The sequence below is a fragment of the Priestia sp. SIMBA_032 genome, from assembly GCF_046535215.1.
GTDB classification, from domain to species: domain Bacteria; phylum Bacillota; class Bacilli; order Bacillales; family Bacillaceae_H; genus Priestia; species Priestia aryabhattai.
Window position 1 is genome coordinate 1 of sequence record NZ_JAWRXD010000003.1, and the last position, 56812, is coordinate 56812.

Annotated in this window: 65 protein-coding genes, 1 pseudogene and 2 riboswitches (1 of these 68 cut by a window edge); of the genes and pseudogenes, 48 read left to right on the top strand and 18 right to left on the bottom strand. The window is 38.3% G+C overall.

Features of this window, described 5'->3' with window-relative positions; all coding sequences use genetic code 11:
• Window positions 1-95: 95 nt before the first annotated feature.
• Entirely contained in the window at window positions 96-548 is a 453-nt protein-coding gene (locus SB717_RS10115) for a DUF1641 domain-containing protein (protein ID WP_013057327.1), read from the bottom strand.
• Between the two features lie 429 nt (window positions 549-977).
• On the opposite strand from SB717_RS10115, the gene SB717_RS10120 reads away from it, so the two are divergent.
• The 5 genes from SB717_RS10120 to SB717_RS10140 all read left to right on the top strand — a co-directional run bounded on the left by SB717_RS10120 (window position 978) and on the right by SB717_RS10140 (window position 4740).
• Window positions 978-1394, top strand: a complete 417-nt coding sequence (locus SB717_RS10120; protein WP_410903649.1) for a hypothetical protein — start codon at window positions 978-980, stop codon at window positions 1392-1394.
• Entirely contained in the window at window positions 1391-2674 is a 1284-nt protein-coding gene (locus SB717_RS10125) for an ammonium transporter (RefSeq protein WP_013083425.1), read from the top strand. The genes SB717_RS10120 and SB717_RS10125 overlap by 4 nt, the downstream gene beginning before the upstream one ends.
• A gap of 133 nt (window positions 2675-2807) precedes the next feature.
• Window positions 2808-3005: an IDEAL domain-containing protein gene (locus SB717_RS10130; RefSeq protein ID WP_013057324.1), complete on the top strand. Its 198-nt coding sequence runs from the start codon at window positions 2808-2810 to the stop codon at window positions 3003-3005.
• 185 nt (window positions 3006-3190) lie between these two features.
• Window positions 3191-4348, top strand: coding sequence for a hypothetical protein (locus SB717_RS10135; protein WP_410903650.1), 1158 nt, complete (start codon window positions 3191-3193; stop codon window positions 4346-4348).
• 14 nt (window positions 4349-4362) lie between these two features.
• Window positions 4363-4740, top strand: a complete 378-nt coding sequence (locus tag SB717_RS10140; RefSeq protein WP_074680879.1) for a hypothetical protein — start codon at window positions 4363-4365, stop codon at window positions 4738-4740.
• A gap of 39 nt (window positions 4741-4779) precedes the next feature.
• On the opposite strand, the gene brnQ is transcribed toward SB717_RS10140, so the two are convergent.
• Window positions 4780-6135 carry a branched-chain amino acid transport system II carrier protein gene (gene brnQ, locus SB717_RS10145; RefSeq protein ID WP_074680882.1) on the bottom strand — a complete coding sequence of 452 codons (1356 nt, stop codon included), beginning with the start codon at window positions 6133-6135 and terminating at the stop codon, window positions 4780-4782.
• Between the two features lie 387 nt (window positions 6136-6522).
• Between brnQ and SB717_RS10150 the strand changes: the two genes are divergently transcribed.
• The 17 genes from SB717_RS10150 to cobO all read left to right on the top strand — a co-directional run bounded on the left by SB717_RS10150 (window position 6523) and on the right by cobO (window position 22753).
• Window positions 6523-7794, top strand: a complete 1272-nt coding sequence (locus tag SB717_RS10150; protein ID WP_014459829.1) for a cation:dicarboxylate symporter family transporter — start codon at window positions 6523-6525, stop codon at window positions 7792-7794.
• Window positions 7795-7901: 107 nt separating this feature from the next.
• Window positions 7902-8939, top strand: coding sequence for a M42 family metallopeptidase (locus SB717_RS10155; protein ID WP_410903651.1), 1038 nt, complete (start codon window positions 7902-7904; stop codon window positions 8937-8939).
• A gap of 350 nt (window positions 8940-9289) precedes the next feature.
• Entirely contained in the window at window positions 9290-9448 is a 159-nt protein-coding gene (locus tag SB717_RS10160; RefSeq protein WP_176547877.1) for a hypothetical protein, read from the top strand.
• Window positions 9449-9594: 146 nt separating this feature from the next.
• Window positions 9595-9773: riboswitch (cobalamin riboswitch) on the top strand.
• A 118-nt stretch (window positions 9774-9891) separates the two neighbouring features.
• A riboswitch (cobalamin riboswitch) is annotated at window positions 9892-10071 on the top strand.
• A gap of 103 nt (window positions 10072-10174) precedes the next feature.
• Window positions 10175-10555 (top strand): (2Fe-2S) ferredoxin domain-containing protein, encoded by a 381-nt coding sequence (locus SB717_RS10165; protein WP_016764370.1) that lies wholly within the window; start codon window positions 10175-10177, stop codon window positions 10553-10555.
• Between the two features lie 13 nt (window positions 10556-10568).
• Window positions 10569-12191: a precorrin-3B C(17)-methyltransferase gene (gene cobJ / locus SB717_RS10170; RefSeq protein WP_074680886.1), complete on the top strand. Its 1623-nt coding sequence runs from the start codon at window positions 10569-10571 to the stop codon at window positions 12189-12191.
• A gap of 18 nt (window positions 12192-12209) precedes the next feature.
• Window positions 12210-13121, top strand: coding sequence for a sirohydrochlorin chelatase (locus tag SB717_RS10175; RefSeq protein WP_074680888.1), 912 nt, complete (start codon window positions 12210-12212; stop codon window positions 13119-13121).
• Window positions 13118-13885, top strand: coding sequence for a precorrin-6A reductase (gene cobK / locus SB717_RS10180; protein WP_410903652.1), 768 nt, complete (start codon window positions 13118-13120; stop codon window positions 13883-13885). The genes SB717_RS10175 and cobK overlap by 4 nt, the downstream gene beginning before the upstream one ends.
• Before the next feature lie 5 nt (window positions 13886-13890).
• Window positions 13891-14538 (top strand): precorrin-8X methylmutase, encoded by a 648-nt coding sequence (locus SB717_RS10185; protein ID WP_013083415.1) that lies wholly within the window; start codon window positions 13891-13893, stop codon window positions 14536-14538.
• Between the two features lie 3 nt (window positions 14539-14541).
• Complete coding sequence (locus tag SB717_RS10190; RefSeq protein ID WP_074680892.1) at window positions 14542-15645, top strand: cobalt-precorrin-5B (C(1))-methyltransferase; 1104 nt, start codon at window positions 14542-14544, stop codon at window positions 15643-15645.
• Entirely contained in the window at window positions 15635-16831 is a 1197-nt protein-coding gene (locus tag SB717_RS10195; RefSeq protein WP_074680894.1) for a bifunctional cobalt-precorrin-7 (C(5))-methyltransferase/cobalt-precorrin-6B (C(15))-methyltransferase, read from the top strand. The genes SB717_RS10190 and SB717_RS10195 overlap by 11 nt, the downstream gene beginning before the upstream one ends.
• 2 nt (window positions 16832-16833) lie before the next feature.
• Complete coding sequence (gene cobI / locus SB717_RS10200; RefSeq protein WP_074680896.1) at window positions 16834-17535, top strand: precorrin-2 C(20)-methyltransferase; 702 nt, start codon at window positions 16834-16836, stop codon at window positions 17533-17535.
• Window positions 17532-18308: a precorrin-4 C(11)-methyltransferase gene (gene cobM / locus SB717_RS10205; RefSeq protein WP_074680898.1), complete on the top strand. Its 777-nt coding sequence runs from the start codon at window positions 17532-17534 to the stop codon at window positions 18306-18308. The genes cobI and cobM overlap by 4 nt, the downstream gene beginning before the upstream one ends.
• On the top strand, window positions 18305-19429 hold the full coding sequence (locus SB717_RS10210; RefSeq protein ID WP_410903653.1) for a cobalt-precorrin 5A hydrolase: 1125 nt from the start codon (window positions 18305-18307) through the stop codon (window positions 19427-19429). Before cobM ends, SB717_RS10210 begins: the two co-directional genes overlap by 4 nt.
• Window positions 19430-19442: 13 nt before the next feature.
• Window positions 19443-20825: a cobyrinic acid a,c-diamide synthase CobB gene (locus SB717_RS10215; protein WP_410903654.1), complete on the top strand. Its 1383-nt coding sequence runs from the start codon at window positions 19443-19445 to the stop codon at window positions 20823-20825.
• A complete protein-coding gene (cobA, locus tag SB717_RS10220; protein WP_074680904.1) occupies window positions 20822-21592 on the top strand; it encodes a uroporphyrinogen-III C-methyltransferase in 771 nt (256 codons plus the stop codon). Before SB717_RS10215 ends, cobA begins: the two co-directional genes overlap by 4 nt.
• A 20-nt stretch (window positions 21593-21612) precedes the next feature.
• Window positions 21613-22182 (top strand): nitroreductase family protein, encoded by a 570-nt coding sequence (locus SB717_RS10225; RefSeq protein WP_071274028.1) that lies wholly within the window; start codon window positions 21613-21615, stop codon window positions 22180-22182.
• Between the two features lie 31 nt (window positions 22183-22213).
• Window positions 22214-22753, top strand: coding sequence for a cob(I)yrinic acid a,c-diamide adenosyltransferase (cobO, locus tag SB717_RS10230; RefSeq protein WP_014459837.1), 540 nt, complete (start codon window positions 22214-22216; stop codon window positions 22751-22753).
• A gap of 26 nt (window positions 22754-22779) precedes the next feature.
• Here cobO and spoIIP read toward each other — a convergent pair whose 3' ends face one another.
• Window positions 22780-23949, bottom strand: coding sequence for a stage II sporulation protein P (spoIIP, locus tag SB717_RS10235; RefSeq protein ID WP_045291726.1), 1170 nt, complete (start codon window positions 23947-23949; stop codon window positions 22780-22782).
• Window positions 23950-24109: 160 nt separating this feature from the next.
• Window positions 24110-25678, bottom strand: coding sequence for an RQC-minor-2 family DNA-binding protein (locus SB717_RS10240; RefSeq protein WP_410903655.1), 1569 nt, complete (start codon window positions 25676-25678; stop codon window positions 24110-24112).
• 249 nt (window positions 25679-25927) lie between these two features.
• Here SB717_RS10240 and SB717_RS10245 point away from each other — a divergent pair, with 249 nt between their 5' ends.
• Together SB717_RS10245 and SB717_RS10250 are read left to right on the top strand one after the other, a co-directional pair.
• Window positions 25928-27520 (top strand): APC family permease, encoded by a 1593-nt coding sequence (locus SB717_RS10245; RefSeq protein ID WP_074680910.1) that lies wholly within the window; start codon window positions 25928-25930, stop codon window positions 27518-27520.
• A 155-nt stretch (window positions 27521-27675) separates the two neighbouring features.
• On the top strand, window positions 27676-28215 hold the full coding sequence (locus SB717_RS10250) for an SMI1/KNR4 family protein (RefSeq protein ID WP_074680912.1): 540 nt from the start codon (window positions 27676-27678) through the stop codon (window positions 28213-28215).
• Window positions 28216-28257: 42 nt separating this feature from the next.
• Here SB717_RS10250 and SB717_RS10255 read toward each other — a convergent pair whose 3' ends face one another.
• A complete protein-coding gene (locus SB717_RS10255) occupies window positions 28258-28758 on the bottom strand; it encodes a GNAT family N-acetyltransferase (RefSeq protein ID WP_045291722.1) in 501 nt (166 codons plus the stop codon).
• Window positions 28759-29028: 270 nt separating this feature from the next.
• Between SB717_RS10255 and SB717_RS10260 the strand changes: the two genes are divergently transcribed.
• Together SB717_RS10260 and SB717_RS10265 are read left to right on the top strand one after the other, a co-directional pair.
• Window positions 29029-30519: a sensor histidine kinase gene (locus SB717_RS10260; RefSeq protein ID WP_074680914.1), complete on the top strand. Its 1491-nt coding sequence runs from the start codon at window positions 29029-29031 to the stop codon at window positions 30517-30519.
• Window positions 30497-31180 (top strand): response regulator transcription factor, encoded by a 684-nt coding sequence (locus tag SB717_RS10265; protein ID WP_013057296.1) that lies wholly within the window; start codon window positions 30497-30499, stop codon window positions 31178-31180. The genes SB717_RS10260 and SB717_RS10265 overlap by 23 nt, the downstream gene beginning before the upstream one ends.
• A gap of 42 nt (window positions 31181-31222) precedes the next feature.
• Here the strand turns inward: SB717_RS10265 and SB717_RS10270 are convergent, their stop codons facing one another.
• Entirely contained in the window at window positions 31223-32842 is a 1620-nt protein-coding gene (locus SB717_RS10270) for a SulP family inorganic anion transporter (RefSeq protein WP_074680916.1), read from the bottom strand.
• Between the two features lie 16 nt (window positions 32843-32858).
• Window positions 32859-33446 carry a beta-class carbonic anhydrase gene (locus tag SB717_RS10275; protein WP_013057294.1) on the bottom strand — a complete coding sequence of 196 codons (588 nt, stop codon included), beginning with the start codon at window positions 33444-33446 and terminating at the stop codon, window positions 32859-32861.
• A gap of 249 nt (window positions 33447-33695) precedes the next feature.
• Between SB717_RS10275 and SB717_RS10280 the strand changes: the two genes are divergently transcribed.
• From SB717_RS10280 to SB717_RS10295, 4 genes are all read left to right on the top strand, one after another.
• Window positions 33696-34358, top strand: coding sequence for a hypothetical protein (locus SB717_RS10280; RefSeq protein ID WP_410903656.1), 663 nt, complete (start codon window positions 33696-33698; stop codon window positions 34356-34358).
• 153 nt (window positions 34359-34511) lie between these two features.
• Window positions 34512-34958: a MerR family transcriptional regulator gene (locus SB717_RS10285; protein WP_074680920.1), complete on the top strand. Its 447-nt coding sequence runs from the start codon at window positions 34512-34514 to the stop codon at window positions 34956-34958.
• Window positions 34928-36100 carry an MFS transporter gene (locus SB717_RS10290; protein ID WP_098621994.1) on the top strand — a complete coding sequence of 391 codons (1173 nt, stop codon included), beginning with the start codon at window positions 34928-34930 and terminating at the stop codon, window positions 36098-36100. The genes SB717_RS10285 and SB717_RS10290 overlap by 31 nt, the downstream gene beginning before the upstream one ends.
• Window positions 36101-36252: 152 nt before the next feature.
• Window positions 36253-36552 carry a TIGR04104 family putative zinc finger protein gene (locus tag SB717_RS10295; protein WP_074680924.1) on the top strand — a complete coding sequence of 100 codons (300 nt, stop codon included), beginning with the start codon at window positions 36253-36255 and terminating at the stop codon, window positions 36550-36552.
• 33 nt (window positions 36553-36585) lie between these two features.
• Here SB717_RS10295 and SB717_RS10300 read toward each other — a convergent pair whose 3' ends face one another.
• Window positions 36586-37785 (bottom strand): multidrug efflux MFS transporter, encoded by a 1200-nt coding sequence (locus SB717_RS10300; protein ID WP_074681576.1) that lies wholly within the window; start codon window positions 37783-37785, stop codon window positions 36586-36588.
• Window positions 37786-38119: 334 nt separating this feature from the next.
• Here SB717_RS10300 and SB717_RS10305 point away from each other — a divergent pair, with 334 nt between their 5' ends.
• The 6 genes and pseudogenes from SB717_RS10305 to SB717_RS10330 all read left to right on the top strand — a co-directional run bounded on the left by SB717_RS10305 (window position 38120) and on the right by SB717_RS10330 (window position 41523).
• Window positions 38120-38482 carry a YidH family protein gene (locus SB717_RS10305; protein WP_016764347.1) on the top strand — a complete coding sequence of 121 codons (363 nt, stop codon included), beginning with the start codon at window positions 38120-38122 and terminating at the stop codon, window positions 38480-38482.
• Between the two features lie 273 nt (window positions 38483-38755).
• Window positions 38756-39586, top strand: coding sequence for a YihY/virulence factor BrkB family protein (locus tag SB717_RS10310; RefSeq protein ID WP_074680926.1), 831 nt, complete (start codon window positions 38756-38758; stop codon window positions 39584-39586).
• 146 nt (window positions 39587-39732) lie between these two features.
• Window positions 39733-40275 carry an alkaline shock response membrane anchor protein AmaP gene (gene amaP, locus SB717_RS10315; protein ID WP_074680928.1) on the top strand — a complete coding sequence of 181 codons (543 nt, stop codon included), beginning with the start codon at window positions 39733-39735 and terminating at the stop codon, window positions 40273-40275.
• 15 nt (window positions 40276-40290) lie between these two features.
• On the top strand, window positions 40291-40500 hold the full coding sequence (locus tag SB717_RS10320) for a DUF2273 domain-containing protein (RefSeq protein WP_045291717.1): 210 nt from the start codon (window positions 40291-40293) through the stop codon (window positions 40498-40500).
• Between the two features lie 27 nt (window positions 40501-40527).
• Window positions 40528-40967: pseudogene (locus tag SB717_RS10325) on the top strand (Asp23/Gls24 family envelope stress response protein).
• A gap of 85 nt (window positions 40968-41052) precedes the next feature.
• A complete protein-coding gene (locus SB717_RS10330; RefSeq protein WP_074680930.1) occupies window positions 41053-41523 on the top strand; it encodes a 2-thiouracil desulfurase family protein in 471 nt (156 codons plus the stop codon).
• 45 nt (window positions 41524-41568) lie between these two features.
• Here the strand turns inward: SB717_RS10330 and SB717_RS10335 are convergent, their stop codons facing one another.
• Both SB717_RS10335 and SB717_RS10340 read right to left on the bottom strand, forming a co-directional pair.
• Window positions 41569-42738 carry an MFS transporter gene (locus SB717_RS10335; protein ID WP_013057282.1) on the bottom strand — a complete coding sequence of 390 codons (1170 nt, stop codon included), beginning with the start codon at window positions 42736-42738 and terminating at the stop codon, window positions 41569-41571.
• Between the two features lie 105 nt (window positions 42739-42843).
• Window positions 42844-43602, bottom strand: coding sequence for a TrmB family transcriptional regulator (locus SB717_RS10340; protein ID WP_074680932.1), 759 nt, complete (start codon window positions 43600-43602; stop codon window positions 42844-42846).
• 218 nt (window positions 43603-43820) lie between these two features.
• Between SB717_RS10340 and SB717_RS10345 the strand changes: the two genes are divergently transcribed.
• Complete coding sequence (locus SB717_RS10345; protein ID WP_074680934.1) at window positions 43821-44048, top strand: hypothetical protein; 228 nt, start codon at window positions 43821-43823, stop codon at window positions 44046-44048.
• Window positions 44049-44080: 32 nt separating this feature from the next.
• Here SB717_RS10345 and pssA read toward each other — a convergent pair whose 3' ends face one another.
• The gene (gene pssA / locus SB717_RS10350) at window positions 44081-44572 is read right to left on the bottom strand and encodes a CDP-diacylglycerol--serine O-phosphatidyltransferase (RefSeq protein ID WP_176547882.1); all 492 of its coding nucleotides are present in this window, start codon (window positions 44570-44572) and stop codon (window positions 44081-44083) included.
• Window positions 44573-44742: 170 nt separating this feature from the next.
• On the opposite strand from pssA, the gene SB717_RS10355 reads away from it, so the two are divergent.
• From SB717_RS10355 to SB717_RS10365, 3 genes are all read left to right on the top strand, one after another.
• Complete coding sequence (locus SB717_RS10355; RefSeq protein WP_074680938.1) at window positions 44743-45150, top strand: MarR family winged helix-turn-helix transcriptional regulator; 408 nt, start codon at window positions 44743-44745, stop codon at window positions 45148-45150.
• Window positions 45143-45484 (top strand): DUF3147 family protein, encoded by a 342-nt coding sequence (locus SB717_RS10360; RefSeq protein WP_074680940.1) that lies wholly within the window; start codon window positions 45143-45145, stop codon window positions 45482-45484. Before SB717_RS10355 ends, SB717_RS10360 begins: the two co-directional genes overlap by 8 nt.
• 67 nt (window positions 45485-45551) lie before the next feature.
• Window positions 45552-46247, top strand: coding sequence for an SAM-dependent methyltransferase (locus SB717_RS10365; RefSeq protein ID WP_075421669.1), 696 nt, complete (start codon window positions 45552-45554; stop codon window positions 46245-46247).
• Window positions 46248-46410: 163 nt separating this feature from the next.
• Here SB717_RS10365 and SB717_RS10370 read toward each other — a convergent pair whose 3' ends face one another.
• From SB717_RS10370 to SB717_RS10390, 5 genes are all read right to left on the bottom strand, one after another.
• Entirely contained in the window at window positions 46411-46881 is a 471-nt protein-coding gene (locus SB717_RS10370; protein WP_025751723.1) for a DUF4188 domain-containing protein, read from the bottom strand.
• Window positions 46878-47432: a PadR family transcriptional regulator gene (locus tag SB717_RS10375; RefSeq protein WP_074680944.1), complete on the bottom strand. Its 555-nt coding sequence runs from the start codon at window positions 47430-47432 to the stop codon at window positions 46878-46880. The genes SB717_RS10370 and SB717_RS10375 overlap by 4 nt, the downstream gene beginning before the upstream one ends.
• Window positions 47433-47510: 78 nt before the next feature.
• Entirely contained in the window at window positions 47511-47642 is a 132-nt protein-coding gene (locus tag SB717_RS10380; protein ID WP_013057274.1) for a hypothetical protein, read from the bottom strand.
• Between the two features lie 91 nt (window positions 47643-47733).
• Entirely contained in the window at window positions 47734-48630 is an 897-nt protein-coding gene (locus SB717_RS10385; protein ID WP_410903657.1) for a hypothetical protein, read from the bottom strand.
• A gap of 147 nt (window positions 48631-48777) precedes the next feature.
• Entirely contained in the window at window positions 48778-49251 is a 474-nt protein-coding gene (locus SB717_RS10390; protein WP_025751726.1) for an Hsp20/alpha crystallin family protein, read from the bottom strand.
• 70 nt (window positions 49252-49321) lie between these two features.
• Here SB717_RS10390 and SB717_RS10395 point away from each other — a divergent pair, with 70 nt between their 5' ends.
• Entirely contained in the window at window positions 49322-49561 is a 240-nt protein-coding gene (locus SB717_RS10395) for a hypothetical protein (protein ID WP_013057271.1), read from the top strand.
• A 102-nt stretch (window positions 49562-49663) separates the two neighbouring features.
• Here the strand turns inward: SB717_RS10395 and SB717_RS10400 are convergent, their stop codons facing one another.
• Window positions 49664-49897: a hypothetical protein gene (locus tag SB717_RS10400; RefSeq protein WP_013057270.1), complete on the bottom strand. Its 234-nt coding sequence runs from the start codon at window positions 49895-49897 to the stop codon at window positions 49664-49666.
• A gap of 12 nt (window positions 49898-49909) precedes the next feature.
• Complete coding sequence (locus SB717_RS10405) at window positions 49910-50140, bottom strand: hypothetical protein (RefSeq protein ID WP_043982849.1); 231 nt, start codon at window positions 50138-50140, stop codon at window positions 49910-49912.
• A gap of 184 nt (window positions 50141-50324) precedes the next feature.
• Here SB717_RS10405 and SB717_RS10410 point away from each other — a divergent pair, with 184 nt between their 5' ends.
• The 7 genes from SB717_RS10410 to SB717_RS10440 form a co-directional block, all read left to right on the top strand.
• Window positions 50325-51344 carry an XdhC family protein gene (locus SB717_RS10410; RefSeq protein ID WP_410903658.1) on the top strand — a complete coding sequence of 340 codons (1020 nt, stop codon included), beginning with the start codon at window positions 50325-50327 and terminating at the stop codon, window positions 51342-51344.
• Window positions 51332-51976: an NTP transferase domain-containing protein gene (locus SB717_RS10415; RefSeq protein WP_074680950.1), complete on the top strand. Its 645-nt coding sequence runs from the start codon at window positions 51332-51334 to the stop codon at window positions 51974-51976. The genes SB717_RS10410 and SB717_RS10415 overlap by 13 nt, the downstream gene beginning before the upstream one ends.
• A gap of 18 nt (window positions 51977-51994) precedes the next feature.
• The gene (locus SB717_RS10420; RefSeq protein ID WP_312036148.1) at window positions 51995-54325 is read left to right on the top strand and encodes a xanthine dehydrogenase family protein molybdopterin-binding subunit; all 2331 of its coding nucleotides are present in this window, start codon (window positions 51995-51997) and stop codon (window positions 54323-54325) included.
• The gene (locus tag SB717_RS10425; protein ID WP_410903659.1) at window positions 54312-55145 is read left to right on the top strand and encodes an FAD binding domain-containing protein; all 834 of its coding nucleotides are present in this window, start codon (window positions 54312-54314) and stop codon (window positions 55143-55145) included. Before SB717_RS10420 ends, SB717_RS10425 begins: the two co-directional genes overlap by 14 nt.
• Before the next feature lies 1 nt (window position 55146).
• The gene (locus SB717_RS10430; protein WP_074680956.1) at window positions 55147-55626 is read left to right on the top strand and encodes a (2Fe-2S)-binding protein; all 480 of its coding nucleotides are present in this window, start codon (window positions 55147-55149) and stop codon (window positions 55624-55626) included.
• 71 nt (window positions 55627-55697) lie between these two features.
• Complete coding sequence (locus SB717_RS10435; RefSeq protein WP_029322049.1) at window positions 55698-56150, top strand: hypothetical protein; 453 nt, start codon at window positions 55698-55700, stop codon at window positions 56148-56150.
• Window positions 56151-56570: 420 nt separating this feature from the next.
• On the top strand, window positions 56571-56812 hold the 5' end (the start) of the coding sequence (locus SB717_RS10440; protein WP_410903660.1) for an MrcB family domain-containing protein. 1393 nt of this gene lie beyond the right edge of the window; 242 of the gene's 1635 nt are visible here — the first part of the coding sequence; its start codon is at window positions 56571-56573; the stop codon falls past the right edge of the window.

Genomic DNA, 56812 nt, shown 5'->3' on the forward strand with positions numbered 1-56812 from the left:
GCTGTCATTGCAGTTAATAAACCACCGTAACCGCCGCCTAAAATTAAAATATGTTTTGACATAGTCGATCCTCCGTCCACACTTTTTAATGAAAATTATTTTTGTTTTTCGTTTGTAATGTCTAAATACGCTTGTGCAAAGCGGAATAGTTTTTGAGCTTGTGGATCTTTAAGCATGCGTAATAAACCGAATAAACCGATTGAATTAGAAGCATTTGCTTCTGCACGATCGTTTGCTTCGATTGCAGTAGCTGCAAGACCTTTTACTGTTCCTTCTACTGGCTCGATAAATTCTTTTACTCCACCAAGTAGATCTTCTTTTAATACGTCGTCAGTTAATAATGATTGCGCAACGTCGTAAGTTTTTGTAAGCACCGTTACCATTTCAGATAATTTTGGTAAATTATCTACAAGAACAGTAAGAGCTTCTTGTACTTCAGGCTTTAACAATTGATCTAACACATCCGCTTGACCTTTGTTAACTGCCGCTTCTGTTTGTACAGCAGCATTTTCCTCTGCAGCTGATTTTTGAATAGTTGATTGAGACATGAAAAGTCCTCCTTTGCTGGATACTGTTGCATATGTAGTTCCTAGTTATCTGCTAGACTTTCAAACTACATTGTGAAGTTGTGAAATCTTGCACATAATTCTATTTTAATTTTAATACGAGATAAAATCAACTCATTTCGTTGAAAAAATAAGTGAAGAACCTCGTAACCCTTTGTTTAATAAAAGTTTATAAGAAATAAAGCGAATAATTGCCTAGGTAAATAAAATTAAAATAGGGAACTAACATGATTCCTCCTCCTACGATAAAACAATTAACGTCATATTTCAACACATACGAACTTAATATTCTATAAGTATTAAAAAGATAGGGCGCATTTACTATTTAAAGAGTTTTCAAAAAATTACATTGACTTACTATAGTGTTCTACATATAATCATAATATAACATCTTATGTAAGGAGATATAACATGGTTATAGTGGATGAACTTTATCATAATGTGGTCATTACATTGCCTCAATTAAAATTAATTGAATTTATAATGAAGTTAAAAGAAGCTAAAGCACAAGAAATAGAAGATATAAAAACGAAAATTAGTAAATACGAAGAGAAGAAACGTGCTGAAGAAGCTTGGTATCAATCACTATCACCGTTTCGTAAATTTTTTACCGGGCGTCCTTTAAGTCAGCATCAAGCGGTCGAGTATATGGTATACGTAAAGGAACGCTTTAAAAAAATTGATTACCTTAAAGCACAAATGCGAGAACTTCATGAAGTTCTTGAATTAATAAAAGCGGAAAATGAAGAAACAAGTGAAATTACGCTTTCGCCTGCTATTGTACAAGAAATAAAACGATTAAAAAGCAGTGGAGGCGTTGGGATATGAGTGTTAATGAACTAAGTTTAGGGATAAATACAACGTGGGTCGTGTTAACAGCGGCGATGATTTTGTTAATGGAAGGCGGCTTTGCCTTGTTAGAGGCAGGTTTTGTCCGCTATAAAAATAGCGTGAATATTATTATGAAAGTATTCGCTGATATTACAATAGGAACGCTTTGTTTCTATTTAATTGGTTTTGGATTAATGTACGGTGATGATTTAGGTGGAGTTGTCGGTAAAAGCGGTTTTGCGCTCTCAGGTAATTTATCGCACCTTGACATTCCAATTGGGCTTGAAACGTTTTGGCTGTTTCAATGTGCGTTTGTTATTGCGGTCATTTCTATCGTTTCTGGAGCGGTGGCAGAACGAATTAATTTCCGCGCATATCTTTTATATGCGATTTTGATGACTACATTTATTTATCCTATAGCCGGCCACTGGATTTGGGGAGGCGGATGGATTAGTAAGTTAGGGATGCTTGATTTTGCCGGTTCGGCAGTTATCCATGCTCTTGGCGGTTTTTCAGCTTTAGCAGCTGCAATAATGATTGGACCGAGAAAAGGGAAGTTCACGAAAAATGGAATTAGTTCTGTTTCTCTTCCAAGCAATTTGCCGCTTGCATCAGTGGGTGCTTTTTTATTATGGTTTGGATGGTTCGGGTTTAATGCAGGAAGTACGCTAAGTGCCACTGACGTTAGAATTGGTCACATTGCTATTGTCACAATGTTATCAGCAGCAGCAGGCGGAGCAGCTACTTTATTTTATACTTTATTTCGCTACAACCGTTCAGATGCACCTTCTGTAATAAATGGATCGCTTGCTGGACTGGTTGGCATTACGGCCGGGTGCGCTTTTGTTAACACACCATCTGCTATTTTTATTGGAGCTGTATCTGGCTTATTAATGATGGCAGCTACAAACTGGCTCGAAGCACGTCAAATCGACGATCCTGTAGGAGCTTTTCCTGTACACGCTGCTTCGGGAATATGGGGTACGTTGGCTGTGGGCTTGTTTTCTACAGACGGCGGTGTGTTTACAGGAGGAGGCTGGACGTTACTTGGAGTTCAACTTCTTGGGTTAATCGCTCTATGCGCTTGGGGATTTGTTACGACGTGGATAGGGTTAAAGGTTATTTCTTTGGTGGTTCCGCTTCGATCTACGGAAGAAGAAGAAGAAGTGGGCTTAGATATCAGCTACCACGGTATCATGGCAGCTCATCAAGCTCCTGAATTTATTGAATATGAAAACTACTATGCGGAAGTAAAAGAAAAAGCCTCAGATTCGTAATAAAAGGCCGCGCTTTATAACAAAAGGGCGGCCTTTTTATGTGAAAAAAATAGATTTAAAATACTTGGTTTAAATGATTGAAAAGTCAGAATATTTGTGTTATATTATAAAAAAGCCAAGGAGTTGATTTCTTATGAAAAAGAATTTACTTAATTCACCGCAAAAATCCAACGGAAAGGTGCTTGATGCATTATTCGCTGAGATGATTTTAGACAAGGCGATTGCAGAATTTCGTAAAGCACAGCTAAAAGAAGAAATCGACCGCACGCTATTGATGAAAAATAAAGAAGAGTTTTTAAAACTCTCATCAGAACTTAAACAAATTTCTTAATTACTTACTATACTTCACACACCATCTATTTTAGATGGTGTGTTTTATTTTTGAGACCTACTAAAAGGGATTAATTAGTAATAATTATGAACATATTCCTATTTAAAACTTTATTTACATTAATTGTATTGACTTCTTTTATGGATTTTTTTAACATAAACGAGAATTAAAGAGGAGGGGTTTGGTTGGGACATCTATTATTAGTAGATAGCTTAATTGCAGGTATTGTTTGTATTGTGTTAGGAATTTTATTTAGAGCTCATAAAACAAGCAAATTTTTGTATGGCATAGGGATTGTGTTTGGTCTTATTTTTGTCATCGGGACGGTCACTCATTCTCCATCTAATACAGAAACTTCATCAGTTACAGCTGAGAAAGTAGAAGCAAATCAAAAAGACAGTAAAGACACATCAGAACTTAAAGCTCTCGTTACTAAGGGAATGACAGATAAAGAATTTCAAAAAGAAAAAGAGAAAGCCGCTTTTCAACAGTCAGACTTAATTGCGTTAGGTAACGGAGAAGTCGGATATGTGATAAAAGCTGAAGACGGTTACGTTGTAGCTGATACGAATGGCGAAACCATTTCAAGCGTTGAAACGTTTAAAACGGCTGATGAAGTAGAACAGTATGAATTAAATGAAGTTAAAAAAGTACATAAAGATGTAAGGACAGTTGATGCTCATTATACGGCTTCAGATTTAGAAAGCTTAGAAGATTTTGATCAAAAAATTAATGAAGTGCTGAAGCGCGTTAATCTTACAAAAAAGGAGTTTAATGAACTAAAATTAAAGGATGTTAAAACATTAACTTCTCATGAAATAGAAGTAATGAAGGCTATACGTGACTCTGTTTCGCCCCTTACAAAAGATACGCTACTGCAAAAAACGATCCCTGCTAAAGATATTGAAAAGTATGTAGATGGATCTTATACAGCGCTAGGAGGGTATGTAGCTAAAGCTGAAGATGTTCATGATATTACTTCGTACAAAGATTTTGTTGAAAGCTTACGTTTAGATTATACAGATGGTTCAGGCAAAAGGCCGTTTCCTGAAGAAGGATCGACGTACGGTGTAATCAAATTTAAATCGCAAGCGGTAAGCCACGTTGATATTCCCTACGGAACTGTGTTCGGAGGGAAAACAACAGATGGACCTCCATGTACGCTTAATGGGTTTACAGGGTCTCGAAACGGGGAAACCGTTCCAGAGTTCAAATTTGATAACTATTATCCACCAGCAAATGGAGCGGAACTATACCAAGTGGTAAATGGGGAAGAAGTACTTTTGGCTACCTATGTGGCAGAAGAAAAACGATTTGTACCAGCGGTTGCTAACCCAATGTAAAGGACTGGTTTTTTGTGATTCGAAAAGGTTTATATGCAGCATATAATGAACGAGATTACGAATGTTATGAAACGGAAAACGGGTGTATAAAGCTGATTAGCTATGATAAAGACGATGTAGCAAATGGATTCATTCCATACAATGACACGACTTTTACAAAAGAAGTTCCTCGTGATGCTGTTGAAGAAGTGTTTTTTGTAGCTCCGTATGCTACTTATCAAAATGAAACGTTTGGTGTGTCAGATGCTTCTGATCGTCGAGTGCTTTTGACCACGTCTGAAAAAGAAAAAGCTGATAAATATCATTTTCAACGAACGGATAAATATCTATACGAAAAACGTGTGTTAAAAGAAGAAGTGAAGTTAATGGAGAAAAAAACTCCTTACTCATAAGACGCCATAATAAAAAGAGGATGCACTCGCATCCTCTTTTTATTTAATCAATTTTCTTGAAGTGTTGCTGTTCGTATTATCATTTGTACGAAGGAAGGTAAAGCCAAGACCGATTAATCCTCCTACAATAGCAGGAACTACCCAGCCGAGACCCACTCCATACATAGGTAGAATCGATGTAAACAAATCGTTTACTGCCGCAATTTTAAATCCAGCAGCATTTAAGCCATCAAATAAACTAACGATAAACGTGAACAGAAGGCTTACTTGGTAAACTTCAGAACGTCCTTTAAATAAAGGATGTAAGAATGTTAAAGCAATTAACACAATAGCTAACGGATAAATAGCTGTTAAGACCGGAACCGAAATAGCGATTAATTCCGTTAAGCCAAAGTTTGCTACAACGGCGCTGAACGCTGATAAAATGACAGCAATCAACTTATAAGAAACACTTGGAAACAGCTTATGGAAAAAAGATGAACAAGATGTTACAAGACCTACACTTGTCGTTAAACAAGCAACGGTAATCATCAGACCTAAAAGAATTCCACCGTAAGAGCCAAAGTAGTAATTTGATACTTCAGCTAAAACCGTACCTCCGTTATCAAGACGTCCAAGCTCTGATACGCTTGAAGCACCCATATAGGACAATGCACTATAAATAAGAGCTAAAATAACGGCAGCGATAGCCGTAGCTTTTGCACAAATTGTGATAATTTGTCGGTTAGTTTTTGCTCCTTTTTCTTTAATTGCATTAATAATAATAATTCCAAAAACAAATGATGCTAGTGTATCCATTGTTAAGTAGCCTTCTTGGAAGCCTTTAAAAAATGCGTGTGTTGTATAAGCTTCGCTTGGTGCTTCAAATTTTCCAATTGGGTTCACAACGGCTACAACTACCAATATTCCAATAAACGTTAATTTAATAGGTGTTAAAACTTTCCCTACTAAATCGACAATTTTCGCAGGGTTTAGCGAAAAAAAGCAGGTAATAGTAAAGAAAATTACCGTGAAAATGATAAGGGGAAGGTGCCCTGAATTTTCTGATAAAAAAGGCTTAACGCCAATTTCGAACGAAACGCTTCCCGTTCTTGGCATCGCAAAAAGCGGTCCGATTGCCAAGTATAAAATCGTAGTAAAGATAATACCAAAAGCTGGGTGTACGCGACTAGCTAAAGACTGCAGATCCTCTTTTCCGGAAAAACCAAATGCGAGAACACCTAGAAGAGGCAGACCTACACCCGTTACTAAAAATCCAGCGTTTGCTGACCAAATATTGCTTCCGGCAGACTGACCTAACATTGCAGGGAAGATTAAATTACCTGCGCCGAAGAATAGGGCAAAAAGCATAAAGCCAATAACCACTATAAATGAAAAAGGAACTTTGTTTGACACGTTAAAACCTCCAAAATTATAAATGCTTTTTATTATCGTGTTGAATAATTAAAATTTTCAGAATTTTATATTCGAATAATAAAAATAAACATGTATCGTATTATACTAACCTAAAATGCATATTTCAATATAAAATTTTATTTTTTTAATTTATTCGCTGAAATAGCAAAAATAGAAAAATACTTAGCAAAAAAATCTCAGTATACAACAATTATTTGATATGATAAAACAGAACCGTGGCTTTTAAAAATTTGCATGTGCGGCCTTACATCCTTATTAGGAAAGAACTGTTTACATAAGGTGCTGTAAGGATGTATATTTATACACGGTTCGTTGAACCGCATATGCTCGATGGATGAAAGTCAACTGTGCGAAAGGAGCAAGAAAGTGAAAAGGTTAGGTCTAGCAACTCAGATTCTAATTGGACTGATTTTAGGCGTAGCTGTAGGTGCTATCTTTTACGGAAGCGATACGGCCATTTCTATTTTACAGCCGGTTGGAGACATATTTATTCATTTAATTAAGATGATTGTCGTACCGATCGTGATTTCAGCATTAATCGTAGCGGTCGCAGGAGTAGGCGATATCAAAAAATTAGGTAAGCTTGGCGGAAAAACAATTCTTTATTTTGAGATTGTTACAACCATTGCGATTGTAGTGGGGATTATTGCCGCGAACTTATTCCATCCTGGTGCAGGGGTTGATATGGGACATATTGAAAAAAGCGATATTTCTCAATATGAGGCAACGGCAAAAACGTCTGAAAGTACAGGGATTGCTCAAGAGCTTCTTCATATCGTTCCGACAAACGTCTTTCAATCGGTAGCAGAAGGCGATCTTTTACCAATCATTTTATTTTCCGTACTGTTTGGTGTAGGCGTAGCTTCGATTGGAGAGAGGGGAAAACCTGTTTTAGCCTTTTTTGAAGGCGTCTTGGATGCAATGTTTTGGGTAACTAATTTGGTGATGAAATTTGCTCCAGTAGGTGTATTTGCACTTATTGGTGTTAATATTATAAAGTTTGGTGTCGGATCACTTATTCCATTAGGAAAATTAGTGTTCGCCGTTTACTTCACCATGATTTTCTTTGTGCTTGTGGTTCTTGGAATTATTGCTAAAATGGCTGGAACAAGCATGTTTACGCTCATAAAAGTGTTAAAAGACGAGCTGCTTCTTGCATTTACAACGGCAAGTTCAGAAGCTGTTTTACCTTCTCTTATCAAAAAGATGGAAGACTTCGGTTGTTCTAAGTCGGTTACATCGTTTGTAATTCCAACGGGCTACACGTTTAACTTAGATGGTTCAACCATTTATCAGGCGCTGGCATCGCTGTTTATTGCTCAAATGTACGGCATCGACCTTTCCATTATGGATCAAATTCAGCTCCTTCTTGTGCTAATGTTAACGTCAAAAGGAATGGCTGGTGTACCAGGGGCATCGTTTGTAGTTGTACTTGCTACACTTGAATCCATGGGCTTCCCTCTTGAAGGCATGGCATTTATTGCAGGAATTGACCGCATTCTTGATATGATGCGTACCACAGTTAACGTAGTAGGAAATGCTTTAGCTGCGATTGTGATGTCGAAGTCTGAAGGTGAATTTGATAAGCAAAAATCATTAAATTACACAAACGAATTAAAGAAATCAAACATAGCTTAAAACAAAAAAGCCGGGCAGCTGCCCGGCTTTTTTGTTTGGGGCTGCCTGTTATCTTTTTTGAAACATATGGTAAAATAAAAGAAATGAGAGACAAAGGAAGTGTCATAATGACGGAAACTGTTCAGTTAATTAAAAAGCTTGTTTCGATTCCCAGTCCTTCTGGAAATACAGAAAAGGTAATTTCATTTGTCGAAGACTATGTAAAAGAGCTAAATATTCAAACGTATCGTAATCGAAAAGGAGGCTTAGTCGCTACTATTCCCGGTAAAGATACAGATCACCACCGCATGCTGACGGCTCATGTCGATACATTAGGTGCTATGGTAAAAGAAATCAAACCGAGTGGACGTCTGAAAATCGACCTGATTGGAGGGTTTCGCTACAATTCTATTGAAGGAGAATATTGTGAAATTGAAACTTCATCAGGAGAAGTATTTACAGGAACCATCCTTATGCATCAAACATCTGTGCATGTGTATAAAAATGCAGGGAAAGCTGAGCGGAATCAAGAAAATATAGAAATTCGATTGGATGAAAAAGTACATAGCGCAGAAGATGTTCGCAGCCTTGGAATTGAAGTCGGCGACTTTGTTTCGTTTGATCCTCGTGTAGAAATAACAAAAAGCGGTTTTATTAAATCTCGTCATCTCGATGATAAAGCAAGCGTAGCTTTATTGCTTCAGCTCATGAAAACAATTCAAGAAGAACAGATCGAACTGCCATACACTACGCATTTTCTCATTTCAAATAATGAAGAAATTGGATACGGAGGAAATTCGAACATTACGCCTCAAACAGTAGAATACTTAGCGGTTGATATGGGTGCTATGGGAGATGGACAATCTACTGATGAATACACCGTGTCTATTTGTGTAAAAGATTCAAGCGGACCATATCATTACGGTTTGAGAAAACATTTGGTGGAGCTAGCTAAGCAGCATGATGTTCAGTACAAATTAGATATTTATCCGTTTTACGGATCAGATGCTTCTGCTGCTATTCGTGCCGGACACGATATCGTACACGGCTTAATTGGTCCAGGAATTGATTCTTCTCATGCGTTTGAGAGAACGCATCGAGATTCATTGAATCATACGTATAAGCTTCTCTATTACTATGTGCAGTCGAACATGGTTCTGCTTTAAGAAAGGAATATTTAATTAGTGTATTTTTATGCAAAGGAAAGAACAGGACGGGATTGCGATGTCTGTACTTTCCTTTCTTAAAAAAGAAGCCGGCTGTCCGGCTTCTTTTTTTTATAAATACTATATATTTTTTACTGGTGAATCAACAGTTGGTTAAAAAAGCACCTTTTTAAAAAAGTACAATACTGCTTAAACCTTTTGTACATTTTGTTCATTTACAGAAGTTAAAATGTTTTTAAATTTTTAAAAGTTTCTTGTGACAAGTTTTGTAGAATGGGTTTTCAAAAGGAAATGGTTTCGTCATAATGTGGATATAGCGATCACTACAATAATCGGAGGCGAATCTTTTCATGTGGGTACTGACGGTATATGCTGGAAAAGAAATGAAAATGTTTGAATTTGATACTGAAAAGCAGGCGAGAGAAGCTTTTGCCAAAACAAATGGCTGTAAAGTTCTTTCAGAAGTCGTGTATTATAACGATCCTCATTTAACATTAGTTGCTATATAATGAAAAAACAAGAGCTGGCTTTATGCTCTTGTTTTTTTATAGATGCTTGTATCCTTCGAAAAGAATAGAGTTGAAATAAAAAAAAATGTACGCTATGATATGGTAGTTACTTCTATTATTCTGATAGTTTAAAAGGTTCATATATATCAAACAGCAACAGTAAAGATGCCAAGAAGGCTTAATAGGGAAACTGGTGAAAGACCAGTACTGCCCCCGCAACTGTAAGTGTGGACGAACGAGTATAACCACTGTGGAAAAATCACGGGAAGGTTCTCAAGTAGAATGATACACAAGTCAGGAGACCTGTCTTTATTGTGAAGTTTCTATTTCTCCGGGGAGCGGGAAGGGAAACGTTGGCTTAAAGTGGCATTCGTGTACACTCTTATTCTGACGTTTCACCCGCTCGCATATTAGCGAAGCGGGTTTTTCTCATGTCGCAAAACTACATATCGTGCAAAAAAGGTGCGCAATGTTTACATTGCGTTAAATGGGAAGTCTGGTGTGAAGCCAGCGCGGTACCCGCCACTGTGAAGATGAGCTGATTGCATATGCCACTGTATTCGGGAAGGCGTAATCAAGTGATGAATCGAAGTCAGGAAACCAGCCTTTTTCTAATGCGAAGCTTACCCTACGGGATATAGGTGGAAGTGCAAAAACTTAGTTTGAATTTTTCTGCGCCTCTATCAATGATAGAGGCGCTTTTTTTTAGTAAAGGAGCGAATGAGTGTGACGACTTGGAACTTAAATGGAACAAAACATCACGTATTGATTTGTAATGGAAGCAGCTGTATGAGAAAAGGTGGAGAAGAAGCCACCCAAGCTATTCGAAATAAAGTGACGGAACTGGATTTGGATGAAACGGTTCATACAACGCGTACACGCTGTAACGGAAGATGTAAAGATGCTCCTGTAGCTATTGTGTATCCTTCAGGAGATTGGTACAAGCAGGTCACTGAAACCGTGGCTCACCGGATTGTCGAAGAACATTTAGCAGGAGGCTGCAGTATAAAGGAATCGCTTATTTATGAATATGATCAAAATGGTTTCGTTTCTCCGGAAAACAGTGACTCCATAGAAGGAATTGACAAAGTAAAAAGTAACGCATAAAGGAGGAGCTAGCATGAAAGGTAAACTATTAGTTATCGGATTTGGGCCGGGAAGCTTTGAACATATTACACAGCGAGCAAGAGAAGCCATTCAAGAAAGTGATATGATTATCGGTTACAAAACCTATGTGGAATTAATTCAAGGACTGTTAACGAATCAGCAAATTATTAGTACGGGAATGACCGAAGAAGTAAGCCGTGCACAAGAAGCTGTAAAGCAAGCTGAAGCAGGAAAAACCGTGGCTGTCATTTCAAGCGGAGATGCAGGAGTATATGGAATGGCAGGCCTTGTGTATGAAGTGTTGATTGAAAAAGGCTGGAAAAAAGAAACGGGCGTAGAGCTGGAAGTAATTCCTGGCATTTCGGCTATTAATTCATGCGCATCCCTCCTTGGAGCGCCCGTGATGCATGATGCTTGTACAATTAGTTTAAGTGACCACCTTACGCCTTGGGAACTAATCGAAAAAAGAATCGAAGCAGCTGCACAAGCAGATTTTGTAGTGGCTTTTTACAACCCAAAAAGCGGAAGACGAACAAGACAAATTGTTGAAGCGCAGAGAATTCTATTAAAGTACCGTTCTCCTGATACGCCTGTTGGTCTTGTGAAAAGTGCTTATCGTGACCGTGAAGAAGTCGTAATGACCAACTTAAAAGACATGTTAAATCATGAAATTGGCATGCTGACTACCGTTATTGTCGGGAATTCATCTACGTTCTTTTACGACGATTTAATGATTACACCGCGCGGATATCAGCGGAAATATACCCTCAACCAAACGGAGCAGCCGCTAAGACCGCATCAGCGACTTCGAAAAGAAGCGGAACCATGGGCTCTCGATCAAGAAGAGACTGTAAAGCAAACAGCTTCAGCTATTGAAGCTGTTCAGACCAAACCAGAAGAAACAGCAACTTCACGAGCCCTTGCAGAAGAAGCGCTTCAAGCAATTTTAGGTGAACCTACTTCTGCGGTCGTACATCAGCCAATACAGTCTATTTTCGAAGTGGCGGTTAGTCCAGGACTTGCAAATAAGAAATTTACGCCTGTTCAAATGACAACACTAGCAGACGTTGTTGGTGAAAACGGTACGATGGAGTATACACCTGACCATCAAATCAAACTGCAAATTCCAACGACTCAGCCAGATGTGATTATTAAAAAGCTCCAAGCAGCTTCCTTTTTACTATCTCCGGTCGGAGATGTGTTCACAATCAAAGCGTGTGATTTTTGTGACGGAGAAAAAAGCGATGCTATTCCACATACGGAAGAATTACAAAAACGCCTCGGGGGAATGGACATGCCAAAAGAGCTGAAGCTTGGTATTAATGGATGCGGTATGGCCTGTTACGGTGCTGTTCAAGAAGATATCGGCATTGTCTATAGAAAAGGTGCGTTTGATTTATTTTTAGGAGCTAAAACGGTTGGACGCAATGCGCATTCAGGTCAAATCGTGGCGGAAGGCATAGCACCTGATGACATTGTTGAAATAGTGGAAAACATTGTCCATGAGTATAAAGAAAAAGGTCATCCTAATGAGCGATTTCATAAATTTTTTAAGCGTGTGAAGAACGTTTACGGATTCGACTATCAAGATATAACACCAAAAATAAAAATAGAACCAGCTCCGTGTGGAGATTAAAAAATAGGAGGGCATTATATGAAATCAGTTTTATTTGTCGGTCATGGAAGCAGAGATCCTGAAGGGAACGATCAAATTCGCGAATTTATTTCGACTATGAAGCATGATTGGGACGCATCTATTTTAGTAGAAACGTGTTTTCTAGAATTTGAACGCCCAAATGTAAGTCAAGGCATTGATACATGTGTGGCAAAAGGAGCACAAGATGTAGTTGTAATTCCAATTATGCTCTTGCCTGCCGGCCACTCTAAAATACATATTCCGGCGGCTATAGATGAGGCTAAGGAAAAGTATCCACACGTAAACTTCGTATACGGACGTCCCATTGGCGTTCATGAAGAAGCCCTTGAAATTTTAAAAACGAGATTACAAGAATCAGGAGAGAATTTAGAAACTCCAGCTGAAGACACGGCTGTTATTGTCTTAGGGCGAGGAGGAAGTGATCCTGATGCAAACAGTGATTTATATAAAATTACGCGTCTTCTTTGGGAAAAAACAAACTATAAAATCGTTGAAACTTCTTTTATGGGCGTGACTGCTCCACTGATTGATGAAGGGGTAGAGCGATGTTTAAAACTGGGCGCTAAAAAAGTGGTTATTCTCCCGTATTTCTTATTTACAGGAGTACTAATTAAGCGTTTGGAAGAAATGGTGAAGCAGTATAAAATGCAGCATGAAAACATCGAGTTTAAGCTAGCCGGCTATTTCGGTTTTCATCCAAAACTGCAGACAATTTTAAAAGAACGTGCTGAAGAAGGATTAGAAGGTGAAGTGAAAATGAACTGCGATACGTGTCAATATCGCCTAGGCATTATGGAGCATATTGATCACCACCACCATCACGATCATGACCATGATCACGGACACCATCACCACGATCACCATCATGAGCACGACCACCATGAAGATAAGGTCGGCGGGCTAAAATGATTTTATTGTTAGCCGGAACTAGCGATGCACGTGCATTAGCCGTTCAAGTGAAAAAAGCAGGTCATGACGTTACGGCAACGGTTGTAACCGAAAACGCAGCAATCGAATTACAGCGGGCAGAAGTGAAAGTGAAAATTGGACGCCTCACAAAAGAAGATATGATGGATTTTGTAACCGAACATTGTGTAAAAGCTATTGTGGATGCAAGCCATCCCTTTGCGGAAGAAGCATCTAAAAATGCTATCGGCGCCGCTGCTGAAACAGCACTTCCTTACATACGCTATGAGCGGGCTTCGCAGGCTTTTGCCTATGATAATATGACGATGGTTTCTACGTATGAAGAAGCAGCAGAAGTAGCAGCTGAGAAAAAAGGAGTTATTATGCTGACAACAGGCAGCAAGACGCTGCAGGTTTTTACAGAAAAGCTGCTTCCTCTTTCAGATGTACGGCTTGTGGCTCGTATGCTTCCAAGGCTGGATAATATGGAAAAGTGCCAGCAATTAGGCTTTCCGCAAAAAAATATTATTGCTATTCAAGGGCCGTTTACAAAAGAGTTTGATCGAGCGCTGTATAAGCAATACGGAGTGACGGTTATGGTCACAAAAGAAAGCGGAAAAGTTGGATCTGTGGATGAAAAAGTAGAAGCAGCTAAAGAGTTAGGCTTAGATATTATTATGATTGGGCGACCGAAAATTGAGTATGGGACCGTGTATTCCACGTTTGAAGAAGTGGTTCATGCTTTAGTAAACCAAACTAGGAGTTGATTGAGATGGATTTTCGTACAGAATTTAAACCGTTAACTGTTCAGCCTCAGCAAATAGAAGGAAAAAGTTTTGAGATGATTACAGAAGAGCTTGGGCCTCATCCGTTTACAGACGAACAGTACCCAATTGTTCAGCGCGTAATTCATGCGTCTGCAGACTTTGAGCTTGGACGCAGCATGCTGTTTCATCCGGATGCGATTCAAGCAGGAATTAAAGCTATTCGCAGCGGCAAGCAAGTGGTTGCAGATGTACAAATGGTGCAAGTAGGAACAAACAAGCAGCGAATTGAAAAACATGGCGGTGAAATCAAAGTTTATATTTCAGATCCGGACGTAATGGAAGAAGCAAAGCGCTTAAATACAACGCGTGCAATTATTTCTATGCGAAAAGCAATTAAAGAAGCAGACGGCGGGATTTTTGCAATTGGAAACGCACCGACAGCTTTACTTGAGTTAATTCGTTTGATTAAAGAAGGAGAAGCAAAACCTGGGCTTGTTATTGGTCTGCCGGTAGGATTTGTTTCAGCAGCTGAATCTAAAGAAGAACTTGCAAAACTTGACGTGCCGTTTATTACAAACATCGGGCGAAAAGGCGGCAGTACGGTAACGGTTGCTGCACTAAATGCAATTTCAATTCTTGCAGATCAGGTGTAACACATGAAGGAAGTACCAAAAGAACCTAAGAAACTCAGAGAGGGCTATACGACAGGCGCTTGTGCAACGGCAGCTACGAGAGCAGCTCTGCTTACGCTAATTTCAGGGGAAGTGCAAGACGAGTCAACGATTTACTTACCTGTCGGCCGCTTTGCTACGTTTCATCTTGAAGAATGCGAGTATCGCACAAGCAGCGCTGTAGCCAGTATCATTAAAGATGCTGGAGACGATCCCGATGCCACGCACGGAGCGCTGATTATTTCTGAAGTTTCGTGGTGTAATGGTGCAGACGTTATCATTGATGGAGGAGTGGGAGTAGGGCGTGTGACAAAGCCCGGCCTCCCAGTTCCTGTCGGTGAAGCAGCCATTAACCCTGTTCCAAGAAAGATGCTGAAAGAAACGGCTGAACAGCTTCTAGCCCAATACAATATACAAAAAGGCGTTAAGATTGTCATCTCGGTTCCTGAAGGAGAAGAAATGGCGAAAAAGACATTAAATGCGCGTCTAGGTATTTTAGGAGGCATTTCGATACTGGGGACGCGGGGGATTGTTGTTCCGTTCTCAACAGCTGCTTATAAAGCAAGTATCGTGCAGGCAATCAGCGTTGCTAAAGCAAGTAATTGTGAGCACGTTGTTATTACGACAGGGGGCCGAAGTGAAAAGTATGGAATGAAACAGTTCCCTGAACTTCCGGAAGAAGCATTTATAGAAATGGGAGATTTTGTTGGGTTTACGTTAAAACAATGTAAAAAGCAAGGAATGAAAAAAGTGTCGCTCGTAGGCATGATGGGAAAGTTTTCAAAAGTCGCGCAAGGCGTTATGATGGTTCATTCAAAAAGTGCACCTATTGATTTTAATTTTTTAGCAAAAGCAGCTTCTGAGTCAGGAGCTTCTGCTGAACTGGTAGAGGAGATAAAAGGTGCAAACACAGCTTCTCAAGTGGGAGATTTAATGATGCAAAGCGGTCATCATCAGTTTTTTGAAAAACTGTGCGAGTACTGCTGTTTATCAGCATTAAAGGAAGTAGGGGACGGAATCGATGTCGATACGTCTCTTTACACATTAAAAGGAGATTTTTTAGGACAGGCGGTGCAACATGGCAATTAAAATTATTGGAATTGGTGACGACGGAAAGTTAAGTTTGCTCCCTATGTATGAAAAGTGGATTTACGAAAGCGATGTGCTAGTTGGAGGTAAGCGTCACCTTGATTTTTTTCAAGATGTCAAAGGAGAAAAAGTAGCGATTGAAGGAGGGCTTTCTTCTCTTGTTGAACGTTTAAAAAACGAAGAAGGAAACGTGGTTGTGTTAGCCTCAGGCGATCCGTTATTTTACGGAATTGGAAGCTATCTTTCTACGAAGCTAGACGTTGAAATATATCCTTATTTAAGTTCTATTCAGCTTGCATTCTCGCGCCTAAAAGAGCGATGGCAAGACGCTTACTTTACAAGTGTGCACGGCAGGAGCATAAAAGGGCTGGCTCAGCGCATTGACGGCTATAAAACAGTGGCGATTTTAACCGATGAGCAAAATTCTCCTAGTGCTCTGGCAAACTACTTATTATCATTCGGCATGACGGAATACAAGATGTTTGTAGCAGAGAATTTAGGAGGAGAAACGGAGCGCTGTCAGCTGCTTTCGCTGGAAGAAGCGGCAAATCAACTCTTTTCTCCGCTTAATGTTGTGATATTAAAACAGGTAGAAAAAAGTCCAGTCTGGCCGCTTGGAATAGAAGATGGTGAATTTATTCAACGCAAGCCGGATAAAGGACTTATTACTAAAAAAGAAGTTCGTACACTTAGTATTAGCGCCCTGCAGCTAAAGAAAGACAGCGTGGTATGGGATATCGGAACATGTACAGGTTCAGTCGCGATTGAAGCGGCTAAAATTGCGCGCGAAGGACAAATTTTTGCCGTGGAAAAAAATGAAGCAGACTTGGAAAACTGCAGGGAAAATCTAGCGAAATTTCGAGTAGATGCCCATACTGTTCACGGAAAAGCACCGGAAGGGTTAAGTGAGTTTGCTGATCCTGACGCGGTGTTTATTGGAGGTACAGCAGGAGGCATGGAAACCATTTTAGATGTGTGCTGCAGCCGGTTAAATGCAGGAGGACGCATCGTATTAAATGCCGTAACGATTGAAAATTTGGCAGAAGCGATGAAAGCCTTTAAAGAGCGAGGATTTGAGACTGCTGTTACCCTTGCACAAATTTCAAGAAGCAAGCCCATTTTACATTTAACACGATTTGACGCTTTAAACCCTATTTATATTATTACAGCTAAAAAAGGAGAATGAATATGATTGGAACATTGTACGGACTTGGAGTTGGACCGGGAGATCCAGAACTAATTACAGTAAAAGCATTTCGTAAATTAAAAGAATCACCCGTTATTGCGTATCCTAAAAAGCAAAAAGGAAGCAAAAGCTATGCCCAAAAAATTATTGATATCTATTTCAGTGCAAATGAAAAAGATATGCTGGGCCTTGTGTTTCCAATGACAAAAGATCCTGCTATTTTAGAAAAAAAATGGACCGAAACGGTAGAACGAGTATGGGAAAAGCTCCAGCAAGGAAAAGATGTAGCATTTGTCACAGAGGGCGACCCTATGCTTTACAGCACGTTTATTCACATGATGCGTTTAATGCAAGAATGTCACCCTGAAGCTCCGATTCAAGTAATTCCTGGTATTTCATCCATTAATGGAGCTGCATCTCGCTTAGGTATTCCGTTAGCAGACGGTGATGAACACGTAGCCATTGTTCCTGCTCGTGAAGATTATGAAACAATGAAAAAAGTATTAGTGGAAAACGACTGCGTCATTTTTATTAAAGTGGCCAAAGTCATCGATTTTATGGTCGGTCTTTTAAAAGAACTTGATCTGCTTGAAAAAGCGTCAGTTGTGACAAAAGTAACGTCAGATGAAGAGATTATCTGGAAAGCTTCAGAACTAGAAGGAGCCGATTTACAATACTTAACGCTAATGGTGGTGCGAAAATGAAGTTATACATAATCGGAGCTGGACCCGGAGATCCAGATTTAATTACAGTAAAAGGCTTAAAATTACTTCAGCAGGCAGACGTTGTCTTATACGCGGACTCACTCGTAAGTCAAGAGCTAGTTGCTAAGTCTAAACCAGGAGCTGAAGTGTTAAAAACAGCGGGTATGCATTTAGAAGAAATGGTCGGTACGATGCTTGAGCGCATGCGTGAAGGAAAAATGGTTGTAAGGGTACATACGGGTGATCCGGCTATGTACGGAGCCATTATGGAACAAATGGTGCTTTTAAAAAGAGAAGGCGTTGATATTGAAATCGTTCCCGGCGTCAGCTCCGTATTCGCTGCTGCTGCAGCGGCTGAAGCAGAATTAACCATTCCGGATTTGACTCAAACAGTTATTTTAACTCGGGCCGAAGGAAGAACGCCTGTACCTGAGTTTGAAAAATTAACTGATTTAGCAAAACATAAATGTACCATTGCTTTATTTTTAAGCGCGACGCTCACAAAAAAAGTAATGAAAGAATTTATAAGCGCGGGTTGGAGTGAGGACACGCCGGTTGTAGTAGTCTATAAAGCAACGTGGCCAGATGAAAAAATTGTTCGCACAACGGTAAAAAACCTGGATGATGCTATGCGAACAAACGGCATTCGCAAGCAGGCGATGATTTTGGCAGGCTGGGCACTTGACCCCCACATTCATGACAAAGATTATCGCTCAAAACTTTATGACAAAACATTTACCCACGGCTTTCGAAGAGGAGTGAAGTCGGAATGATTCAACTCCAAGAAGGAAAAAAAGCTCTCATTACACAGCGCGGAGATTATGCCGTTGTAGCCATCACAAAACACGGCGTAGAAATTGCAAGAAATCTCGGTCGTATCTTTCAGCAGTCCGACGTGTATTACATGAGCAAATTTGAAAAAGGAGACGAACAAGAGCAGAACATTCAGCTGTTTTCAGGAAGCGTTCGGATGCTTTTGCCTTCTCTTTTTGAATCGTATAAAGGACTTATTATTATTATTTCACTGGGAGCAGTTGTACGTATGATTGCACCTATTTTAAAAGATAAGAAAACGGATCCCGCGGTTGTTGTGATTGATGACAAAGGCGAAAATGTCATCAGCGTGCTTTCAGGTCATATCGGAGGAGCAAATGAGCTTACGCGTGAAGTTGCGGCAGCTCTTGAAGCTCATCCTGTCATTACAACAGCATCCGATGTGCAAAAAACAATTCCGGTTGATTTATTTGGTAAGCGCTTTGGATGGGTGTGGGAGTCAGCAGAAAAACTAACGCCTGTCAGCGCTTCTGTGGTGAATGAAGAAGAAATAGCAGTGGTTCAAGAATCAGGTGAAAAGAACTGGTGGCATTATGAGCACCCTGTTCCAGCTAACATTAAAACGTATTCATCGATTCAGACAGCTCTTGAAGCATCGCCACATGCAGCCTTGGTTGTAACGCATCGCAATTTAGAAGAAGAGGAAGAAATGATTTTAGAAAACGGTGTTCTTTACCGTCCAAAAGTACTGGCGATTGGGATGGGGTGCAACAGAGGAACAAGCGCAGCGGAAATTGAAACCGTTATTGAAAAAACGCTTGCTGAACTTCAGTTTTCAATGAAAAGTGTAAAAGCATTATGTACAATAGAGTTAAAGAAAGATGAAGAAGGGCTGTTAGAAGTGGCGTCTAAGTACGGCTGGGAGTTTGTCTATTATTCGCCCCAAGAGCTAAACAGCATAAGTATCCAACAGCCTTCAGATACTGTCTTTAAATATACAGGTGCATATGGTGTTAGTGAACCTGCTGCTATGTTATACAGCGGTGCTGATAAGCTTGAACTTGTGAAGAAAAAGTCAGGGAATGTCACCATTTCAGTGGCGCTTATTCCATATGACTAAAGGAGAGAACAACATGTCAAACAGAAGACTCGTCATTGCCGGTACTGGAAGTGGCGTAGGGAAAACAACACTTACAATCGGGCTGATGGCAGCCTTAAGACAAGCTGGTTACAGAGTTCAAGGGTTTAAATGCGGACCCGATTATATTGATCCAACGTATCATACGGCTGTTACAGAACGAACGTCTCGAAATATAGACAGCTGGATGCTTGAGCATGATATGGTTAGAGAAATTGTCGCTCGTACTAGTGAAGATGCTGATATTTCCATTATGGAAGGAGTTATGGGATTTTTCGATGGGAAAAATCCGTTAACGAACGAAGGAACAACAGCAGAAATCAGCTTAATCACCAATAGCCCTGTCCTTTTAGTTGTCAACTGTGCTAGCATGGCTAGAAGTGCAGCGGCGATTGTAAAAGGGTTTCAGCAATTTTTACCGGAAGCGAACATCGTCGGTGTAATTGCTAACCGAGTTGGAAGTGAAGGACATTATAAACTTGTTAAGGCAGCAATTGAGCAGGAATGTCGTATTCCTGTAGTAGGCTACTTGAAAAGAAACGATGATCTTACGATTCCTGAACGTCACCTTGGGCTCATCCCGTCGATTGAACGGGGAGAGTTAACACCGTTTTTTGAACAGTTAGGAAAGCTTGTTCATGATACAATTGATATTGAAAAAGTATATGAACTGGCTTTAGCTCCTAAAATAGAAATTAATGAGCCTATCTTTACAAAGCCGTCCGTACCTCAAGTGAAAATTGCAGTAGCGAGAGATGCCGCTTTTAACTTTTATTATGAAGAAAATTTCGAATTGTTAAAAGCTTACGGAGCAGAGCTTGTAGAGTTTTCACCTTTAAAAGGAGAAATGGTCCCACAAGATGCTGACGGCCTTTACATAGGAGGCGGATTTCCAGAAGAATTTGCTGAAACGCTGGCTCAGCAAATTGACGTTAAAAATTCTGTTCGAGCAGCCATCGAAAAAGGGATTCCTACACTTGCTGAGTGCGGAGGCTTTATGTTCTTAACAGATGCTATTGTCACAACAGATGATACATGCCATGAAATGGTGGGGCTTATTCCCGGACAAGTAAGAATGCAGACAAAATTAGCTGCGTTAGGATACCGGGAAGTGACGGGAAAGCCAGGGAATTTTTTATTTAAAGGCGATATACAAGCTAAAGGCCATGAATTTCATTATTCAACCTTTCATTCAGAGAAAGAGTTTTCGCCTGCCTATGATACAAAAGGGATGCGAGGAATGAAAGAAGAAGGCTATATGAACAATAATTTAATTGCCGGCTATACGCACTTTCATTTCGGCTCTTCTACGAAGATGGTAGAAAACTGGGTGGAACAGTGTAAAGCGGTAAAAAAAGAAAGAAGAGATGCCGTGTGACAGTTGGAAAAGTATATTTAGTAGGAGCCGGACCAGGAGATCCGAAGCTAATAACCGTATATGGAATGGAGTGTATTCAAGAAGCGGATGTCATTTTATATGACCGCTTAGCCAACGAACAGTTGTTAAACTATGCTAAAAAAGATGCGGAGCTTATTTTTTGCGGAAAATTACCGGGCAAGCACGGAGTCATCCAAGATCGTATTCACGAACTGCTTGTTGAAAAAGCACTTCAAGGAAAAGTAGTGACGCGCTTAAAAGGAGGCGATCCTTTTGTGTTTGGCCGCGGAGCAGAGGAAGCTGAAGTACTTGCTACTCAAGGAATTCCTTACGAAGTCGTGCCTGGTATCACGTCAGGAATTGCAGCTCCAGCGTATGCAGGAATTCCTGTTACCCACAGAGATTATGCCACTTCTTTTGCCATTGTAACGGGGCATGGAAGAGAAGAAAAAGGAAAAGATTATTTAAACTGGTCAGCGCTTGCTCAAGGAATAGATACAATTGCGTTTTATATGGGCGTTGGAAATTTACCTCATATATGCAAGCAGTTGATGCACCATGGACGAGATAAGCATACGCCAGTAGCGCTTGTTCAATGGGGAACGACGAAGTATCAGCGCACCGTAACGGGAACACTTGCCACAATCGAAGAAATAGCAAAAAAAGCAGAAATTGCTCATCCTGCCATCGTGCTTGTAGGTGAAGTTGTGACAATTAGAGAAAAAATAAAATGGTTCGAAGAAAGAGCGGAAAATATTCTGCTTTAACGTTAAAAGGAGGAGACAATATGACGATTATTTCACAGCTAAAAGAACGAAGAGCGGTACGAGATCATGAACCGCGTGAAGTGGAACAAGAGAAAATCGAACAGCTGCTTGAAGCAGCGACATGGGCTCCAAATGATCGAATGAGAGAGCCTTGGAGTTTTTATGTGATTCAAGGAGAAGCAAAAAAGAAGTATGAAGAACTGGCTGAAGCGTATTTAAAGGAGCGCTTTCCTACAAAGCCTCATTTAGTAGAAAGTTCGTTAAAAGCAGTGAAAAATACGCCTGTACATATTGTCGTAACAGCTGATACAGTTGAAGGAGACGACGAAGCCACTGAAGACAACAAATATGCGGTTTCATGCGCGATTCATTCCATGTGGCTAGCGGCTAAAGAACTAGGACTTGGATTCGTTTGGAGAACAAGAGGTGTTGGTCTTGTTCGAGACGAGAGATTACATGAGTTTATCGGCAAGCCTTCAGGTAAAGTCGTAGTAGGAAACGTATTTTTAGGCTATCCAAATGAAGAGTCTCTTACAAAAATGAAAGAGCCTGCTAGAACATCGTTTACAGAAAAAACAACATGGCTGTAAACTGAAATTCGAAGAAAAAGAGGTTTTTAGATTGAAAGACAAACGTGGTCTTACGTTAATTTATACCGGAGACGGAAAAGGGAAAACAACCGCTGCTTTAGGTCTTGCGTTGCGCGCTACGGGACGCGGACAAAAAGTATTAATGATTCAATTTATTAAATCTCCTCAGCGTACATATGGAGAAAAGCTGATGTTTGACAGAATAGGAATTGAAATGATTCAAACAGGAGTCGGCTTTACGTGGACAAAAACACCGCCTGAACATCGTGAAGCTTTGCAAAAAGCCTGGGCGCTCACGAAGGAAAAAGTCTTCTCGAACGAATATGATGTGGTTATTTTAGACGAGTTAAATAATGCACTAGCTATCGAGAAATTTCCTATTGATGATGTGCTACCGCTACACGAAGTAATTGACCTTATTCAAAAGCGCCCTGAGCATATGCATTTGGTCATTACTGGGCGTTCTGCCAAAAAAGAAGTGATGGAAGCAGCAGATCTTGTGACGGAAATGAAGCCTCATAAACATTATTATGATGAAGGAATTCCTGCTGTAAAAGGAATTGAATTTTAAAAAGCCCTCAATGAAGAGGGCTTTTTTTATTGAGCAGGAGCATCTACTTTTTCAGCTTGCCAATAAAATTGGCTAATGACATCAGACAGTGCTTTTGTTGTGTTGGTTAGTTCATCAAAGTTATTATCAACTCCGCCCACTTCAATTAAAATCGCATTTTTAGAAACATCTTGATTATATACACCGTTACCGCTGGATTTGTTTTTGCCAATAACTCCGCGGCTTAAGCCGGGATATTTCTTTTCAAGACCTTCATGAAGCGCTTTTGCCATTTTTAAATTTTGTTCAAAGTTTTGATTTGCTTTCCCTAAAACAAACACAACTTTTGCATATGATTTATTGTTAATCTTAATGGTTGTATTATCTTTTCGAAGCGAATCTCGGTGCAAATCGATAAAATACGTTAAATCTCTATTTTCAGTCATCGCTGTTTCAATTACTGTGCGAGACATGGCGTACGATTGATTGGTGTTCCAACCTTTTTCTTTTAATTTCTGTCCAATATTGGTTTGATCTACTTCTGCCCCAATTCCCTGAGCCTCTAAATCTTTTCCTAGCATATTTGCAACAATATTAATATTTGTTTTGCTATCCACTGCTTTATTAGCATCTGGATCACCTTCAAGTCCTAACAGAGGCAAGTAAGATTCCCAGCTGTGCGTATGATAAATATAAAATACCTTTTTTCCGCCAGTTGTATTATTATTTGGAGCGTTCGTACCATTGTTTTCTTTAGGCTGCTGAACTTTTGTAGTAGAATTTCTTTCTTTTAGCGTTTCATCTAGCGGCGGTGCAGATTCTCTAGGGAAGTTTGTGAAATTTGTGCCTTCACCGGCGATAATAATATTGGAGTCGTAAATACTGAATCCAGGAAGTTCGGAACCAAACAAGCTTCTCGCGTCTTCTGCTCGAATACTTGTTGATAACTCGAGCAGTGTAGAAGAAAGACCTGGAGGCGAGTAGTTTTTATCAAAAGCCGTTGAAAAATGATGGTTTTCTTGGCTCATTAAATAATAAAGACTTTCTGCTTTATGCTTTGATAACGTTTGATAGACAATAGAAGAATTGAACTGTTCTTTAAATGCTGAGTAACTTACTAGAACAATGATAGATGATGTCATTAAAACAACGGATAAAATAACAAGAACCATCTTATATGTTAACACTACAAAATTGGCGCGATTACTAGATTTCAATGGCGAAATCTCCTCTCTATGTCAGCGTCAGGCTAATAGGTATGAAGGACTTTGCTAATCTAGTAATAATTATATGAATGGAGATTTCTAATTATGATAAGCATTTAATAGAGAAAGTAGTCTTCAAAATCAAAAAAGAAGAATCACGTGAGATACAATCTCATATTCTCCGTGATTCTTCTTCAAATAGACGTCGGATGGCTTCTCCTTTTGGAGTGAGGCTGAATCCTTTTTTCTCTTTTTTAAGCAGCTGACAGTTTTGTAATTCTTGTAAATACGTAACAATGCGCTTGCGCTTTACGGAATTTAATAATCCAAATGCGGGTATTTTATCGAGCTCTTTTTGACGAATGCTGTTAGTAGAAACGCCTTCTAAAATTTGTACGTAACTCTGCTGAGTTTCCGTGTTTTTTAAGGCATCTATAAGTGTTAATAACTGTAACATTTGGTTTGAATCAAAAGTTGTTTGACCGATTTTTAGCGGAGTCGAAAGCAGGTCCTGACGCTGCTTATGAAGTTCATTTTCTATCTTAGCGCTTATTTCTGTCAGCTTCGTTTCTCTTTCGTTTGGGTCCATATAACATGTGAATTTGTTTGTTTCCTGCAGCAGGGTGACATCTGGAAAATCCCATTGCGAAAACCATTGAATGGAACCAACTTTGAGATTGGCATTCGGTGTTTTTACTTGTAATACGTTTTGAATGAAGGAAAGAAAGGGATCGTTTTCCTGTAAAACCTGTTCTTGATTAAGTTGATAAGTGGTTAGGCTGCACAATTTATCTTGGATTTTTTTGATGTGCACTTCATGATGCTTTAAAAGACTTTTCCATTTAAAAAAGACAAGCAGTTTTTGAATCACTTCTTCATTTTCATCTATAATCTCTTCGAACTGCCGCTGAGTTGTGGCTAAGCGTTTGGCTGCTAGCACTACATTATACTCATCATCGAGTGAAATAGCATCATTTGTGACATCATATGTTACGGCGAGACCCCTGTTTTCTGAAGTTAAGCGAATGATCTCGTTTTCTCCATGAACAGTTAATACCGTATCTTCCGTATCTGAAAATCCTCTCTCAAAGGCGGTGGAAGAAAGAGAGCGAAAAGGTCTCATAATGATTTCAATCCGATTGCGCCAAAAAGCAATTTGCTCAGGGTTTTTCATAATAAAAAGCAAAGGTGATTTTTTTGATTGTTCAATTGCTTCAATCACATTTGCATTTCGATGATAAAGGGAAATGAGCGGATGTTTGAAAAAACACTTATTAATATGTTGAATCCATTCTTCTTTTGAAGAATCATGTATCCTAGCGCAAAACATGTAATCTTTCATAATGCTTTCGAGGTAATTTTCCAACTCATTTTTAGTCAAAACCGTAAAATTTTGAGAATAAAACTCATCATGATGAATAGGAATGCCGCGATTCTTATTATATTCTTTCCATAGAAATGAAGTTGGTTTCCAAAAGTGAGGATAAACGTCTTCATTTTTATCAATTGCGACGGGAAAACCGCCCCTATGACTTCCATATAAGAACGTTTGAAAAAGGACTATATCTTCTTGAGATAACTCATTCATTGCTCGCTCAAAGTAGTCATTTAAACGTCCAAGCAACCCTTTAGCATGTTTACTTCCTACGGATCGAATCGATTTATTCTTGCGTCCGAGCGGAAGGAATGTTAAGTGATTGTAAGCTGTAAAATCAACAGGCAAATTCTCTGGTAAAGTCATTTATCTAACTCCTTTCATTTATTGAGTATTTTACCTATTAAAGAAGAGAAGAAAAAATTTTAGTGTGTCTTTAACATAAGAATTAATTTTAAAAATTTTCTGTTAATTAATCTATAGAAGTAAAGAAAAGGGGTTCAAAGTAATTTTGAATGGGTATAGTAATAAAAATTTTGACACATATTATCGAATATATATGAATGTTGTCAAAAAAACCAACAAAAGTGATGATTCATCCAAAGGAGGAAGCTTATGGAGAATAAAGGTCCGTTTAAAAAGACGATATCCCTATTAGATTTAACATTAATTGGATTGGGGGCTATTTTTGGATCTGCTTGGCTGTTTGCCGTTAGTAATGTCGCTACGCAAGCAGGTCCTGCAGGAAGTTTTTCTTGGGTTATTGGTGGAGTTATTATTTTATTAATAGGCCTTGTATACGCTGAGCTAGGGGCTGCCTTGCCTCGTACAGGGGGAATTATTCGATATCCTGTTTATTCACACGGTCATCTTGTAGGATATATGATTTCATTTATTACTATTGTAGCGTACACTAGCTTAATCGCTATTGAAGTAACAGCAGTGAGACAGTATGTGGCCTATTGGTTTCCGGGTTTAACAAAATCTGGATCTGATTCACCGACGATATCCGGATGGATTCTACAATTTGTGTTGCTTTGCTTATTCTTTTTACTCAATTACTGGAGTGTAAAAGCATTTGCGAAATCGAATATTATTATCTCTATTTTTAAATATTTTGTACCGCTTACAGTAATCGTAACGCTGGCATTTTATTTTAAGTCAGGAAACTTTACGATGGGAGAGTTTGCTCCCGGGGGGTTTGATGGTATCCAGGCCGCCATTGCCACAGGCGGGGTTATGTTTGCCTACTTAGGCCTTCATCCAATTGTATCGGTAGCTGGAGAGGTGAAAAATCCTCAGCGCAATATTCCAATCGCGCTTGTAATTTGTATCATTCTAGCAGCTCTCATTTATACTGCCCTACAAATATTGTTTATCGGAGCTATTCCATCTGACATGATTAAAGGCGGTTGGTCCGGCATTCAAGATAAATTCTCACTGCCATTTAAAGACATCGCTGTTGTTCTTGGTCTTGGCTGGCTAGCAACACTTGTTATTTTAGACGCTATTTTATCACCGGGTGGTAACGGTAATATTTTTATGAATACAACATCTAGACTTATCTACGCTTGGTCTCGTAACGGTACGCTATTTAAAACGTTTGCTCATGTGGATAAAAAAACAGGAATTCCTCGATCATCTCTATGGCTTTCATTAGGACTTTCGATTTTTTGGACACTGCCATTTCCTTCATGGAATGCACTCGTAAACGTATGCTCTGTTGCGCTTATTCTTTCTTACGCGATTGCACCAATTTCATCAGCGGCCTTTATGGTGAACGCAAAAGATTTGGAAAAGCCTTTTAAATTAAGAGGAATGAGTATAATTGGTCCATTATCCTTTATTTTTGCTTCCTTTATTGTCTACTGGTCAGGATGGAAGACCATTTCATGGCTGTTAACTTCTCAACTAGTTATGTTTGTTATATATTTGATTTTTGCTAAATATGTGCCTAAAAACGAAGTAAGTCTTCGTCAGCAGATTAAATCAACTTGGTGGTTAGTTGCTTATTATATCATCATGCTCTTTATTTCTTATATTGGTTCGTTCGGAGGAGGGAAGGGTTTGATCGATACGCCTGTAGACTTAATTATCATAGCGGTGGTATCACTTGGGATTTATTATTGGGCTAAATATACGGGCCTTCCAAAAGCGCTTATTGATTACGATCACCATCCTGAACAGGAAGAAAAAGCACCTGTATAACCTGTAAAGCAGCGATATTCGCTGCTTTTTTCTATGTTATTTGAACATGAATTTCTAAAGTTTGTCGTATAATTTAGTAGGAAAGAAGGAATTAGCACATTATTGTTTAATTAATGTAATGTAACCGTTTTAAATCCAACGCTTGGAGGAAGAGTATGATTGAAAAAATAATAAATTCACTTCGAAAGCGGCTTTGGGAAAACAATAATGTTATAGAAGTGTGTAAAAATGAAGGAGAAGTATACAGAACCACTTGTACTTTTTTTGATGGAGTAAGCAAGAATCAACTGAATGTTTTTGAAGAAGAAATGCATGTATCACTTCCTGAAGACTACAAGCAGTTTTTGCAGCTAACAAATGGATGTAATTTGTTCATTGATGCTGACAAAAAAACAACAGGGAATCTTTATAGCTTAGAAGATGTAAGAGAAAGAGCTTATAAAAGTCAGAGTCTCTATATGACAATTGGGTCTGTTGGAGAAGAAGAGGTTATCATTGACTCTAAAAAATCAGCGCACTCTGCATATATAATAGTAAAAAAGCGGAACGCATCGTTTCAAGATGCACATGTATTACATATGAATTTTCAAAAATGGCTGGATTGTTTTATAGTGAGTCAAGGGAATTGTTTTTGGCACTGGAATGGGCTTTGTAATAAAGCTCATTCAACCGATAAAAAGACAACAGCTCAATAATATTATCTTCTAATAAATAAACGAGCACACTAGTGTGCTCGTTTATTTATTAGAAGGAAGACGTTCCCAACCGTATGCTTCGTCTTCAACTTTAGTTTCTCCAAACTGACTTGTGCGATTCAAGATTTTTTTGCCGCCTAATCTTTTATAAAACTGAGTCGCTTTCTTATTTTTCTTCATAGCCCAAATAATCATAGACGTATATTGCTGATCAGCAAATTCTTTTACTGAATGAGAAAATAGAAGATGACCAATTCCTTGGCTTTGCACTTCCTTGCAAACGTATAGCGCGTATATTTCAGCGCTGGACAAATGAGGCTTACCCGCTGAAAAGCCGACAATCTCTCCTCGTTCATCGATAGCGAGCAAAATAAAATGAGAAGGATCGGTAAGAAAAAGGGACCATTTTTCTGCACTTTGTTTATAAGACAAGTTGTTTAAATAAGCATCAGGTACTAACTCTTTGTATGTAATGCGCCAGCTGTCTACGTACAGACGGGCAACAGAAGGGATGTGAGAGGAAGTAGCTTTAATAATTTTCATTAAAAAGTCTCCTTTTTTAAAATATTAAGGCATATAGTATACCTTTCAGCCTAAGAATATTATGAAAAATAGATCATAATTTTCCAGTAATTCATAAAATGGTAAAAAAGGTGGTGTTCATTCTCACTCTATCACGGTAAAGTGAGAATATACATTTGTTTTCTTGTTTTAATTTTTGCTACATGTATAATGTCTAACGATCTATTTGTTATTCACCTTTACTAGTCTATCAAATAGTTTTGTTAAAGCCAAAGGGGCATAGGGTAAGAAATGTCAATTCAGCTGCGTTTTGTTTTAACGTATATCAGTATTGTGTTTGTCTTTATTATTTTGCTTTTTTTATCGGGCTTTCTCATTTTCTTCTCTATTACTGGAGATGCCGATTTTGTAAGAAAACTGTACAGCCACTCCTATGAGTATAAATTGTTAACACCAGAAGAAGAAAATGCATTCTTAGATTTAAAGTTATTGAGTGAAAAAAAACCAGAACAGCTGCTGCGGCCGAAGACGGTTAAAAAATATGAATTTGAAAATATTGATATTGTGATTCAAAAAAACACAGAGATTGTATATGCTTCAGAATCCATTAAAGGAGAAAACCTTCGTAAATACTTGCCAAAGCATCAAAAAAGTAAAGGAAATCATTCGTATCAGCAGGACATGCTGCGCATAGGTAAGCAGTACTTTACATATATCAACCTTGATTTTCCTTTCTCGAATCAAGAAAAAGGAAGCATTTACGTTTTGCGAAAAATCAGCCCTTATGTAGGTATTATTAATCGAATTTTCCCTTTTTTAATCTTTCTACTATTAATTTTAGTCATTGTTATTATTGGATTTTTAAACTATCTTGTTTCAAGAAGCATTATTAAACCCATTCGTGAATTAAAAGAAGCGGCTGAAAAAATAAAACAAGGTGATCTTCACTTTGAGATCTCTGCTAATTCAAAGGATGAAATAGGCGAATTAACGCAAGCTTTTGAAGAAATGAGGCAAAAACTAAAATCTTCTGTTGAACTGCAAATTCAATATGAAGATAATCGAAAGCAGCTGCTTTCAAGTATTTCACACGATTTACGAACTCCTATTACTTCCATTGTAGGATATGTAGAAGGAATTCAAGATGGAGTAGCTAATACGCCAGATAAGCTTTCTAAATATTTGTTAACGATTTCAACAAAAGCAAAAGACATGAATGCGTTAATCGATGAGCTGTTTTTATTTTCTAAATTGGATTTGCACGAAATTCCATTTGTGTTTAAAAAACTTAATATTTCTGCCTTTATGGAAAGTTATGTGCAAGAACTTCAGTTTGAAATGAGCGAACATGATATTGATGTTTTATTTTCTAATGATTCTCTAACGACACTGTATGCAAAGGCAGATGCTGAGCAGCTGCGAAGAGTTTTAATAAATTTAACAACCAACAGCATTAAATTTATGGATAAAGAAAGAAGAAGAATCGATATCGTTCTTTCTGCTACCGAAAGTGAACTCATTATTGAAGTGAAAGACAACGGCTCTGGGATTTCACCGGAAGCATTAGCGCATATTTTTGACCGGTTTTATCGAGCAGAACAGTCCCGCAATAGCAATACTGGAGGAAGTGGACTTGGACTGGCCATTGCAAAACAAATTGTTGAACGCCACGGGGGAGACATCTGGGCACTAAGTAAGCTTGGCGAAGGAACAAGTATTTTCTTTTCTTTGCAAAAAATGAATGAAAATGGTGATACACATGAAGAAGATATTATTAATTGAAGATGAAGTAAGTATTGCTGAATTGCAAAGAGATTATTTAGAAATTAACGATTTTGAAATAGACGTTCAATATAGTGGGGATAAGGGATTAGAAAAAGCGTTAAATGAACATTTTGACCTGGTTATTTTGGATATTATGCTCCCTAAAGTGAGTGGATTTGAAGTGTGCAAGCAAATTCGAGCTGCAAAAGATATTCCAATCATTTTAGTTTCAGCTAAAAAAGAAGAAATTGATAAAATTAGAGGGCTCGGGCTAGGTGCAGATGACTATATTACCAAGCCATTCAGCCCTGGAGAGCTGGTCGCAAGAGTCAAAGCGCATTTAGCGAGATATGAAAGACTCTCTGATAAGCAGGAAAAGCGTATGATTCGCATTCATGGCTTAGCGATTGACACGCTCGCTAGAAGAGTATTTGTAAATGACAAAGAAGTGTTTTTTACAGCGAAGGAATTCGATTTGCTGAAGTTTATCGTTTCTCATCCAAATCAAGTATTAAGTAAAGAACATCTATTTGAAAAAATTTGGGGATTTGATTCCTCAGGAGATATTTCAACCGTAACAGTTCACATTCGAAAACTAAGAGAAAAGTTAGAAGAAAACCCAGCGGATCCTCAGTACCTAGAAACGGTTTGGGGAGCAGGGTACCGGTTTAATATTTAAAAAAAGAGATCCGAACGATTAATCGTTCGGATCTCTTTTTTATTACGTAGTAACGATTCTATGACGAGCTTTAATCTTACTCACGGGAGGTTCGGAAGAAAATATATTTTTTTCACCGATTTTATCATATAGACCGGTTGACTTTAACATTTCTTTCGGCTGGTGCTGTAAGCCAGAAATAACGACTTGGCTATGCGAATCTTTCAGACGTTCGACCACCTTCGATAGTAAAGCTTCTCCAGAGGTATCAATAAAGGAGACTTGGCTCATTCGAAGCAATAAAACTTTCGGTTTCGCTTCAGCGATGTTATCAAAGGAATCTTCTAATACTTCAGCTGATCCAAAGAAAAGAGATCCTTGCATGGTATATTCCATCAACTCAGATTTGTGAGCGTTTTCAGACGTTTCCGCTAAAACCTTTGATATCTTCAGTGATCCGCTCATTCGTTTCACGAACATAACAATAGCTAAAAGTAGACCCACGCCTACACCTGTTGTTAAATCGATTGAAACTGTTAATAAAAACGTAGCTACAAGTACAAATGAATCAGCTGACTTGGTTTTTAAAATATGCGCAAATTCTTTACGCTCACTCATATTCCAAGCCACAAACATTAAAATAGGTGCCATACTTGCCAGCGGAATGTTTGATGCATAAGGAGCCAGCATCACAAGGACCACTAAAACAACTAAGCCGTGTATAACTCCTGATAACGGAGAAGCTGCGCCGTTTTTGATATTGGTCGCTGTTCTGGCAATGGCACCAGTTGCTGGAATTCCGCCAAATAGCGAGGTAGCGATATTAGCAATTCCTTGGCCCACAAGCTCTTTATTGCTATTATGCTTGGTTTTGGCCATATTATCAGCAACAACAGCTGATAGTAAAGATTCAATACCTCCAAGCATCGCAATTACGCAGGCAGCCGGAAATAGCATCACGATGTTATCCCATGTTAAATCTGGGAAGCTAAAAGATGGTAGTTTACTCGGAATGGCACCGTAAGTAGAGCCAATCGTTGCAACTTTTCCTGGGAACAGTGTAATGGCTACAAGTGTGGAGACAAGAAGACCTAGAAGGGCACCGGGAATTTTAGGTAAAAACTTTGGCGTTATAATCACGATAGCTAAACAAATAGCGGCTATGATGACGCTGTAAATGTTAATCGTTGCAATTTTTCGTAGGATTTCAATCATATTTAAATGAAATTCCTCATGTTTTGCAATTCCCTTTAGTCCTAAAAAGTTAGCGATCTGACCTGAGAAAATAATAATCGCAATTCCTGCTGTAAATCCAATCGTCACAGGGCGCGGAATAAACTTTATAAATTTGCCTAGCTTAAATATTCCGAGAAGCGTAATCATAATTCCAGCCATAAAGCCGGCAATAATGAGGTTCTCATAACCATATTGCATGACAACTCCAAGCAGCACCGGAACAAATGCACCTGTTGGGCCTGCAATTTGAAATTTCGATCCGCCTAATATTGAAACCATAATCCCTGCGATAATGGTTGTATAAATCCCGTATTCAGGTCTTACACCAGAAGCGATGGCAAAGGCCATTGCTAAAGGAATAGCAACGACCCCAACAACCAAACCGGCGATAATGTCTTTTTGTAAATGTCCTGCTGAATAGCCTTGAAATCGGTTATCTTTTAGCATTCGATAAAATCCTCCTTCATGAGCTTACGGTTTCAGCTCGGTCTTGGGAATAGCCGTTTACAACGACGTCAAGTTTTCCTGTTGAAGGATGAATGACCATTCCAGAAACAAGCACGTCTTTTGGTAATAAAGGATGATTTCGAATCATATCCACACTGTTTTCGACACTATCTTCTACACATTCAAATCCAGTCAGCCATGATTCTAAATCAATACCAGCATATTTTAGATTACGAATTTGTTCCGTGCTAATCCCTCTTTGTTCAGCAGAGGCTAAAATAGCTTCAGCTTTCATGCCCGTCATTCCACATTCATGATGACCGATGACACATACTTCATCAGCTTGCAATGCGTAGACGGCAACTAATATACTTCTCATGACGCTGCCAAAGGGATGGGAGATAACAGCTCCGGCATTTTTAACTATTTTTGCATCTCCATTTTTTAGCCCCATAGCTTTAGGAAGTAATTCTAACAAACGTGTATCCATACAAGTTAAGATGACTATTTTTTTGTTAGGAAATTTGGATGTTTGAAAAGCCTCAAATTGATTATTTGTTACAAATTTTTCATTAAACTTTAAAACTTCAGATAGACAAGTCATTGTTTTCCTCCTGCGTTATTTATTTTTAACTTATTTTTTAGTCTAAAGATAAAGTTTAAAAACGAACTAAATAAAATATTAAAATTTTCTTAAAACATTCAGAAAAAACTTATAAATAAATTAAATTTATATGCGTGAAATTATGTAAGCGTATTCTTTTCTTCTTTTCACGAAAAAATAGGGATTATATGTTAAAATGGTACAAAGTTGGAATTGTCTAAAAGAATGGTAGAGAGGAGGAAGGCAAAAGTGAAGGCTATTATAGCAATAGGCATTATTTTTTGTTGTTTAGTAGGGTGCAGTTCTAATGCTCAAGTCACCAATGACAAAGAAATGGGGCAGAATATTCAGCAATCGTTTGCGAAAAAAGGTGTAAACTCAGTGGATGTATCGAAGTTAAGTGATTTTAAATGGGAAAAAGGATATTTATTCACAAACAAAAGCAAGAAAGCCGACGTAGAAAAACTTGTAAACGCACCGATCAGTGAAGAGGTAATGAAAAAAATATCTGCTGCTAATCAAATGCTTGTGTTTGTAGATGAAGGAGAAGTTGTCCGCTATGTAGAACTACCCCAAGATTTCATAGCGCATGATAAAAACCAACTTGAATTTTCATCTTCTCATTCTGAACTAAAATTTAATAAAAAAAGGGAGGGCAAGCCTATAAAAGCAGGAGATAAAACGTTAAGTTCAGAAGATGCTTTAGCTGTAGAATCAATTATGAAACAAATTCAATGGAAAAAAGCTGATTACAGCGTCGCTCTTGACCCAGATGTACAGCTTACTTATGAAGGAGTCGTATACAATGTACGATTCACCTCTGAGAGTGCGGAACTTACTTCTAAAAGACGAGGAGTGTACGGTAAAGTAACAGGAGAAACAGCACAGCAGCTATATGACATATTGATGTAACCTATTGATTTATCAATAGGTTTTTTGATGCACATATTTTTTAAATTTACATAAAATGTATTGGTGTTATTGACATTAACGTTAACGTTAATCTATAATGATAATATAGAATTGACGTTAACGTTAATGTTAAAGGGATGTGAAGGGGAAAACATGTATCTAATCGATGACGTGACGAAAATGACAGGTTTGACCAAGCGTGCTCTTCGTTATTATGAAGAGATTGGACTCATTTTACCCCCGCAGCGCACAAAAGGAAATGCACGGATTTATTCCGAAGAAGAGGTAAAAGAACTAAGGAAAGTAGCAGAAGCAAAAGAAGTTCTCGGTTTTTCTTTACAGGAGCTGCAGCAGTTTATGTCGCTTAAAAGAATGATTGAAGAAAGAAGTGAGCGGCAAGGATTGTCAGTGAAAGAGATAACGCAAATAGAAGATTTGCTAGAAAATCAAATCAAGATGATTGATTTTAAAGTCGTAAAAATGCAGGCATTTAAAACAGAATTAAAAGAAATGAGAGAATCTGCTATGGCAATACATGAAAAAACAAAAACAAAAGGAGAGATGAAAGAGTGGAAGGACAGCATTCAAATAACCGATTAGGTCAAATTATTACGGTAGTAGCTACTTTTTTAGCGTTTATGGGGATCGGGGTAGTAGATCCGATTTTACCAGAGATTGCTAAGCAAATTGGAGCTTCCCACTGGCAAGTAGAAATGTTATTTACTTCCTATTTGTTAATGATGGCTATTATGATGATTCCAGCAGGCATCTTAGCATCACGTATAGGAGACAAGCGTTTGATGGTAACAGGACTTATCATTGTGACGATTTTTGCAGCGCTATGTGGTTTTTCTAACAATATTCCTCAGCTTTCCATTTTCCGAGCAGGATGGGGACTTGGTAATTCGTTTTTCTTTGCAACAGCTATGACGCTGCTTATTGCATTATCAGGTGAAGTGAAAAAAGCAGTAGGGTTATATGAAGCTGCAATTGGTTTGGGAATGGCCGGAGGACCGCTTGTAGGAGGCGTGTTAGGAAATGCTTCTTGGAGATTGCCGTTTTTCGGTACAAGTGCTTTAATTTTTATCGCCTTTATTTTAGTATTAACGATTGTTAAACAGCCTACAAGCACTAAGCCTCGTAAAGCAGCGGGTTTTAAAGACATGGTTAAACTTTATAAATTAAAACCATTTACTCAAGGCGCTGTATCAGGCATGCTTTATTACTACGGATTTTTTACAGTGTTAGCTTATACGCCGCTTATTCTATCGATCGGAGCTCTTCAAATTGGCTTTGTTTTCTTTGGATGGGGATTATGTTTAGCATATGGCTCAGCGGTTTTAGCACATCAGTTAGAAAAAAGATATCAACCAAAACAAGTGTTACATGTTAGCTTAATTGTTTTTTCACTTATTTTAATTTGTTTATTTGCCTTTGATGCAACATGGTTGCGCATTGTTTTAATCATGGCAGCAGGTCTTGTATCAGGACTTAATAATGCATTGTTTACGAGTCATGTCATGGAAGTATCTCCTTACGAACGAGGAATTACATCTGGAGGATATAATTTCTTAAGATGGTTAGGTGCAGCTTTTGCTCCTTTATTATCAGGAGTTATCGGCAATGCCGTAGCGCCTCAAGCTCCTTTTCTCGTAGCAGCGATTCTTGGATTGCTAGCTTTCGTTATTATGGTTATAAAAATAAAAACAACTTCTCAAACGAATGAAGCTATATCTAAATAAACGTTGAGATAAAAGGCTTTTTCTTGTAAAAAGCCTTTTATTTTGTTTTATGTTATAATAGTAAAAACGTTTTTAATCATAAAAATAAAACTCTTTACCGACTTGTACGTATACTTTATATGTACATAAATCTTTTTAGGAGCGTGATGCCCATGGCCACCTGTCAAAATTGTAATCATAAATGGAACTGGAGGACAACCTTTAAACAACTGTTAACATTTAAAAACGTTTTAGAATGCCCACACTGTGACAAACAACAGTATATCTCTGCAAAATCCCAAAAACGATTATCAATCTACTCATTTGCACCCCTTATTATTTGGCTTATTCTCTCACTATTTGACTTTTCCTTTCCATCCATTGTTGTCGCGGAGCTTATTTTCTTCATAGCAGCGGTTGTTATGATGCCACTTTCTTATGAAGTAAGCAGCGAAGAAGAACCCTTGTGGTAATAAAAAAACCTTCCGTTAAAACGGAAGGTTTTTTTATGCGGCTTTACCGTCTAGCTGTTGTCCGTGATGGCGCTGATAATACACCCATCCAGCATTCAACAGTAGAAGAACACTCGTTGTTAAGAATACGTAAGGAATTCCTTTAGCTCCGGCAATTTGTCCGCCAATAACTGGACCGGCTAAATTCCCGAAGTATTGTGCTGTTTGATTATAGCCAAACATTTTACCTGTAATCGAGTCCGGCACAATTTTTTTCAAATAAGAATTAATAGAAGGTAGCAATCCTCCCATTGCAAAACCGAGTAAAAAACGAAGTAAGAATAGCTGCCAAGTACTATGCACAAAGGCCTGTAAGCCGCAAATAACCGCTACGATGAGCAGGCATATTTGAAGCACATTTTGAGGACCAACGCGATCGCTGACTTTGCCAAGTCTGGATGCAGCTAAAATATTTGATATTCCTGTTGCCGCCACGACAAAACCTGAAATAAGGGCAAGGTGATCAGTATGAGTAGACAGCTGTTTTACATACAGTGTAACGATTGGCTGAATAGCCATAACCGCAAGCTGCAGTAAGAAAGTTGTAACAAATACACCAATCACGGTCTTTGAATTCTTAAGAGAAAGTAACCCAATGTTAGATTCTTTCGTCGTTTTCGCCGTCTCTTTTTTGTCTTCTTGAATTAAATTTACAATTAAAAAAGACAAAAACATAAATGCACCTGTCACGAAAAAGACGTGACGCAATCCGATTGTATCTCCTAAGTAGCCGCCTACTAGCGGTCCTAATAAAGATCCTGATACAGCACCTGTAGACAACGTACCTAATGCCTTACCGCTGTGCTCTTTAGGTGTTTGAGTCGCTACTAACGTAATGGCTGCAGAGATGAAGCCGGAAACGGCGCCCATTAAAAAGCGCAGTCCGACAAGCTGATAGACATTTTGCACAAAACCAATAGAAGTCATAACAATTGCCATACCCAAGCTTGCGCGAAGGAGCATAAGCTTTCGCCCGTATTTATCGGCCAAACTCCCCCATAAAGGAGAAACAATAGCTGCCATTAAAAAAGTAGCTCCAAACGCAATACCAGCCCATCTGCTGATGGAGCTCGTATCGTGAACTCCCAGCTTTTCAATATAAAGCGGTAAAAACGGAATAACTAAACTCATCCCGGCTGTGGTGCAAAAAGAACCGAACCAGCAAATGTACAAGTTTCGTTTCCATAATTCCATTCTATTTCCTTCTTTCGTTGTGCGGCATAGCGTAAAAACAACAAAAGAGCGAAACCATACGGCCTGCTCTTTTAGCATACATGCAGCATCTTTTTATCGGTTTAAATTATACCATATATCAGAAATATTTAAAAATAAAATGATTTACTTAGTGAACTATTAACGTGAAATGAAAACAGAAAGGGGTACAGTTTTACGTTAGGGTTTTCTAGCCGCTTGAAGATGGTAATGATTCCTTCTTTTCGGGTATAATGTGGCGTGAAGCGTCCTCAATTTATTTTCGTTCGAACATTTACTCATAATAGAAGACAGATAAAAGGACGGTGGTATGTAAATGACTAAAAAAGAAAATGAATCCATTTATATTCAGCAGCATTTAGCAAATGAACGAACGTATTTAGCGTGGATTAGAACGTCTATTGCTACACTCGGCATTGGTTTTGTTGCAGGCGGCCTGCATTTCAATTCCGGAAAAAAATTAAGTGAAGCAGCCGATACTCTTATTATTGCTGTTATCATCTTTTCTTTAGCTGCAAGTGCGGGTTTGCTTCTCTTCTCAACCTATCATTATTTTTCAACGCGCAAAAAAATTAACAGCCAAACGTATCAATCTTCTCACGCTTTGGTTATTTTTGTTTCAATGATTATGCTGATGTTGATCGGGGCTCTTATGTTTTACTTTTTTAACATTGCATAAAAATGTAAGAAAAAAGGGAATGCAGTCCCAAAGAATTTACGGTTTTATGAAAGAAAAAGAAGATCTATTGATATGGTGGTAATGGCAGATGCAATTATAATAATATCTTCTTTATGAACCGGCTGTATAATTTTACGGGTTAAATTCTTTGTTAACGGCGGATAATGGAAAAAGAAAGCTTTATAAGCCGAAACTTATCCAATCCATGTTGAACATAAAAATTGAATATGAATTTCACTAAAGGGTGAAGCGAAAGTAAAGGAGAACGCTGTTATGATTCAAACATCTAAGACCGTTGCCGCTCGTTTTTTTACGGAGCGTTTCTTTGATCAGGCTGCTCAAACTGCCTACTATTTTTTGTTATCTTTTGTACCGTTTATTATCTTTCTTTTTTCTCTGCTGAGTTTCTTTCCAATTGATACAAACAATTTGCTGATATTTATTGAACCATTTACGCCTAAAAGCGCCTACGACGTAATTGAACGGTCAATTGAAACAGTTAACAATAGCGGAAAAAAAGTTTTATCTTTTAGTTTATTGGCGACTTTTTGGCTCGCATCTATGGCTATACAATCTTTGGTTCGCTCGTTAAATGACGCGTATCACATTCAAAGAAAACAAACGTTTTTGCGCGGTTTAATCAATGATTTAATTTTGACTTTTGGTTTTATGGTTGTGGTAGCTATTTCATTGTTTGTACCAATTATTGAAGAGGTCATTCGACATTTGGTCCTAACAAAAGTCCATGTTCCTGATATATGGTTTCAAAGCTGGACGACAATTAGATGGGGAATTGGGACATTATTTTTATTAGGCTTTTTCATTCTTTTTTACAAACTGATGCCAAGCGCAAGAGTAACGTGGAAAGATGTACTTCCAGGGGCTGTTTTCTCCACGCTAGGATGGCAAGTTGTATCTACCGGATTCGGATACTATGTCCAGTTTGGAAGCTATTCGCAAATCTATGGTCAGCTTGGAAGTATTATTATTTTAATGGTCTGGTTTTATTTAACGGCCGCTATTTTATTGATTGGCGGTTTAATAAACGCTAATAAGTTCATCAAAACTCACAAGACAACGTATAGAGATGAGGAAAATGACTAGGGAAACCTAGTCATTTTCTTTATATTCAGTTTTACAGTTAGAAAGTTTATCAAAAAATATTGCAGGTAACTATTGAATATCTCGTTGCCTTTCCTTTACACACAACAAAAAAGCAGTAGGAGTTCACGTTGAGATGAGGTGGAAAATTGAATAGTTTTAATCGGTTTTTAATCGCAATTATTGGAATTGCAGGACTGATTTGTTCCGGTATGTTAGCACTGATGGTTTATAGGGTTCCTCACCTTTCAAATTGGTTAGAAAAGTGGAAGCATCAGGAATGGTTTTACTACACAATTTTATCAATAAGCGCATTTTTAGCAGTTATTTTTATTATTTTTCTTTTAACAGGCATATTTAGCAGACCGCCTAAAAAGAATTTGGCAATTGTAACTGGTGAAGGCAAAATAACAATTTCTAAAGCAACGATCGAATCTACAGCTTTACGAGCAATTAGAAGCTTTCAGGGAATACGCTCTCCTGAAGTCCAGGCCTCTATTCATTCTCGCAAAGAAAAAGTTAGTCTGTATATCAACTGTTCGTTGTTTGGACGAGATGGACTACCGACACTAGGAAAAGAGATGCAGCTTGAAACAAAACGCGCCGTGGAGGCCTTACTGGAGCTTCCCGTTCACTCCGTCCGTATTGACTTAACAGATACACAAACACGAAAGAAAGAGCGTGTTGTGTGATGAAGGAGGGACATAATGAGTACTCCAGATAAATTGATTCCGTACCGTGGCCGGGTACTTGGTATTCTGGCAGGTTTAGTGTTGGCAATTTTGCTATTAACAATTGGTTTTGGTCCCACGCTGCTAATTGTAGCTTTTATGGGAATTGGTTATGTAATCGGGAAGTGGCGAGATGGTCATTTAGACCTGAATACTTGGGTAGGATTCTTTACTAAAGGAAGATAGAAAATCACTTTAAGGGAGATGTTCGTTATGGCAGTTAATGAAACAAATACAGCAGTAAAATCTCAGGAAAATACAAATCAAAATACATTAACATTTGAAGATCAGGTCATTAAAAAAATTGCTGGAATTGCAGCTAATGAAATTAAAGGAATTTTATCAATGAGCGGCGGATTTATGAGCGGGTTAACAGATCGCTTCCGCAGCACTGAAGATATCACAAAAGGGATTAACGCTGAAGTAGGAGAAAAGCAAGTTGCCCTTGATTTAAAAGTAATTGTCGAATACGGAAAAATGTTCCATCCATTTTCTCTGAAACTGTTAATAACGTAAAAAAATCAGTTCACGATATGACGGGATTAGAGGTAGTAGAAGTAAATATGCATGTAGAGGACGTAATGACTCGATCTGAATTTGAAGCGAAAACGGATCGAGACAAAGAGCAGGAGTCAAAGCGTGATCTTGAATAAAATATAAAAGGTAAACACTTCCATTCATCATATATTCTTTGTATGATGAATGAGAAGTGTTTTTTTGGAGGGGAGGGAGAATTCTGTGATTTTAGTTAGTTCCTGCTTAGCAGGTCAAGCTTGCAGATATAATGGAAGCAGTGCCTTAGTTAAGGAAATGGAAGCGCTCGTTGAAAATAAAGAAGCGGTGATGATGTGTCCAGAGCTGTTAGGTGGATTTCACACGCCTAGAGAACCGGCAGAAATTATAAAAGGAACGGGAATAGACGTAATAAACGGACATGCGCGAGTTATTGAACAATCGGGAAAAGACGTGACAGATATATACATAGACGGGGCCTATAAGGCACTGAGCATCGCAAAAGAAATAAAAGCTACTGTTATTGTACTAAAAGAAAACAGCCCTTCATGTGGAAGTGAACATATATATAACGGAGCATTTTCAAATGTTAAATTAGCCGGTGAAGGGGTAACGACTGCGTTGCTAAGAAAGCATGGTTTTATCGTTATGTCCGAATCTCAATTTGCAGCTGAAATGCATGGAGACCAATCATAATCAAAAAAAGCGTACACCATGTGTGTACGCTTTTTTTATAAAAGCTTATTTACTGTGAAGCGTATCTGCTGTGCTTTCTGTTCGTGTTACCGCATAAAGAGAGCAGAAAAGACCAAGCAAAACAAAAATAGACCCGACCCAGCCGTTATAAATAACAGAGTATTGATTAACAACAATTCCTCCAACATAGGAGCCGATCGCAATTCCTACATGTGAAATCGCTGCATTAGTGCTGATTAAAATGTCCGACGTTTCGCGTGCACTATGAATAATTAAATTGCTTTGAGCTGGTGAGACCGCCCAGCTGAGTGCACTCCAAATGATCATAAGAAGTAAGAACACAACAAATGGCAAATGAACGCCAAAAGGCATAGCAATCATGCTAACAAAAAAGAGAGCAATCATGGTGATAACAGAAGAAGAAGGGTTCCATCTATCAGAAACAGCTCCTCCAAGTCCTCCTCCTGCCACGGCAGCCAGACCGAAAATACCATAAATAATGGTCACCATCGTTGTATTTAACCCTAGCGTTTCTTGTAGAAATGGTGTGAAGTACGCATAAAGCGTTAAATGGCCCGCAAGTACAAACAATGTTGCTAGGTGAATAGCGAGCATTTTTTTATTGCGTAAAGCTTTTACCTGAGTTTTTAACGGTACAATTGGAGCAGGAGCTAGACGCTCCATTGTAAACCAAACGGTAATCATAATAATGGCAGTCAAAATTGCAATCATAACAAATACTTGACGCCAGCCAAGCGCATTTCCAATCAAAATACCAAGAGGAATGCCTAAAACAAGTGAGCCGCTAATTCCCATAAATACAATGCCAATCGCTCTGCCTTGATATTCAGGCTTTACCATTCTAGAAGCCATTGTGGTAGATAATACAATGATAAAAGAACCGCTCGCAGCAGCGAGGATACGCCCGATTAATAGCATATAATAGCCCGAACTGTAGGCTGAAAATACATTGCTCAATAAGAAAATAAATAATGTCCACATATATACTTTTTTACGCTCTATCTTAGCCGTCACATTTAGTAAAATCGGCGCAGACAAGGCATAAACAAACGAATAAATAGAGATTAAATAACCTGCTTTTGCTAATGATACATGAAATGCATCGGCAATTAAGTCTAAGATGCCTCCTAGAATTAATTCGACCGTTCCAACAACAAAGGAAGCAATCGCAAGTATGTAAACTTTTTTATTCATCAAAAAACCCCCTCTTTAAAAAGTTACAACTAGAATAGTAACCTTTTTAGGAGAGGATTTCAATAGGTAATATTAAAAAAGGTTACTAATGAATTAGTAACCTTTTTAATAACGCAGTCGAGTAAGCAGCTCCATGATTTCAGAATCTTGAAGAAGCTGCTCTTGATATTTCTTTGTAATATGGGTAAGTGCGACGTCATGGTAAAAGAAGTCAGCAAAAACTTTTACAAGCGGCTGCGACATGGTTTTTATTGCTTTCCATGTGTCATGTTCAATGCCCGCAAATAAAAGGTAAGCATCGTCCACAATAATCAACTGCGACGGCTCAAGGTTTTTATGATCATCTATTGGATTTAATGTATGTAAATGTTTGAGGGCAGTCTGCAAGTTTCCTATGGTTAAGACCTCGACGTTTACGCCTTGTTTCTCTTTTTCTTCTAGCAATGAGCGGTAATGTTCCAACTCATCATTCCAAGCCGATAAAATAATAGAACATTCCGCTTCATGAATCAACTGTTCAATGTGAGCAGAAATGGAGGATTTATCTTTTAAACTCCAAACATGATCATCTGTAAACGTTTTTTTAATTTTATATGTTTTTAATTCATTAATGTCATTTTCAAAGTCAGCAGTAAGTTTTTGAATGACGGTTTGAAGGGCTACCGCTGAATAAAGTTTCTTTTTCCCAGACAATGTATTTACTACAATGCCTTTATCAATTAAACGATTAAGTACTTCATAAATCTTTGCTTTTGGAACATGCGAATACGTGACAATCGAACTAGCATCCAGCGGACCTTCATTCGCAAGCAGCGCTTCATATACTTGACTTTCATACTGAGAAAAACCAAATTTTTGCAGCATAATTCTCTATTCATCATCCTTTCTTTTTTTAAGTATATCACGGTTTGTAAAAGTATTACTAATTGTAATTTTATCTTATTAAACTATGTTCTAAATAATCAATAAAAATAAAAAATAGGCTATTAAAAAGCTTTTACTACGATAAAACGATTTTTAATCATATACTTTTCATACTAAAACACTTATCAGCGGGTAAAGAAAAGAGAGAGGTGAAAAAAATGAAGAAAAATGAAAAACTACTGTTGAAAAAAATGAACATGAAACAGCAACGAGAAGTGGCTGCTCAGCTTGAAGACGTACTGGATTCCTTACTGTCTCTTGAAGAAAAATTATGCTCAGCACCTGATAATAGCGAGTGGCTGTCTTTACAAGCTCAGCTTGAAAAAAGAGAACATGAGCTGAAATTCAAGCATAAAATGCTGTGTGAAGAATGGACAGCACTATAAAAGACAGGCATTTTGTCTGTCTTTTATTGCATCTAAATTTTCATGACCCTGATAGGACTAACCATCAAAATAGCTAAAATAATCATAAGATAAGGATTCACATAATAAAACATACCAAGCAGTGCGATAATTAGAGCTGGAAAAGGAATAGGAAGCCCTATAAAGTAACCTACGGTTGGATTTGCGCTAAATTTAGCTAATCTTAATGCACCCAGGCTTGGATAAATCATAAAAGCGAGTACCGTTAGCCAAGAGTGGGGAGAAAGAGTATGAAATAGCATTGCAGGCGCTACGCCAAAGCTTATAATATCAGCCAAAGAATCTAGCTCTACACCAAACTCACTGTTAACTTTTAGCTTTCTCGCAATTTTGCCGTCAAATAAATCGAAAAAAGCGGCTAGAAAAATAAAAAGAGCAGCTAAGCGTTCGTAGCTGTTCATATTAACGGCTATGGAAAATACGCCGCTTAGCAAATTTCCAATCGTAAAGAGATTCGGAACCCATTTTAACAGTCGAAGAATCAATGTCATACAACCGCCTTTCACAGTGTGTACAATTAGTGTAACTGTTAAATCGTATTATTATGTGAGATACAAGATAAAAAGAAGGTAGCATTGAAAACTGGCTGTCGTTTCTGTAATATATATCGTATGATACGATAATAACTAAAAATACGATATAGAGGAGCAGAATCATGAAAGTAGAGGAATTAAACGGCTATTGGACATCTATTTATTATCATTTGCACTATACGCATCAAGAGAAAATTACGCACCAAACCATACGTCTTTTACAGCATATCGATAAATCATCTTCGGTTGGAATAAGAGAAATCGCAGATTATTTAACTATTTCACATAATACGGCATCTGAACATGTAAAGAGAAGTATCGAGAAAGGATATGTGTATAAAAATAGAGATATACAGGATGAAAGAAAAGTAATTCTGCATTTAACAGAAGCAGGAAAAGACATCTTAAAGCGAAATTCAAGCTTGGACGAAGAAAAAATTTCAGCTATTTTACGTGAAATGACAGTATCTGAAAAACAGCTGATTCAACAGGCTTTTCAGTTATTAAGTGAGCGTGCAAAACATGTATAGTATCATCAAAATTTTAATGTCAGCTCTTATTATTGCAGGGGTAACAGAAATGGCCAAAAGATTTCCGGCATACGGTGGAATTGTGGCTGCCCTTCCAATTGTGAGCTTACTAAGTATTGTATGGTTATCAGTGCAAGGAGAAAAAAAGGAAGTAGTTAGTCAGTTTACACTCGGCGTTCTTTATGGACTGCCAGGCACTATTTTACTACTTGCTGTCGTTTATATTTGTTTGAAAAACTCCCTTCATTTGTTTATGAGTTTATCGATAGGAGTTATGTGTTGGGGCCTGTTTTTAGTGCTTCAAAAGATGGTGATTAGACTAATTACTACATAAATTATTGGAATTTAATCCAATTTTCTGTAAAATGAAAGTCTAAGTAAAAGATAGGAGCTGAGTAGAGTTGAGTTTAGCAGAGAAAAAGTTAGGAATTGACCGAGTTGTTTTTATCGGCAGAACGTTTGAAGAGTATAGAGCTATGTTTAATTTGAATGAAAAGTATTTAAAAGGAAAAAAAGTGTTAGATTGTGCTAGCGGGGCCTGTTCTTTTACTGCTCATGCCTTGCAGCAAGGTACGGAGGCTACTAGCTGTGATATTGCCTATAAATTTACGGCAGAAGAGCTTGAAAAGAAAGGAAGCCTGGATTTAATTCATACGATGAATCAAATGCAGCACGTACAGGAACAGTATGTGTGGAAGTATTTTTCGTCTATTGATGATTTAACTGAACATCGAAAAAGGGCATTAAAAGATTGTATTGCTCATATGAAAAAGAACCCCGAAGCCTATCAGTACGGAGCACTTCCTAATTTGCCGTTTCAAAAGAACGAGTTTGATTTAACGCTTTGTGCAAACTTTTTATTTATGTACAGTGACCGTTTAGATTATACGTTTCATTTAGAGGCTTTAAAAGAACTGATACGCGTTACAAAAGAGGAAGTACGTTTGTTTCCTTTAACGAATTTAAGCGGCAAGATTTCTACCTATTTGCCGCAGCTGTTAGAAGAGATTGCGCCTCTAGTAAAAGGAACAGAAATAGCAGACGTCCCGTACGAATTTCAAAAAGGTGCCAATCAAATGCTGAAAATATATGTATAACAAATGTAATGAAGAAGCTGGGACAAAAGTATTTTAGCCGAAGTGAAAAACGAACCCTTGATCAACATGTTTGATGAGTGGTTCGTTTTTTTTTGTCAGGGTGAACGTAGGTTTCATCTGTTTCATTCATTTCAGCAGTTGATTGGATTCATTTCGTCATGTCTCAACCTCTTTTAACATTCAAACGTTTTTTGGCAGTTTGAGTATGCTTCGTTATGGTTTCACATCCAAGCGCTTTAGCTAAACCGAACGAAGGCATATTTACATATACTGATTCGTAATTTCCTGCAGGAATGACGTACGTTTCATGATAAATGCCAACTGCATTCGTTTTTGAAGCCTGTTTATAAAAAGAGTTCCAAGCTTTTAAGTGCTGAGGGCCTTTGGCATAGGAGGTCAATTGATCAACTGACTCCCAATATTGAATCAGCGTGATGGTTCTTAAATTAAAAGATCCTTGCAAAGATAAAAAGCCAAGTCTTTTGTTTGTATACAATTCGCGAATCATAGGAGGCATTGCTTTAAATACAGGGAACCATTTGTGTACGGCTGTCCATTTATTAATACGCATTCCTATAACAAAGACGACCAAATCTTGACCGGGCTTAGCCATAACACGATTGGAATGAATCATAAATTATGCGCCTCCTCATCATATAATTTATTAATCGTATCTCTGCACCATTCTATCGAAGCAGACGTTGTTCGTTTACCGTAGTCTAGGGTAATAAGCCAATACGTTCTGTCGGGAGAAGGGCTGTTAGAAATGCTGTCTTCGATTCCGCAATACATGTGATAACGTTCAGTTAGTTTCTGCTGAGCGTTTTTTAACTGGGAAATTGTGAGTTGCTTTTCTTGCTGACTACTAAAAAAGAGTTTTAACAAAATTTCATTTCTTTCGGAAGGGAGCTGCTTAATAGGTTCACGTAGCCAATCTTGCAGAACTTCTTTTCCTTTAGTTGTTATTACATACTCTTTTTTATCTGGTTTATCAGTTTGAGCAACGGAATTGACCGTTGCTAGTTCATCATTCACAAGCTTTTGTAAAGTGGGGTAAATTTGGCCATAGCTAATTTTCCAAAAATGATTTAAACTTCGATCCATTAACTGCTTAATTTCATAACCAGTTCTGCATTCCGTGGTAAGCAGTCCTAAAATTGCATATGTTGTTTGATTTTCCTTCATTTATTTTCCTCATTTATATCTTTTTGATATATATATATTACCATAAATAGGATAATGTTCAATAAAAAAACGCGAGAGTTATGCACTCTCGCGTCTAAAAAAAGGTTTGTATTGCTGAACCATCATTTGCGAAGCAGCAATAAATAAAAAGATAAAGCCTCCACACATTAGCAACATGACAGCACCTATTCTCCATAAAAGCTTTGGCATCAGCATATCTCCTTTTTTGAAGTTATTACCTATAGTGTAAAGAATAGCTTGCAAAAATTCTAGTCATAACTAAATATAATTTTATGACTTTTTAGACTGACTCTTCCTTTGGATCATCTTCATCAAAAATAGGAACTTCCGTATACGTGTCTTCTTTTTCGAAAGAGGAAGAAGAATTCTCTTTTTCCTCTTGTGCAGGCTTCGTTTTACCAGAAGAAATATCTGATTTAGCGTTTTTTAACTCTTCCATGTCTTTTTGGATTTGGTCCGTGAAATCCTTTGGTATAGCTCCGCTTCCGTATGTAGCTCCGATATTTAAAGTACCGCCGAGTTCTTTAATGCCAACCTGGCCAATATTGTTGTTTTGTTCGTATTTATCAAGAAAAAATTTATCAATATGGATAGGCGGGGGAGCATTTTCTAAAAGTGTGCCTCTTTGGTGAATCAATTTTACTTCTTCTTGAAGGGAAGACGTTCGTTTTAGCATGTCCACCTGTACTTCAGTTAAAAGCGACAAGCTGCGCTCTAATGCTGAAACTCTTTCATCTAGTTCGGTCATTCTTTCGAGATAAGGAGCCATTTTTTTCTCTACAGATTGTTCTACCAAGCTAGTTAAATCCGGATAAGGTACAGTTTCTATCTTTTTATCGCGAGGGGGTTGCGTGGAGATCACTTGTTCCAATTGCGCTACTTTTTCCTTTAAAAATTGAAGCTGGTTAGCAATCTCTTTCTTATCTTTTGCATATGCTTGTTCAGCATTTTTATGAGTGCTTCTTTGTGAAGGTGAAGAATCATTGGAGTGCGAGTGCTGAGCCTCCAGCTTTTTTTTGAGCATTATGAGAGAACCAATTTGCGGTTCGAGTTTTAAAAAACGGTTCATGTGAACTTCAAGCGTGTTAATGCGCTTGATTTGATGTTTGAAGTCCTCTAGCTCAGTATGAAGCTGTTGGTTAGTCTGTTTGGGGTTGAAAAATCCTTTCATAGACATTTCGCTTCTCCTCATCTTGGGCTTATTTCCAATGTAATAACAGTTAGATAAATATATATTGGTCCAGTTTGGAAATTCACGTTAAATTCTTTGCGTTTATAAATGCTTATGTGAACTATTGAATTTCATTCATAAAACTACTAAGCCTTATTCAATGTGAATACGTTCTTCTTGGAAAAACTGCCTGTGATAAGAAAGAATAAGCAGTCCATTTTCAAATTTCGCACGCAGATGATGCGCATCCGTAGCCTCTGGCAATTCAATAATTCGGTTAAAGTCTCCAGAAGGTCGTTCTTGTACAACCGGCTGTCCTGTGATGAGAGGGTGCGGTGAGCCTTTTAACAAAAGCCGGCTGCCTGAAACAGACACGTGCAAATTTTCTTTTAGATAGCCGGGCAAGTCAGCGATAATAATGATTTCATGTGGGGTAACGTAAATGTCAACAGGTGGAAAATTACTTTTAGAAGCCTGAGGTGCCTGATATGAATCAGGAGCATTCATATCCATATTTTCTTTCATAAATTCGTTAAAAGCAGTTTGATCAAAAACACCGTTCCAAAAGTCATTTGTTTGATATTTTTTAGCAAATTCCATCCACTGCATAAGTTTATCAAAATCCATATGGTTTCCTCCTTACCACACATCATAAAAAGATGGAATTTGAATATAGTTTGAAAGGGGGGTGGTTTAAATGGCAGGTGCATCTATAAATATTAATATTTTAATGCTAAAGATAAATTCCTTTGAAAATGCGTCTGCAGTAAATATCGGACAGAATTTACTAGCAGACTGGAATAATTCAGATAAAAAAACACAGGGATTTGGGCAAAATTTTGGTGATGATAGCGGCTTTATAGGAACGAGAAGCTGTGTCGATGATCGAGATCAAATTGACAGCCCATCATCTTTTCAAAAAGTGCCCATTTCATAGAAAAAGCCTAATAAATATAGCCAGTTCAGATGCAGGTTATATTTATTAGGCTTCCGATTGAATGCTAATAGACGAATAGATGAGTAGAGGAAATGAAAAAATTTAAATTACGCTATTTTTAACTGAGTTTGAATCGTTTACATCTGAGTCTATAATCCATGAGAATGGAGTTACGTTCGGAGAAAAATCTCCGTTTGATTCTCCTAGACCTTGATTACGTTTATAAGATACGAACACATCAAGCTGCTGATTAGGTCCTATGCTTAAAACAGATGAATTATCCAAAACGTTCACTTTGAAGGCTTGTAAGTTAATGACCATAGGCGAAAAAATCATATGGTTTCCTCCTTATTTATCATTTTTTGTTGCAAATGCATCCACATAATCATTATCTACAGTTTTGTAAGCAGATCCCGCTGTAAAACATTGATCAGCGTGCTGCTGTCCGAAGGCCTGATTTTTCTTTGCTGTGACATATCTTGTAACTTTTGACGTATTTCCAATAGAAATACTGCTTGCTTGATCAGCACTGCGAACGTTCAATTTTCCTAGGTTGATTTTTGTTGAGTCGAATAGCATATTATTCTCCTTTCAAACGACAGTTCTTCTAAGTCTTTAAAAGCTTATTGTAGCTTCTTTGAAAATATGAATAATACATGGATTCATTCCAAGAGCAGAAGTAGCCTACTGTAGCGTATTTTAGTTCTCCACAAAACGTGAAAAGATTTTAAAAAATCAGTAGTAAAAGGAGGAGATAATAAAAATGCATGACATTTTACATGCTGTAGAAAGATCAACAGTAAAAAGCGTGTTGGCAACGATTATTCATGTAGAAGGATCCTCTTATTTAAAAGAAGGAACGTCCATGCTGTTTCAAGAAAATGGCGAGAATATTGGGATGTTAAGCGCTGATTGTGTAGAAGCAGATATTGCTGAGCGCGTAAAAGAGTTGTTCGACACTGAGCACGTATTAACCGTTACGTACAATTTAAAAGAAGAAGGTGATGCAGGATGGGGACAAGGAGCAGGCTGCAATGGAATCCTGTATATTCTCCTAGAACCTGTAACTGCGAGGATGAAGCAAAATCTTTTGCGGGTAAAACGTCATTTAGATAACCGAAATCCTGTTTTGCATATTAAAAAATTAGAAAAAAACATTATTCAAACAACCTCTTTTTATGTAGAAAAGACGGGCGAAACATTTGGTGGAAATAGCGACGCATCATCTTTTGCAACAGATGATTGGAATGGGGAAAAGAGCGGTATTCAACTTTCAAATTGCTCCCTGCTCACATATGCTCATCTATATAAACCAAGGCCTCGTCTAGTTATCTGGGGAGCAGGTGCCGATGCAAAATATGTAGTATCACTTGCTGCCAATACGGGGTTTTCTGTTACCTTATGCGACTGGAGACCGGCTTTATGTAATAAGGAACATTTTCCGCTAGCAGAGGAAATACATATTGGATTTCCAGAGGAAGTAGACGAACAGCTGTCCATACAAAGCGATGATTTTGTTGTGATCATGACGCATAATTTTTATCGCGATCAAGAAATTCTCTCGCTATTAAAATCAAAATCTGTAAAGTATATAGGAGTTTTAGGATCTAAAAAGCGAACACTTCGATTATTGAATACTGATATTTCTTCACGCATTCATTCTCCGGTAGGACTTTCTATAGGAGCGGTAGGACCGCAGGAAATTGCCGTTAGTATTCTTGCTGAATTAATTCAAAACCTCCGAATGCATGATGAAAAAAAGGAGCGAAAATGTCCGGGTTAAATATTGTTGCTGTTTATCTTGCCGCGGGAGCTAGTAAAAGGATGGGAAGAAATAAACTGCTGCTGCCTTTAGGGAATGGATGTTTGGGGAGTAAAGCCTTACAAAAAGCGGTCTCTTCAAAAGTAAATCATACGATAGTAGTAACTAAGAAAGGAGATCATCTTGAGTGGATTGACCCTATTCTTTTTTCAGAAGCATATCAGCAGAAGTGGAGTCATACTTCTTGTAGTAGCGCCTTAAAAGGTCAGTCGGCCTCTTTAAAGTGCGGATTAAAAAAAGCAAAAGAATTAAACGCTGATGCTATTATTGTGCTGTTGGCAGATCAGCCTCTTATAAGCATCGTACTGATAGATACATTTGTTTCTCTTTTTGAAAAATATTTTTCTGTTCCATTTATTTCATCTTTTTGTCAAGGAATTTCCAGAGCACCGGTTTTATTTTCAAAACAAATGTTTTCAAGCTTGGATAAGCTGCAAGGAGATCAAGGGGCAAGAAAAATCATAAGACAAAGCGGACCTGAAAATGGAATATTTTACGAATGGACCGACGCTTCCCTTTTTATGGATGTTGATACAAAACAAGCGTATAAACGCATTAAAAAGATATATAAAGAGAAATGTAGACGGGTTTGATTGATGGAGGTGAAAAGAGTGGATGTTATTGGAAAAAGCGTGATTCGAAAAGATGCATTGGAAAAAGTAACGGGGACGGCTCGATACACAAATGATTACATGTTTAAAGGCTCCCTGCATGCCAAAATAGTAGTCAGCCCTTACGCTCATGCAAGGATTCAAGCCATAAACGTCCAAGCGGCGATTGCTATTCCTGGTGTTCACGCGGTTGTGACGGGTGAGCATTTGCCGTTAACCGGGGAAGGAGTTCGTGACCGGCGACCGCTTGCGTTTGAAAAAGTGCGGTATCACGGAGAAGCGGTAGTCCTTGTAGTAGCAGAAACTCCTGCACTTGCTGAGCGTGCGGCGAGTTCCGTTCATATTCAATATGAGCTATTGCCTGTCGTACATTCTCCTAGCGCCGCTATTGAGCCTGATTCTCCTTTAGTGCATGAACATATGCACATCTACAAGCATGATGAAACGGTGTATCCAGAGCCCGGCACCAACGTAGCAAACAGAGTTAAAATACGAAAAGGCAATATAGAAGAAGGTTGGCAAAAAAGTGAGTTAATAGTTGAAGAAACATTTTCTCTATCTCCTTCAGATCACGCGGCAATGGAAACAAGAAGCGCCGCTGCTGAAATCCTTCCAAATGGATTAGTTAAAATTATCACTTCTTCTCAAGCTCCTTTTATGGTGAAAAAATTAATCAGTGAGTACTTTGAAATTGAAGCAGGAAAAGTAATCGTTGAAACACCGCTAGTAGGAGGAGGGTACGGAGGAAAAGCAGCTGTTCAGCTGGAGCTGCTTGCTTATCTAGCTTCAAAAGCCGTGGGTGGAAGGTTGGTTAAGATATTGAACACAAGAGAAGAAGATATGCTTACTTCGCCTGTTCATATCGGCCTAGATGCCAAAATCAAGCTAGGTTGTTCTAAAGAGGGACTCTTGCAGGCTGCTGACATTCTTTATTTGTTTGACAGCGGTGCTTATGCAGATAAAGGAACGGACTTGAGTAAAGCAGCAGCAGCTGACTGTACGGGACCTTATCGTCTTGAACATGTTTTTTGTGATTCATTATGTGTATATACAAATCACCCTTACGCTTCCCCTTTTCGAGGATTTAGCCATTCGGAACTATTATTTGCGTTTGAGCGCACGATGGACATCCTTGCTAAAAAAGCAGGTATAGATCCTTTGGAGTTTAGAGAAAAAAACGCTATTCTGCCGGGTGATACTACGCCTACGCAAGTACGTTTAACTTCTAGCAGCGTTGGTAACTTACCGGAATGTATTCGTCGCTTGAAGCAGCTAATGAAATGGGAGGAAGGGCAGAGAATAGTTCATGAAAACGGCCTTATTACTGCCAAAGGGATTAGCTGCGTCTGGAAAACCTCCACTATTGAAACAAATGCAAGTTCAGGTGTTATTCTCACATTCAATCCTGATGGAAGCGTGAATTTAATGTCTGGCGTTATTGAATTAGGCACAGGGACAAAAACAGTGCTCGCGCAAATACTGGCTGAAAAATTGCAGATGCGTGTGGAACGTATTCATGTGCGAATGGAAGTAGATACTCAAACGACTCCTGAACATTGGAAAACGGTGGCTAGCAGAGGCACTTTTATGGCAGGAAGAGCGGTTTTAGAAGCGGCTGAAGATGTGATTAACCAATTAAAAAAGATAGCTTCTTGTATATTTCGAGCTTCTGAGGAAGATATCGAAATAAAAAATGAAAAAGTTTTTTTACGGGATGAGCCTGAAACCTCCTTGGCCTTTAAAGAAATTGTATATGGCTATAAATATCCGAACGGAAATGCAATTGGAGGGCAAATCATAGGGAGGGGCAATTATATTTTAAGAGGGATGACCTACTTGGATAAAGAAACGGGAGCTGGGCGTCCCGGTCCTGAATGGACGGTAGCAGCTGAAGGAGTTGAAGTGGAATATAACCCTAGAACGTATAGATATCGTATTGTAAAAGCAGTCTCTGTTATTGACATAGGAACCGTGTTAAACGAGAAAATGGCAAGAGGGCAAGTCATGGGTGCGATGAGTATGGGACTATCGTTTGCAGGCAGAGAAACATTTTGGTTTGATTCAAATGGCCGTATTTTAAATCCTCAGCTTCGGAAATATCGTCCTCTTCGCTACGGAGAGCATCCGGAGTACGTAGTAGATTTTGTTCATACACCTCAATTAGATGCGGCGTACGGAGCTAGAGGAGTCGGAGAACACGGGCTGCTTGGGATGCCTGCTTCTTTAGGAAACAGCTTAACTACGGCAGCAGAAACAGAATTAAATCAACTTCCTCTTATTCCAGAATTGATTTGGAGAATGAAAGAAGGGAATGCAGATGATTTCGTTTGACTTTGAATATTATAAACCTGCAACTGTTTCAGAAGCAGTTGCCTTGTTTCAAGAGTTAGAGAATCAAGGCAAACAGCCGCGGTATTATGCTGGCGGCACCGAAGTTCTGACATTAGGTAGATTGGGTTTGTTTGTTACCCATGCTGTTATTGATATAAAAAATATACCTGAATTTCAACAAACCGAAGCTAATGAAGATTGGATGATTTTTGGTGCAGGAGTCACGTTAACTGAACTGGAAGATAAAAATTTGTTTCCTTTATTAAGTAAGTCTGCTAGCGAAGTGGCTGATCACACGGCTCGAAATAAAATAACACTAGGAGGAAATATTTGTGGGCATATTTTTTATCGAGAAGCGGTATTGCCGCTGCTTTTAACGGATAGTCAACTTGCGGTGGCAGGTCCTGCTGGAACAAATATCTATTCGATTCACGACCTTTTTAACCGGCGTTTGCAGCTGAAAAACGGAGAACTTCTTGTTCAGGTGTTTGTTGAAACGAAGTATGCTGACCTGCCATATATGAGTATAAAAGAACGCCAGCAGTGGGATACAGGATATCCACTAGTTACAGTAGCAGCTTTAAAAACAGAAGAAAACATTCGAGTAGCTTTCAGCGGAGTATGTTCGTTTCCTTTTCGATCAGCTGAAATAGAAGAAGTCCTAAATCATAAAGACACTCCATTAGAAGATCGACTTCAAACGGCTCTTGATTATATACCGGCTCCAATTTTAAATGATGGAGAAGGATCGGATCGATATCGCAAATTTGTGATTAAAAATTTATTGTTTGATATTTTCAAAGAGCTGGGAGGAATGTAATGTGCTAAGAGATGAACGGTATAGAATAACAGTTAAGCTAAAGGTTAATGGGGAAGAAAAAATGGTTGATATCCGAACAGCAGATACGCTGCTTTACGTATTAAGAGAAAAGCTGGCCCTTACCGGAGCAAAACCAGGCTGTTTAAATGGAGACTGCGGAGCTTGTACAGTAGGGATAAATCAGCGGCCAATGAAATCTTGCCTCATGTTAGCGGCAGAAGCAGAAGAGAAAGAAATAATGACTATAGAAGGACTGAAGAGTTCACCTATGCAAAAAGCTTTTATTGAACACTTTGCTTTTCAGTGCGGTTATTGTACATCGGGTTTTATTATGAATGCTCATTTGCTTTCCAAACGCCATCCTTCAGGCAGTGACGATATTATAAAGGAGTGGTTAGCTTCCAATATATGCAGATGTACAGGATATAAAGAAATTGAAGACGCAGTAAAATCTGTTTTACACTTTTCTGAGCGCGAGTGAGAAAAGAAAAAGCAGAATTAGAATAACACTTACACGTGTTTAGAATAGTATGTGCTAAGGGTGTGGAGAATGTGGAATGGAAAAGCGGCTTTGACAAAGAAAGGGAACTTATCTTTGCCATTCAACGAGATCTTGATGTAGTAACAGCCATATTATTATTAACTGGCCAAATAACAATTATAGGAGTATTTGTGACACCCGGAGCTTTTCGTGTTTCAGTAGGCGGACCTATTACAGGAACCAGTCGCATCGAAGGAAAAGACGGAAATGTGGGAATTAATATTATTATTGATATGATTGATGTGTTTCTTGCGGCTTTGCTGCTTAATAACCAGATCAATGTATCGGGCGCCTTTATTTCTTCTGGAAGGTTTACCATTAACGTAAGCGGACCTATTTTTGGCGTTCCCAAAACAGAACCTGCATTAAGTGAACTGAATCAATCCTCTCAGTTTTTTCATCGTACCGTATCAAAACATTTTTATGTAAATCCTGACTTAGTTGAAAAATTTACAAAGGACTGATTAAAATGTCATTAACGGATATACCTACAGTAAGACCTTCAGAGACGAGTATTTTTCTTATCGCCCTGCCGCTTATTATTTTTATCTTTTTCTTTACTCAGCCAAAAGCATCAGATGTTAAATAATCATGTAGCATAATGGGTGTTTTATCCTTGGGCACACAAGCTGCTTATTTTTCTGTTCGTATCATTGCCTCTTCATTCATTAAGCCCCTAACGCTTTTCTTTTCTGTCATGTTTCATTAAAATGAACATAAACATGTATGTAGAGAAAAGAATAATGTAGTGTTTCCTAACGTTATAAAATAGCTTACGATACGAAGAAAGCGTCTATAATAAAAGAAATGAACCTTTTGCGTGGTCAGCTGACGATGCTTTTTATTTTTACAAACTGCAGTGAAGGCAGAAAGGAGAGAATTCGATGAGTTTGCGCGAGCGGCTGCTGTATGTAGCGGAACATTATAAACAAATGGGTGGAGACGTACTTGTAAAACACGAAGTAGAAAATATGCTTACACGCAGGCTTCCGATTTCTCTTTATCGATTGGAGCATATAAATCGAGAAGAAATGCGTATATCGGGACACCACGCTGAAACATTTCCTTACGTGACCCTTGCGAATAAGAATATAGAGAGTGACGTGATGGTCGCGTATTTATTCAG

What these genes read in the sequence shown, in the direction of transcription:
- SB717_RS10185 (WP_013083415.1), top strand. Translation starts at nt 13,891, where the DNA reads ATGGATTTTCGTACAGAATTTAAACCGTTAACTGTTCAGCCTCAGCAA.
- SB717_RS10400 (WP_013057270.1), bottom strand. Translation starts at nt 49,897, where the DNA reads ATGATTTTTTCGCCTATGGTCATTAACTTACAAGCCTTCAAAGTGAAC.
- cobM (WP_074680898.1), top strand. Translation starts at nt 17,532, where the DNA reads ATGAAGTTATACATAATCGGAGCTGGACCCGGAGATCCAGATTTAATT.
- SB717_RS10125 (WP_013083425.1), top strand. Translation starts at nt 1,391, where the DNA reads ATGAGTGTTAATGAACTAAGTTTAGGGATAAATACAACGTGGGTCGTG.
- SB717_RS10265 (WP_013057296.1), top strand. Translation starts at nt 30,497, where the DNA reads ATGAAGAAGATATTATTAATTGAAGATGAAGTAAGTATTGCTGAATTG.
- SB717_RS10190 (WP_074680892.1), top strand. Translation starts at nt 14,542, where the DNA reads ATGAAGGAAGTACCAAAAGAACCTAAGAAACTCAGAGAGGGCTATACG.
- SB717_RS10250 (WP_074680912.1), top strand. Translation starts at nt 27,676, where the DNA reads ATGATTGAAAAAATAATAAATTCACTTCGAAAGCGGCTTTGGGAAAAC.
- SB717_RS10320 (WP_045291717.1), top strand. Translation starts at nt 40,291, where the DNA reads ATGAGTACTCCAGATAAATTGATTCCGTACCGTGGCCGGGTACTTGGT.
- SB717_RS10355 (WP_074680938.1), top strand. Translation starts at nt 44,743, where the DNA reads ATGAAAGTAGAGGAATTAAACGGCTATTGGACATCTATTTATTATCAT.
- cobI (WP_074680896.1), top strand. Translation starts at nt 16,834, where the DNA reads ATGATTGGAACATTGTACGGACTTGGAGTTGGACCGGGAGATCCAGAA.
- SB717_RS10310 (WP_074680926.1), top strand. Translation starts at nt 38,756, where the DNA reads ATGATTCAAACATCTAAGACCGTTGCCGCTCGTTTTTTTACGGAGCGT.
- SB717_RS10345 (WP_074680934.1), top strand. Translation starts at nt 43,821, where the DNA reads ATGAAGAAAAATGAAAAACTACTGTTGAAAAAAATGAACATGAAACAG.
- SB717_RS10360 (WP_074680940.1), top strand. Translation starts at nt 45,143, where the DNA reads ATGTATAGTATCATCAAAATTTTAATGTCAGCTCTTATTATTGCAGGG.
- SB717_RS10270 (WP_074680916.1), bottom strand. Translation starts at nt 32,842, where the DNA reads ATGCTAAAAGATAACCGATTTCAAGGCTATTCAGCAGGACATTTACAA.
- SB717_RS10405 (WP_043982849.1), bottom strand. Translation starts at nt 50,140, where the DNA reads ATGCTATTCGACTCAACAAAAATCAACCTAGGAAAATTGAACGTTCGC.
- SB717_RS10245 (WP_074680910.1), top strand. Translation starts at nt 25,928, where the DNA reads ATGGAGAATAAAGGTCCGTTTAAAAAGACGATATCCCTATTAGATTTA.
- SB717_RS10335 (WP_013057282.1), bottom strand. Translation starts at nt 42,738, where the DNA reads ATGAATAAAAAAGTTTACATACTTGCGATTGCTTCCTTTGTTGTTGGA.
- SB717_RS10240 (WP_410903655.1), bottom strand. Translation starts at nt 25,678, where the DNA reads ATGACTTTACCAGAGAATTTGCCTGTTGATTTTACAGCTTACAATCAC.
- SB717_RS10260 (WP_074680914.1), top strand. Translation starts at nt 29,029, where the DNA reads ATGTCAATTCAGCTGCGTTTTGTTTTAACGTATATCAGTATTGTGTTT.
- SB717_RS10215 (WP_410903654.1), top strand. Translation starts at nt 19,443, where the DNA reads ATGTCAAACAGAAGACTCGTCATTGCCGGTACTGGAAGTGGCGTAGGG.
- SB717_RS10155 (WP_410903651.1), top strand. Translation starts at nt 7,902, where the DNA reads ATGACGGAAACTGTTCAGTTAATTAAAAAGCTTGTTTCGATTCCCAGT.
- SB717_RS10370 (WP_025751723.1), bottom strand. Translation starts at nt 46,881, where the DNA reads ATGATTCATTCCAATCGTGTTATGGCTAAGCCCGGTCAAGATTTGGTC.
- cobJ (WP_074680886.1), top strand. Translation starts at nt 10,569, where the DNA reads ATGAAAGGTAAACTATTAGTTATCGGATTTGGGCCGGGAAGCTTTGAA.
- SB717_RS10285 (WP_074680920.1), top strand. Translation starts at nt 34,512, where the DNA reads ATGTATCTAATCGATGACGTGACGAAAATGACAGGTTTGACCAAGCGT.
- SB717_RS10300 (WP_074681576.1), bottom strand. Translation starts at nt 37,785, where the DNA reads ATGGAATTATGGAAACGAAACTTGTACATTTGCTGGTTCGGTTCTTTT.
- SB717_RS10175 (WP_074680888.1), top strand. Translation starts at nt 12,210, where the DNA reads ATGAAATCAGTTTTATTTGTCGGTCATGGAAGCAGAGATCCTGAAGGG.
- SB717_RS10380 (WP_013057274.1), bottom strand. Translation starts at nt 47,642, where the DNA reads ATGCCAAAGCTTTTATGGAGAATAGGTGCTGTCATGTTGCTAATGTGT.
- SB717_RS10130 (WP_013057324.1), top strand. Translation starts at nt 2,808, where the DNA reads ATGAAAAAGAATTTACTTAATTCACCGCAAAAATCCAACGGAAAGGTG.
- SB717_RS10410 (WP_410903658.1), top strand. Translation starts at nt 50,325, where the DNA reads ATGCATGACATTTTACATGCTGTAGAAAGATCAACAGTAAAAAGCGTG.
- SB717_RS10305 (WP_016764347.1), top strand. Translation starts at nt 38,120, where the DNA reads ATGACTAAAAAAGAAAATGAATCCATTTATATTCAGCAGCATTTAGCA.
- SB717_RS10210 (WP_410903653.1), top strand. Translation starts at nt 18,305, where the DNA reads ATGATTCAACTCCAAGAAGGAAAAAAAGCTCTCATTACACAGCGCGGA.
- SB717_RS10415 (WP_074680950.1), top strand. Translation starts at nt 51,332, where the DNA reads ATGTCCGGGTTAAATATTGTTGCTGTTTATCTTGCCGCGGGAGCTAGT.
- SB717_RS10425 (WP_410903659.1), top strand. Translation starts at nt 54,312, where the DNA reads ATGATTTCGTTTGACTTTGAATATTATAAACCTGCAACTGTTTCAGAA.
- SB717_RS10225 (WP_071274028.1), top strand. Translation starts at nt 21,613, where the DNA reads ATGACGATTATTTCACAGCTAAAAGAACGAAGAGCGGTACGAGATCAT.
- SB717_RS10115 (WP_013057327.1), bottom strand. Translation starts at nt 548, where the DNA reads ATGTCTCAATCAACTATTCAAAAATCAGCTGCAGAGGAAAATGCTGCT.
- SB717_RS10340 (WP_074680932.1), bottom strand. Translation starts at nt 43,602, where the DNA reads ATGCTGCAAAAATTTGGTTTTTCTCAGTATGAAAGTCAAGTATATGAA.
- SB717_RS10375 (WP_074680944.1), bottom strand. Translation starts at nt 47,432, where the DNA reads ATGAAGGAAAATCAAACAACATATGCAATTTTAGGACTGCTTACCACG.
- cobK (WP_410903652.1), top strand. Translation starts at nt 13,118, where the DNA reads ATGATTTTATTGTTAGCCGGAACTAGCGATGCACGTGCATTAGCCGTT.
- SB717_RS10195 (WP_074680894.1), top strand. Translation starts at nt 15,635, where the DNA reads ATGGCAATTAAAATTATTGGAATTGGTGACGACGGAAAGTTAAGTTTG.
- SB717_RS10160 (WP_176547877.1), top strand. Translation starts at nt 9,290, where the DNA reads ATGTGGGTACTGACGGTATATGCTGGAAAAGAAATGAAAATGTTTGAA.
- SB717_RS10395 (WP_013057271.1), top strand. Translation starts at nt 49,322, where the DNA reads ATGGCAGGTGCATCTATAAATATTAATATTTTAATGCTAAAGATAAAT.
- SB717_RS10385 (WP_410903657.1), bottom strand. Translation starts at nt 48,630, where the DNA reads ATGTCTATGAAAGGATTTTTCAACCCCAAACAGACTAACCAACAGCTT.
- SB717_RS10295 (WP_074680924.1), top strand. Translation starts at nt 36,253, where the DNA reads ATGGCCACCTGTCAAAATTGTAATCATAAATGGAACTGGAGGACAACC.
- SB717_RS10255 (WP_045291722.1), bottom strand. Translation starts at nt 28,758, where the DNA reads ATGAAAATTATTAAAGCTACTTCCTCTCACATCCCTTCTGTTGCCCGT.
- SB717_RS10390 (WP_025751726.1), bottom strand. Translation starts at nt 49,251, where the DNA reads ATGGATTTTGATAAACTTATGCAGTGGATGGAATTTGCTAAAAAATAT.
- SB717_RS10120 (WP_410903649.1), top strand. Translation starts at nt 978, where the DNA reads ATGGTTATAGTGGATGAACTTTATCATAATGTGGTCATTACATTGCCT.
- SB717_RS10275 (WP_013057294.1), bottom strand. Translation starts at nt 33,446, where the DNA reads ATGACTTGTCTATCTGAAGTTTTAAAGTTTAATGAAAAATTTGTAACA.